We start from the raw sequence: 55,878 nt of genomic DNA, 5'->3' as shown, positions 1-55,878 counted from the left end.
CAACTGTTCCTCGTTGCGCGCGCCGACGATCACCGACGACACGGTCGGCCGCTGCAGCAGCCAGTTCAGCGCGATCTGCGGCACCGTCTTGCCGGTTTCCTCCGCGATCGCGTCGAGTGCATCGACCACGTCGTACAGGCGTGCGTCGTCGACCGGCGGCCCGTAGCTGGCCGTTTCATGCAGGCGGCTGCCTTCGGGCAGGGGCGCGTTGCGGCGGATCCTGCCGGTGAGCCGGCCCCAGCCGAGCGGGCTCCACACGAGTGCGCCGAGGCCCTGGTCGGCGCCGAGCGGCATCAGGTCCCATTCGTAGTCGCGGCCGACGAGCGAGTAGTAGACCTGGTTGGCGACATAGCGCGACCAGCCGTGCCGATCGGCCGCTGCGAGCGATTTCATGATCTGCCAGCCGGCGAAGTTCGAGGCGCCGATGTAGCGCAGCTTGCCCGCGCGCACGAGATCGTCGAGCGTCGACATCACTTCCTCGACCGGCGTGCCCGCATCGAATGCGTGCAGCTGCAGCAGGTCGATGTAGTCGGTGTCGAGGCGGCGCAGTGCGTCGTCGACGGCGCGCACGAGCCGCGCGCGCGATGTGCCTGCATCGTTCGGACCGTCGCCGGTCGGCAAGCCCGTTTTCGTCGAGATCAGCACCTGGTCGCGACGCCCCTTGATCGCCGCGCCGAGCACGCGCTCGGACGCGCCGTCCGAATACACGTCGGCCGTGTCGAACAGGTTGACGCCGGCTTCGAGGCAAATGTCGACGAGGCGGCGCGCTTCATCGACGCCCGTGTTGCCCCATGCGCCGAACAGCGGGCCGGTGCCGCCGAAGGTGCCTGCGCCGAAGCTCAGGACGGGAACCTTGAGGCCGGAACGGCCGAGCGTACGGTATTCCATCTGCGTTTCCTTTGGTCGGGTGAGCGAGCGGGGCCGCATGTCGATCGTCGGCCACTCAATGTATCGTTTGCGACTTTTCCTGATAATCCTGAAGATAGCGAAAATATCCTTCGGAAGAGGCGAACAATGCTGCTCGACAACCTCGCGCTGTTCCTGCGCATCGTGGAGAAGGGCGGGCTGGCCGCGGCGGGCCGCGAGGTCGGCCTGTCGCCGGCCACGGTGTCCGAGCGGCTGACGGCGCTCGAGCGCCACTACGGCGCGGCGTTGCTCACGCGCACGACGCGCGCGATCAGCCTGACCGACGAGGGCCGCACGCTCGTCGACGGCGCGCGGCGCCTGCTGGCCGAGGCCGACGAACTCGAAAGCCGCGTGCGGCTCGGCGTGCAGACATTGTCGGGGCCCGTGCGGCTGAGTGCGCCGGCCGATCTCGGGCGCGAGCGCGTGGTGCCCGTCGTCGATGCGTTTCTGGCCGAGCATCCAGGCGTGACGGTCGACCTGCATCTCGGCGACGGCTACGTCGATCTCGTCGGCCAGGGGCTCGATTTCGCGATCCGCCGCGGCACGCTTGCGGACAGTTCGCTGCGCAGCCGTTTGCTCGGCCGCGCGCGGCGCGTGGTGTGCGCGTCGCCTGCGTATCTCGCCGCGCACGGCACGCCGGTGCATCCGGACGAGCTCGCCGCTCACGACTGCATCGTGATGCGCTTCGGGCCGGACCTGTATGCCGAATGGCCGTTCAGCATCGATGGCGAACCGAAGCGCGTGATGGTGCGTGGCCGCCGCGTGGCCAACGACGGCGCGCTCGTGCGCGCGTGGTGCATCGCGGGGCATGGCGTTGCGCTGAAGTCGCTGGTCGACGTCGAACAGGATCTGGCGTCCGGCGCACTGGTCGAGGTGCTCGGTGCGTTCTCGCCGGGCGACGTCGATCTGCAGATCGTCTATCCGGGCAGCGCCGCGCAGCCGAGGCGCGTGCGTGCGTTGATCGACAGGCTGGCGCAGGCGCTGGCGACGACGTGACACGCGAGCGACGCGGTGCCCGCGATGCTCGACGCCGCGCGTCATGCCGATTCCGCGCATCGCTATCAACTGGCCGACGCGGCGGCGCTGCCGTTCGACGATGCCAGCTTCGATCTCGTGATGACGTACAACGTGCTGATGGACCTCGACGACATGCAGCGCGCGTTGCACGAGGCGCGCCGCGTGCTGAAGCCGGACGGGCTGCTGTTCATCTCGCTCGTGCATCCGTTTCGCGATCGCGGCGGCTTCGCCGGGCCGCAGCCCGATCACGCCGATACGGATCAACTGAGGCAATGGGCGCGTATGCCGCTGTTTCGGTGGATCAAGGCGCGGCCGGTCGGGGTGAACGTCCGACGTGGCACACCCGGCGCAACGGCCTTCCCGTCATCCGGCCAGGCTGTTTTCGGGCGGCGGACCGGCCGGTCCGCGGATCGGTGGCGTCGTACTCAGCTTCTCCGACAGCATCCGCTCGTACACGCCGAAGTGCAGGTCGACCTCCTTTTGCGTGACGGGGGTGACCGTGATGTTGATCTGCTCGGGCAGCAGGCCCAGCACGACCGCCACCGCCGCTTCAAGTTGCGGTGCACAAACCTGGTCCTCCGCCATCGTCGTGCCGACCAGCACGTCGTAGGTCCGCTCCTGCCGGCAGACGACTTCGACGAGCCGCGCCCGCGCGCTCATGTTGTGGTCGATCGCGAGCCGGACGACCTCGGTCACGGTGCGCATCGTTTCGGTCGGAAAGCCTTTCGTCGAGCGCAGCCGGACGCGATGCCTGCCCAGCGTGAGCCAGTCCGTGTCGAATTCCATGACGTTCTCCGCATGCAGTTCCGGGTCGCTGCGATGATAGGTTCCAGCACCGGAATTTCAAGTGCGAAAATCCGCCGGCCCGGCTTGAAATTTTCCGCGGAGTGCCTATCTTGATTTTCGCTTAGGCAGACGCGCGAGTGACCTCATCCCGCGCGCTGCGTGTTTCGATTTGTTTGCCGGCAGTCCGGCAGGCGAACTGGAGCGCGTAGGCCCGTTCGCCTCCCGGCTGCACTCGAGGAGGATACGATCATGAGCGATCTTTACTTCGGAACCGACTTCTTCAGCGAGTTGGACCGCCTGCAGCAGCAGATGGCGCAACGCTTCGGCGGCTTCCCGTCCAGCATCCGCGCCGGCCGGTCCGGCACGTTTCCGCAGATCAACATCGGCGCGACCGACGAGTCGATCGAGATCGTCGCATTCGCGCCGGGAATCGATGCCAACGCACTCGATGTGTCGATCGACAAGGGACTGCTGATCATCAGCGGCGAGCGGCGGTCGACCCAACCCGACACGGGAAGCGAGACGCGCACCTATGCGCAGGAGCGCTTTGCCGGCACCTTTCGGCGCGTCATCGAGTTGCCCGACACGGCCGATCCCGACAAGGTCCAGGCGCGCTACGACAACGGCTGCCTGTCGATCAGCGTCGGCAAGCGCGAGTCGTCGAGGCCGCGCGCCATCTCTGTCCAGTAACGCAAGGAGGCGATCATGAACGACACGACCCAACTGGCTGAACGCGACCCGTCCGCCGTCACGCGTCGCGCCACGGAACAGCCCGCGCGCCGGATCACCCTCACGCCGGCCGTCGACATATACGAGGACAGCCAGGGCATCACCCTGTGGGCGGATCTGCCCGGCGTGACGAAGGACAAGCTGGACGTCAAGGTTCACGACGGCAGCCTCTCGATCGAGGCCGAGGCGGCGGTGCCGACGCCCGCCCAACTGCGCCTGCAGCATGCGGAGGTCCGGGAGCCGCACTTCGCGCGGACGTTCACGCTGTCGCCGGACTTCGACACGTCGAAGATCGAGGCGAGCCTCCGGGACGGCGTGTTGAAACTGACCCTCCCACGTCGCGACGAGGCGCGCCCGCGGCGCATCGAAGTCAAGACCGGTTGACCTTCGTCAACGGCAAATCGGGAGCCTGGGCGGCCGCGACCGTGCGGCCGCCCGTCGCGAACCGGACGCAGGGGGCACCGGCGTCCGCTGTCACGCGGCAATCCCGGGAAAGGACATCATCGGAGGACGCCATGAATACCGATCCGAAAAAATGGAACCCGTTCAAGTTCCTGCGCGGCGCGGCCCGCAAGTCCGACGGGGACGGTCCGGAAAACCCGCAAACGAGCGAACCGTGGCAGGCCTCGTGGCCCGACATTCCGCGACTGCGCTCGCGGGAGCCGTGGCGTGTCGTGGAGACGTTCCTTCATGACCCGTTCGCCGGCCGTGGCGCGCTCGAACGATGGTTCGGCGACTTCAGTTCGTCGCGCTTCCAGCCGCGCATCGACGTCGTCGATGAAGGGCCGGTGCTTCGCGTGACCGCCGAACTGCCCGGAATGGTGCGCGAGGATCTGAAGGTGAGCGTCGAGGACGGCGCGATCGTGCTGCGCGGAGAGAAAAAGCAGGACGTGCGCAGCGAGGAAAACGGCTGTTACCGGCTGGAGCGTGCCCATGGAAGCTTCGTGCGCACGATCCCGATGCCGGAAAACGCCGACCCCGACCGTACCTTGGCGAAGTTCGACAACGGTGTGCTGACGCTGACCGTGCCGAAATCCGAGCCGGCGCGGACCCTGAGTCGCACGATCGAGATCCACTAGGCCAGACCGGCAACGTGCCGGGGCGGCGGCCGGATACCGGGCGCACCGGGCGGTTGGCGCAGGCCGCGGCGCGGCCGGTTTTTTGTCCGCCGGTCAGGAATGACGGACGGGCGTGAAGCCGGCGACGCTCGACGCATGTCTCACGGCATCGTCCTTCGGCCCCGGTGCGATCTCGCACCAGAATTCCTGATGACGGGCACCGAGCCGACGGGCCGCCTCGTAGCGGTGAAAGTGACTGGCGAGCCAGAACCGGCAGCCGTCGAAGAACACTTTCATCGCCGGCCGTGCCGCGCGCATGGCGCCCAGCCGGATCGCGGTTTTCGCTTCTTCCAGCGCTTCGACGTCGCTTGACGCGTTGCCGAGAAGCGCGTCATCGACTGCCAGTTGCAAGAACGTCAGGTAGTCACGCCCGAGCACGCCGGCAGGCAGCCCCATCGACGAGCGGACGGACGAACGAGGTTCGCTGGGCATGGTGATGTCCGATTCAGCGGGATGGCAGGACGATCGAGGCGCGCGCCTGTGACGCCGCAGCCTCGGCTCCGGCCCGATGGGCCGGTCGAGTTCATTCGCCGGCCATGAGATGCCGGATGACCAGCGCCGGGTCGGCGATATCCAGAATCAGGCGGCGAAGGATGCGCCTGCGCATGTGCTCTTCGTCGAGGCTCCAGGGCTCGCCCTGTTTGCCGAGATAGCGCGCGAGCGCGTCCCGGTTGTCCGTGCCCGCGGGCAGGTTCAGCCGGGCGGCCAGCAGTCCGGCCACGACGTCGTCGAGTTCGATGTCGAGCCGTTTCGAGTCGATGCAGAGTTCGAGTTTCATGTCGGTCGCCGGAAAAAAGCGGCGCCGCGTGAATGGCAGCGTGCGGCGCCGAACGAATGGCGCCGGCCGCGACTGTTGGCCGGCGCGTGCACGACCCGCTGCCGGGTCAGTACTCGAGTTCCGGTGCGGCGGCTTGCACCGGCTTTTCGTCCTTCGGGGCGTCGGCGACCGTTGCGTCCGTCGTCAGGATCAGCCCCGCGATCGACGCGGCGTTCTGCAGCGCCGTACGCGTGACCTTGGTCGGGTCGACCACGCCTGCCTCGACGAGATCGCCGTACTCGCCGGTCGCCGCGTTGTAGCCGAAGTTGCCCTTGCCCTCGAGCACCTTCGCGATCACGACCGACGGCTCGTCGCCTGCATTCGACACGATCACGCGCAGCGGTGCCTCGAGCGCGCGCAGCACGATCCGGATGCCGGCATCCTGATCGGCGTTCGCGCCCTTGAGGTCCGACAGCGCCGCGCGTGCGCGCAGCAGCGCGACCCCGCCGCCGGGCACGATCCCTTCTTCGACCGCCGCGCGCGTCGCATGCAGCGCATCGTCGACACGGTCCTTCTTTTCCTTCATTTCGACTTCGGTGACCGCGCCGACCTTGATCACGGCGACGCCACCCGCGAGCTTCGCCACGCGCTCCTGCAGCTTCTCGCGATCGTAGTCGCTCGTCGCTTCGTCGATCTGCACGCGGATCGACTTCACGCGCGCATCGATGCGCGCCGCGTCGCCCGCGCCGTCGATGATGATCGTGTCGTCCTTGCGCACCTCGACGCGCTTCGCGCGGCCGAGCTCGTCGAGCGTGGCCTTGTCGAGCTGCTTGCCGGTTTCGTCGGAGATGACCGTCGCGCCGGTCAGGATCGCGATGTCCTCGAGCATGGCCTTGCGCCGGTCGCCGAAGCCCGGCGCCTTGACGGCGGCGACCTTCAGGATGCCGCGCATCGCATTCACGACGAGCGTCGCGAGCGCTTCGGCCTCGACATCTTCCGCGACGATCAGCAGCGGCTTGCCGGCCTTCGATGCGGCCTCGAGAATCGGCAGCAGATCGCGAATGCTCGAGATTTTCTTGTCGTGCAGCAGGATCAGCGCGTCGTCGAGATAGGCGGCCTGCTTGTCCGGATCGTTGATGAAGTACGGGCTGACATAGCCGCGATCGAACTGCATGCCTTCGACCACGTCGAGCTCGTTGTCGAGCGACTTGCCGTCCTCGACCGTGATCACGCCTTCCTTGCCGACCTTCTCCATCGCGTCGGCGATGATCTTGCCGATCGCCTCGTCCGCGTTCGCGGAAATGGCGCCGACCTGCGCGATTTCCTTGTGGGTCGAGATCGGCCTCGACAGCGTGCGCAGCTCGTCGAGCACCGCACCGACGGCCTTGTCGATGCCGCGCTTCAGGTCCATCGGATTCAGGCCGGCCGCGACATGCTTCATGCCTTCCTGCACGATGGCCTGCGCGAGCACGGTGGCGGTCGTCGTGCCGTCGCCGGCCACGTCGGCGGTTTTCGACGCGACCTGCTTGACGATCTGCGCGCCCATGTTCTCGAAGCGCTCCTTCAGCTCGATTTCCTTCGCGACCGACACGCCGTCCTTGGTGATCACGGGCGCGCCGAAGCTGCGCTCGATCACCACGTTGCGGCCCTTCGGACCGAGCGTCACCTTCACCGCATCGGCCAGCACGTTCACGCCCTTGACGATGCGGTTACGCGCGCCGTCGCTGAATTTCACGTCTTTTGCAGCCATTTTGATTGCTCCGGAAAAAGTCGTTGATCGGAATGCCGCGCACACCGGGCCAACACCGGTGCGGCGCGGTCGAAGCGGGTGTCAGGCCGCTTGTCGGGCGGTTTGCGAGCCGGGTTCGAGTACGCCCATGACGTCCTCTTCGCGCATGACCAGCAGTTCCTCGCCGTCCACCTTGACGGTCTGGCCCGCGTATTTGCCGAAGAGCACCTGGTCGCCGACTTTCAACTGGAGCGCGCGCAGCGTGCCGTCCTGCAGCAGCCGGCCGTTGCCGACTGCGACGATTTCGCCTTGTTCCGGTTTTTCCGCCGCCGAATCGGGTATCACGATGCCCGAAGCCGTCGTCCGCTGCGTTTCGATTCGCTTGACGATAACCCGGTCGTAGAGGGGACGAATCTGCATTTCCATCTCCTGAGCGATTAAAGGATCACCAATAAGGGAATCCGGCTGCGGGTAGCGGGGCGCGTGGAACGCCGCCATGCAGCCGAGCCAATGTCTGGCGGATTGCGAAATAGAGGCGCCCGTCGCGCGCTTCAAGAGGGGGTGAAAACGGCTATTTGTAACAAATTGTTTCGTGGCGATGGCAGGAGGTGAGGGACCGTGCCGAGGGCATATGAGGCGCGATCGCGTCGCATGGCGGTGCCCCTGAACGGCGAACGACATCGCCCGCCGACATCGCCGTTCGCCCCCTTGCCCACGTTTCGTCATTTAGCTAATATTCAAAACGTCAAACGAAACCGCATCTCATGGACGACGTCACCCGCATCAGCGCCCTGGCCAACGAAAGCCGTCTGGCCGTGCTGCGCTGGCTCAAGCAGCCGCGCGAGCATTTCCCGCCGCAGCCGCACGGCGATATCGACGCGCTCGGCGTGTGCTGCACGTACATCACCGAGAAGCTCGGCATCGCGCCGGCCACGACCACGCGCCACATGCGCATCCTCGCGGATGCCGGGCTCGTGCGGGCCACGCGTGTCGGCAAGTTCACGTACTACAAGCGGATCGACGGCGCGCTCCAGCAGCTCGGCCGCGATCTCTCGCAACTCTGACGCACCGCTGATTCCCACCGAGGCAACCGACATGGACGAACTCGCACTGCTGGCCGACGCCGACCGGCGCGCGCACGCGTATCTGGCTGCAACCGCCGACCGGCGCGCGTTTCCCGACGCGGCCGCGCTGGCCGGTCTCGCCGCTTTCGACGAACCGCTGCCCGATACGGGCCGCCCGGCCGACGACGTGCTGCGCCTGCTCGACGAGCGCGGCACGCCCGCGACGGTCGCATCGAACGGCCCGAACTACTTCGGCTTCGTGATCGGCGCGACGCTGCCGGCTGCCGCCGCGGCCGAACGATTGATGCTTGCGTGGGACCAGTGCGCGTCGTCGTATGCGAATTCGCCGGTGGCCGCGACGCTCGAACGGCAGGCCGCGCGCTGGGTCGTCGACGTGCTCGCGTTGCCCGAAGGCAGCGCGGTCGGCTTCGGCACGAGCGCAACGGCCTGCACGCTCGTCGCGCTGGTGGCCGCGCGGCGCGCATTGCTCGCGCGCAAGGGCTGGGACATCGACGAGGACGGCCTGATCGGCGCGCCGGAAGTGAAGGTCGTGATCTCCGCGCTCGCGCACATCACGGTGAAAAAGGCGCTGCGCGTGCTCGGTTTCGGGATGAAGCGCATCGTCGTCGCGCCCGTCGATGCGCACGGCCGCATCGACCCCGCGCAGTTGCCGCCGCTCGACGACATGACGATCCTCTGCGTGCAGGCCGGCGAAGTGAACACCGGCGAATTCGATCCGTTCGCGGCGCTGATTCCGCCCGCGAAGGCGGCCGGCGCCTGGGTACACGTGGACGGCGCGTTCGGCCTGTGGGCGCGCGCGTCGGCGAAGCGCGCGCTGACCGACGGCATCGACGGCGCGGACAGCTGGACGACCGACGGCCACAAGTGGCTCAACACGCCGTACGACGGCGCGATGGTGATCTGCCGCGACCCGGCCGCGCTTGCCACCGCGATGAACAGCGACGCCGTCTACCTGAGCGGCGCGCACGATGCGCAGAAGAACCTGAACCTCGAATTCTCGCGGCGTGCGCGCGGCATCCCCGTCTGGGCCGCGCTGCGTGCGCTCGGCCGCGCCGGTGTGGCCACGATGGTCGAACGGCATTGCGCGCAGGCGGCGCGGGTCGCGGACGGGCTGCGGGCGGCCGGCTACGACGTGTTGAACCGCGTCGTGCTGAACCAGGTGCTCGTGCGCGCCGGCACCGACGCGGAAACCGCGGCGGTCCTCGACGCCGCGCAGGCCTCGGGCGACGTATGGTTCGGCGCGACCGTGTGGCAGGGGCGGCCGGCGTTCCGGATCAGCGTGTCGTCGTGGCGCACGGAAGATGCGCACATCGACCGGCTCGTCGCATTGCTGACGGAGCTGCGCGGCGTGCACGTGCGCTGAGCGTCACGCGTCGGCCGTGGCCGTGATGGTTGCGGATGCAACTTTCAGGCATTCGATGAGGTGTAGCGCGGCCGGTGTCAGCCATGCATGCCGCCGCATCACGATCGCAACCGTCAACGCGGGCATCGGCTCGGCGAGATCCAGCGTGACGATTCCGCGCGACTTGCGTTCGACGTCCGCGAGCGGCCGCGCGAACACGCCGAGCGCATCCGTCTGCGACACGAGCCCGAGCGTCGCGGCAAACGACGGGCAGTGAACCACCCGCTTCGGCACGTCGAGGCCGAACGGCGTGAAGATCGAGCGCACCAGATCGTCCCCGCCTTCGCCGTAGCGCGGCACGCACCAGTGCGCATCGACGAGCTCGCGCAGCGAGCGGGCGCGCGCGAGCCGATGCCGGTTTCTCGCGACGACCGCGAACGCGGTCCGGAACAACGGAATGCTCGCGAACGCGTCGGGGTCCGGCATCGCGTTCGACAATTGATGCGTGACGATGAAATCGAGCGAACCGTCGCGCAGCCGCGCGAGATCCGTCGCGGTGAGCGCGTCGTCGACGTTCAGTGTCGCGTCGGGCAGGTCGCGCGTGAATGCGGCGAACGCGCGCGGCAGGATCGTCAACGCGACGGTCGGACTGACCGCGATCGACACCGAGCCGGTCGTGCCCAGCCGCAACTGCTCGATCTCGTCGCGCGTGCGCTGGATCTCCTCGACGATCAGCCGCGCGCGAATCGCGAACGCGCTGCCGTAGTCGGTCAGTTCGATCCCTTTCACGCTGCGCACGACGAGCGGCACGCCCAACTCCTGTTCGAGCTCGCGCACGATGCTGCTGATGGCCGGTTGCGTGACGCCGAGCGCGCGCGCCGCGCCGCGAATGGTGCGATGCTCGGCGACCGCGAGAAACGCATCGAGTTGCTTGAGCTTCATGACCGATCGATCCGGTTGCGGGGAAGGCGCAGGGTGTCGGGTGGAACCCCGGGTGACAAGGAAAAGTTATCGTCCACAACGAAATCTTGGATTTTTCTTATTGGGTCGAGTGTATATGCTCGGGGCTTTTCAGGAGCGGTCGCGATGATTCTCGTTAACCAGCAACGGCTGTGGGATTCGCTGATGGAGATGGCGACGATCGGCGCGACCGCGCACGGCGGGAGCTGCCGGCTCGCGCTGACCGACGACGACGCGCGGGGCCGGCGCCGCTTCATCGCATGGTGCGAGGCAGCCGGCTGCGAGGTCCGCATCGATCCGATCGGCAACGTGTTCGCGCGCCGGCCCGGCACGCAGCCCGACCTGCCGGCCGTGATGTGCGGCAGCCATCTCGACACGCAGCCGCTCGGCGGACGTTTCGACGGTGTCTACGGCGTGCTGGCGGGCCTCGAAGCGATCCGCACGCTGAACGAGCACGGTATCGAAACGCGGCATCCGATCGACGTCGTCGCGTGGACCAACGAAGAGGGTTCGCGCTTCACGCCGGGCATGATGGGCTCGGCCGTTTATGCCGGCTCGCTGGATCTCGACTACGCGCTGGCCCGCCCGTGCATGCAGACGGGCGTGCTGCTGCGCGACGAACTCGAACGCACCGGTTTCGCCGGCCCCGCGCGCGAGCGGCAGATGCCCAACGCGTATTTCGAAGCGCATATCGAACAAGGGCCGGTGCTGGAGCAGGCCGGCTTGCCGATCGGCGTCGTGACGGGCGTGCAGGGCATCTACGAACTCGACGTCACGGTGAGCGGCTTCGAGTCGCATGCAGGCACGACGCCGATGAGCGTGCGCCGCGACGCGATGGGCGCGGCGGCCGCGATGATCGCCGCGATCGTCGAGCACGGCCACGCATTCGACGCCGATGCGCGCGTGACGGTCGGCCATGTCGCGTGCCAGCCGAATTCGCCGAGCACGATACCGGGCAAGGTCCGCTTCAGCGTCGACGTGCGTCACCCGTCGCGGCCGGCGTTGCAGCAGCTCGTCGCCGACATCGAAGCGATCTGCTTGCGGCGCACCGCGCTGCGCGGTACGACGGTGGAAGTGCAGACCATCGCCGAATACGAGCCGGTGGTGTTCGATGCGGAATGCGTCGCACGCGTGCGGCGGGCCGCCGCCGCCGCCGGCTATCCGTACCTGGAGATGTGCAGCGGCGCGGGGCACGACGCGGTGAACCTGTCGTACGTCGCGCCGTCCGCGATGGTGTTCGTGCCGTGCAAGGCCGGCCTGAGCCACAACGAAGCGGAAGACGCCGATCCGGTGCACCTCGCGCAAGGGGCGTCCGTGCTGGCGAACCTGCTGGCCGATTGCGCGCGTTAGCCCAGGTTGGCCGCGTCGCAGGGGCGGCCTGACGCGCCTTGCAAGCGTGAAAATGTCGGACAATGACCGCTGCGCGCGCCGCGCCGGCGCCGCATTCAACTGACGCATTCACGCTTGCGAGATCCCCATGTCGACTCCCTTTCCCCGGGAACTGCTGAAGGCCGCCGATATCGAGAAGATGGAACCGACGCGCGCGGTGCATTCGCTGAATCCCAATGCCGTTCGTCTCAAGCGACAACTCAGCGACCTGACCGGCCTGACGCAATTCGGTGTTCACCTGCTCACGCTGATGCCCGGTCACGAATCGGCCGAATATCACCGCCACCTGTACGAAGAGGAGTTCGTCTACGTGCTGGCCGGCACGGGTTCGGTCACGATCGGCGAACGCGCCAGTGAAATCGGGCCGGGCGATTTCATCGGCTTCCCGCGCGGCGGCGAAGCGCATACGGTGCAGAACACCGGCGATGCGCCGCTGGAACTGCTCGTCGGCGGGCAGCGGCTCGAACACGACGTCTGCGAATACCCGCGAATTGGCAAGCGGCTTTATATCGCCGGGGAACTCGAGGATTACGTCGATCTGCCGAAGCAACGCTGATTCGGTTCCCGAGCCTGATTGCCCCATGCTAGGGCTCGTGCAACCGGCAGGCACTGACATCCGTGTAGTCGATTTTCCCGCTTCCCGCCGTCCGACCACTCGCTCCTCGAAGGGGAGATTTGTCCGAAATTTGTAGCATTTTTTCGGACACGTCACGGTTGATATTTGTCCGGAAAAAGTATACAAATTTCGGACAAGGAGAATTCGCATGTCGGATATCAGTACCCGCATCTTCACGCTCGTTCGCGCGGCGGACCCAGGCACTGTCTGGGTGCCGACCGACTTTGCGCATCTTGGCTCGCGCGACGTGATAGACAAGACGTTACAACGTCTGGTCGCCAGTGGAACCCTGCGTCGCATCGACCGGGGGCTGTACGACCTCCCGTCCCTCAATCCGCTGACCAAGCGGCCGACGGCTCCCGATTATCGTGCCGTGCTCGATGCAATTGCCCGTCGCGATCAGTTGCGTCTGCTGGTCGACGGCATGACGGCGGCTAATGACCTCGGGCTGACGGACGGGGTGCCTGCGCGCGTGACCATTCACACCGACGCGCGCCGACGTGCCGTTCAACTGGGCGAATTGCGCATCGATTTCAAGCAGACAGCTCCCAGTCGCCTTTATTGGGCAGGTCGACCCGCGATGCGTGTCGTACAGGCGCTCCATTGGCTCAAGGACACCCTGCCGGTAGACGGGGACAGGGTGCGTGGCCGGCTCGGGGCGATCCTTGCGGACCCGAAATACGGACACGTGATTTCCGCTGACCTCGCGTTGGGATTTTCACATTTGCCGACATGGATGCAGGAATTCCTGCGTGACATTCCCATTTTCGCTCAGCGGCTCGCCGATTTGCCCTTGCAGCGAATCTCCGAAGTGTCGGATGGCAAAACAGTTTTGCCGGGTGCGGGTAGGGGTGCTTGATGAACGAAGCATTTCGGGAAATCATCGCAGCCAGTGACGTGGATCGTCGCGATTTGTTCGTCGGCACGGCGACGCGCCTTGGCACGACGGTGCAGAACGTCGAGAAAGACTTCTGGGTATGTTGGGTTCTGGATGCGCTGTTCAACGGGCTGCCTCGGGGCGGCCCCCGTCTCCTGTTCAAGGGCGGCACGTCCTTGTCCAAGGGGTTCGGGTTGATTTCCCGCTTTTCGGAAGACATCGACATTACGGTGTTTCGGGGTGATCTCGGGCAGCCTGTCGAGCCGACGGATCTTGAGGCACTGAGCGGAAAGCAGCGTCGCCACCGGCTCGATGCGATACGTAATGCGTGCCGGACCTTCATTCAAGGGGACTTCCACGCAGGGTTGCATGCCTGCGCTACACGGCTCGTCTCTCAGGGTTTTACGTTGCAGTCCGACTTCGACGATGCGGATGGGCAAAGTCTGCTTTTCTGGTATCCCACGGCGACGGTTCGACAAGGCGAGTACATCCGTTCCGCGGTCAAGATCGAGTCCGGCGCAAAATCAGCGCTGGACCCGCACACGATGGCGATCATCAAGCCCTACGTCGCGGACGATCTTCCGCATCTTGATTTACGTGTGATGAACGTGACGACCGTGCAGCCCGAGCGAACTTTCTGGGACAAAGTCGTGATCCTGCATGGAATACGGCAATGGTTCGAGCAGCGTGGGGAATTGCGTCACGGAGGTCAGCGAGTCTCCCGGCACTATTACGATGTACACCAACTGCTCAGTAGTCCTGAAGCATCAAAATGGATAGGGAATATCGAACTGGCCGAAGATTGTGCTCGCCATGCCCGTTTGTTTTTCGGTAGTCCGGATTTGCGACTGGACATTGCTCGGCACGGTACGTTTACGCTGATGCCGTCCGCCGGGATGCTGGATGCTCTGCGACGGGACTATACCGCCATGACCGGAATGATATTCCACGAGGTACCTTCGTTAGCCGACGTGTTGGCGAGTGTGGAGCGCCTGGAGGCAACGATCAATGCCCGATCCGACACGTGATGCGAATTCAGGCTTGAGTCTGGTTGCGTGTCGTTACTCGCGAGCGGCTCTAAATATCCTGTAAATCTTGGATAACATATTTGTTTAGATAAACAAAATAAAAATTCGTAAAAACACGGGGTAGAGAAATCACGTTTATTTGGGCACGCTTGTGCGCGTTGTCCGTTCCCGGGCGTCGGCATGTCGACATGCCGGTGCGTCCTTTTCGGGCACCCAGAATGCGGCAATAAATACATGCGTCCGGCAGTTTCGACCGATTGACCGCGTACGCGACAAGTCACGAAAAGATTCCTGATCTAAAGCTCAGTAGTTCGAACCAACAGCTTGATTCAAGAACGAAACGGAGACAGGCGATGTCGAGGAACTGGGGGTGGCGAGCGGCGCTGCTGGCGCTGTGCGTTGTGCTGGCTTCGTGCGGCGGCGACGGCGATTCGCCGTCGGTCGCGATGTCGAATCTGTCGGCCGCGGCGCATGGGCAACGCAATGAAAACGATGACAGCACCGGCAGCGAAGCATCGAAGAAAAACGCCGACATGCGCGTCGTCCAGTACGTCGATCCGCTGATCGGCACGGACTACGCGACCGATCAGCCGGCCGACCCGGTCGGCTCGGGGCTCGGCGGCGGCACGTTCCCGGGGCCGACGGTCCCGTTCGGGATGATGCAGTGGAGCCCGATGACGCCCACCGCGCAATACGACAGCCGCAAGGGCGACGGCTCCGGCTTCTCCGGCGGCTACTGGTACGGCGACACGTCGATCAACGCATTCAGCATCCTGCACCTGAGCGGCACCGGCTGCTGGGCGAATGGCGGCTACCTGAACGTGATGCCGCAGCTCACACCGGGCGATGCCGGCACGCCGGCCAGCTTCAGCCACGCGGACGAAACCGCGCAGGCCGGCTACTACGGCGTAACGCTCGGCAACGGCATCAAGGCCGAACTGACGACGACGGTGCGCACCGGCTTCGCGCGCTTCACGTATCCGGTACTCGCGCGGGGCCAGCAGGCGACGATCGCGATCGATCCGACCGTGCTGAACAACCGTGCACAGGGCACGACGCGCGACACGATCCGCCAGGTCGGCGACCGCGCGCTGTCGGGCACGATCGCGGGCGGCGGATTCTGCTGGGCCGGGCATGCGGTGCCCGTCTACTACTACGCGGAGTTCAGCCAGCCGTTCGCGGCGAAGCCCGCGTTGTCGAACGACAGCCCCGTGACGTTGACGTTCCATGTCGACCGCAAGCAACCGGACGTGATGATGAAGCTCGGCATTTCGTTCGTCAGCGAAGCGAACGCGAAGGCGAACCTCGACGCGGAAAACCCCGGCAACGCGATGCACGGCCGGGCAGGCTGGAACTTCGACAAGGTGCGCCGCGCGGCGAGCGCCGCCTGGAATGCCCGCCTGAACGCGATCCAGGTCACGGGCGGCAGCGATGCCGACAAGACCAGGTTCTACACCGCGCTGTACCACGCGTCGTTGCATCCGAACGTGTTCAACGACGTGAACGGCCAGTATCCGGACTTCTACGCGTCGAACGGCGCACCGGCCGCGTCAACGCGTCAGGTCGAACCGGGACGCACGATGTACGCGAACTTCTCCGGCTGGGATATCGACCGCTCGTTCATCCAGTTGCAGGCGCTGCTCGATCCGGTGCGCACCAGCGACATCGTGCAGTCGCTCGTGCTCGACGCGAAGGCCTGCGGCGCCTTCCCGCGCTGGGCATACTTCAATACGGAAACGGCCGTGATGCCGGGCGACGCGGGATCGATCATCGCGGCGAACGCGTATGCATTCGGCGCGACGAATTTCGATACGCAGGCCGCGCTGTCGATCATGAAGCGCAGCACGGCGCCCGGCGCCGCGTGTGCCGGCACACCCGTGATGGGCAGCCGAGCGGACTACGACCGGCTCGGCTACGTGCCCGCGTCGGGCAGCGGCGACAACCAGACCGCGTCGAACACGCTCGAATACGCCGTGCGCGATTTCGCGGTGTCGCGCTTCGCGACGGCGCTCGGCGATACGGCGACGGCCGGCACGCTGCTGAAGTCGAGCGGCAACTGGCGGAACCTGTTCGACAGGACGGCGATCCAGCCGAAGACGTCGGCCGGCGCGTGGGTTACCGACGGCTCCGGCTTCATGGAAGGCAACGCCGAGCAATACACGTGGTACGTGCCGCACGATCTCGCGGGCGTGGTCGCGCGGGCGGGCGGCGCCGCACCGGTCGTCGAGCGGCTCGACACGTTCTTCACGCACCTGAACGTCGGCACCGTGCAGCCGTATTTCTACGTCGGCAACGAAGTGACGATGGCCGTGCCGTGGGTCTATGCGTGGGCCGGCGCACCGTCGCATACGCAGCGCGTGCTGCACGCGTCGCTCGCGAACGCGTTCGGCACCGGCGCGGCGGGGTTGCCCGGCAACGACGATCTCGGCGCGCTCTCCGGCTGGTACGTGTGGGCCGCGCTCGGTCTCTATCCGGTCGTGCCTGGCGTGAGCGGCGTCGCGCTGTCGAGCCCGCAGTTCGAGAAGATCACGGTGCGCGTCGGGCAGCAGGACGGCAGCTACCGTCTGCTGCGCATCGCCGCGCCGGGGGCGGGCTCCAGCGACGGCGCGTCGTTCTACGTGAAGTCGCTGAAGCTGGACGGCGCACCTTACCCGACCGCATGGCTGCCGTTCGAACATATCGCGCAGGGCGGGACGCTGTCGTATTCGATGACGGCCGACGCGAACGCCGCGACGTGGGGCACCGATGCGTCCGCGATGCCGTCGTTCCCGCAGGCGGCCGGCGCGCAGTAAGGCTGGACGATCAACGAGCGGTCCTTGCCAACGGGATCGACGCAAAGAGAGAGGGAGGGACGAACGGATGAAGCTACGTCATGTGGTGGGTATCGGGTGCCTTGCCGTGTTGTCGGGGTGCGGGGGCGACCAGGGTTCGACGGATGCGAGCGTGTTGGCGCAGATGTCGAACCAGCAGGGCAACCAGAACGATCGAACCGACCAAGGCGATCAAAACGACCAGGGCGAGAGCGGCGGCGCGGGCAAGCGGTCGGTGCTGCGCAGCGTCGATCCGATGATCGGCACCGCGAATCTCGACATCAACGCGGACTGGGCGAGCGGCGTGCGCGGCCACGGCCACGTGTATCCGGGCGCGACCGTGCCGTTCGGGATGGTGCAGCTCGGACCGGACACGACGGGCGGCGCGCATACGCTGCCGTGGAACTGGGATCGCACGTCGGGCTACCAGTACGACGATCCGTTCATCACCGGCTTCACGCACACGCACCTGTCGGGCACGGGCATCGGCTCGGGCGGCGAAGTGCGGTTCCTGCCGACGCTCGCGCCGGTCGACAAGGCAACCCTGGCGAAGGTCGCCGTCGATCCGTCGATCACCTACAACGCGTCGTTCAGCCATGACGACGAAACCGCGAGCCCCGGCTACTACCGCGTGAAGATGGCGCCGGTCGGCAGCGGCAACACGCCGTGGAACGTGCAGGGCGCAACGATCCTCGCGGAGATGACGGCGACCACGCATGCGGGCGTACATCGCTATACGTATTTCCCGGGCGCGGCGACGCAGAAGCGCAGCATGATCGTGAGCATCGACAACCCGATCGGCGGGTCGACCGCGAGCGGCAGGATCCAGATCGTCGACGCGCGGACGATCGTCGGCTGGCAATTCACGAACAACTGGGCCAACCACAAGCCGACGTATTTCGTCGCGCGCTTCTCGAAGCCGTTCGATACGAAGAACGTCGCGTTCAGCACGGACGGCTTCAAGGCTTACCTGACGTTCGCCGACGGCAGCGACGGCGGCGCGGTCACGGTGAAGGTCGGCATCTCGCCGTCGAGCGTCGCGGATGCGCAGGCCAACCTCGCGGCGGAAGTCGGCACGCAGTCGTTCGACCAGGTGCGCGGTGCGGCCGAGCGCGTGTGGCACGCCGCGCTCGACCGCATCCGGATCAAGGGCGGCACGGCCGACCAGCGGACGATGTTCTACACGTCGCTGTACCGCACGATGCTCGCACCGACGGTCTACAACAACGCGGACGGCAGCTACGTCGGCATGGATTCGACCAACGATGGCACGACGTCGCCGCCGACCACGAGCAAGCATGCGAACCCGGGCTTCGACTATTCGTCGACGTTCTCGCTGTGGGATACCTTCCGCGCCGAATCGCCGTTGATGACGCTCGTGCAGCCCGAGCGCGTCGACGGCTGGGTGAAGTCGCTGCTCACGCAGTTCCGGCAGAACGGCAAGGGCGAGCTGCCGGTGTGGCCGCTGGCGCAAACGGAAACCTTCACGATGGCCGGCCACCCGTCGATTCCGATGATCGCGGATGCGTACCTGAAGCACCTGACGAGCGCGGGCATCGACGACATCTGGACCGCGCTGACGACCACGCAGGGCGCGAGCGCGCACGGCTTCGATCAGTATCGTCAAAGCGGCTATGTGTTCGCGGGCGACAACGCGTCGGTGTCGACGACGCAGGACTATGCGTTCGACGACTGGGCGACGGCCGCGGTCGGCAAGGCGGCCGGCAAGCGTGCGGCCGACTACCGGCCGTACCTGCAACGCAGCCGGAACTACCGGAACGTGTTCAACGCGGTGCCGAACAACGGCTGGACGTTCTCGCAGCCGAAGGATGCGCAAGGCAACTGGGTCGCCGGCTTCGATCCGACCGCCGCCGAGAAGACGGACTTCTCCGAATCGAATGCGTGGGTCGATACATGGAACATCTTCCACGACTTCCCCGGCCTCGTCGCGCTGCTCGGCGGCAGGCGCCAGTTCATCGCGCAGCTCGACCGCACGTTCGATCCGGCCAACCCGCTGACCTTCCAGTACAACCAGGGCTTTCCGGACCTGACCGGCCGCAGCGGCCAGTTCTTCGCGGGCAACGAACCGGCGAACCACCTGCCGTACCTGTACGCCGTCGCGGGCATGCCGTCGAAGACCCAGGACCGCGTGCGCACGGTGATGGACGACATGTACTCGCTGACGCTGACGGCCGGCGATCGCGCGTTGCTGAGCGGCGACAGCCTGAAGGCCGCGCTGAACGATCCGCGGCGCGTGCGCGATGCGGCGATTCCCGGCAACGACGATTGCGGCCAGTTGTCCGCGTGGTACGTGCTGTCCGCGCTCGGCATCTATTCGCTGAATCCGGTCGGCGGCGTGTTCTACTTCGGCACGCCGCTGTTCGAGGAAGCGACGATCGATATTCCGGTCGCGTCGGCAAGCGCGGCGGGCGGGGCGTTGAGGTTCGGCGCGACGCGGCGCTTCAAGGTGACCGCGCATACGGCGAGCGGCGGCGCGCCGTCGTCGGTGAATCGCTACGTGCAGTCGGTCAGCCTGAACGGCACGCCGCTGCACCGGCCGTACATCACCTATGACGAGATGAAGGCCGGCGGCACGCTCGACTTCGTGATGGGCTCGACGCCGAACGATACGTGGGTCGGCCAGTGGAACGGCCAGGACCCGAACAGCGCGCTCGCGCCGTCGCTGATGGCGGCCGGCAATCCGACCGGCGTGCAATAGCCGCGCGCGGCGGCGCCATGGGGCGCTGCCGGTCGTGCCGCCCGCTCACCGGCTGGCGCGGCCGGCACGCGCGTGGGGGCGGATCGATTGCGCTTCGATTCTGTGCCCCGTCGCGCTTATGATGCGGGAACGCCACTGACAGGGTTCCCCGCCATGGATGCGCCGCTTCCGCCGATGTCTGCCCCGATTGCCGAGACGGCCCCCGAAACCGAAACCGCCGCCGCGCCGCGCGCGTCGCGCCTGCACCGGCCGGTCGCGCTCGTCACCGGCTCGACGTCGGGGATCGGCGCGGCCGTCGCGCGCCGCCTGGCGGCGGACGGCTACGCGGTGATCCTGCATTCGCGCAGCTCGGCCGACACCGGGCGTGCGATGGCGCGCGAACTCGGCGGGGCCTACGTGCAGGCCGATCTCGCGGACGATGCCGAGCGCGTGCGATTGATCCGCGACGCGCTGGCCGTGCACGGCCGGCTCGACGTGCTCGTCAACAACGCGGGCGTCAGCCGCGTGATTCCGCATGACGACCTCGCGGCGGCCACGCCCGACGTGTGGCGCGAGATGCATGAGATCAACGTGATCGCGCCGTTCCGGCTCGTCGCCGAAGCGGAGGCCGCGCTGCGCGAAGCGGCGTCGCACGGGCGAGCGGGGTGCGTCGTGAACGTCAGCTCGCATGCGGGCATGCGGCCGAAGGGCGCGTCGATTCCGTATGCGGCCGCGAAGGCCGCGCTCAATCACACCACACGGCTGCTCGCGCGGACGCTCGCGCCGGCGATCCGCGTCAATGCGGTCGCGCCGGGGCTCGTCGATACGCCGCTGACCGCCGACTGGACGGAAGCGCAGCAGCTGTGGCGCGAGCGCGCGCCGATGCGCCGCGCGGCGGCCCCGGACGACATCGCGCAGACGGTCGCGATGCTTGTCGCGTCCGATTACGTGACGGGCGAGATCGTGATGCTCGACGGCGGGTTGAACCTGACGTGACGCGGTGACGCGGCGACGCGCGCGTGTCGCGCGCGACCGCCGGGGCCTTCCGCGGACGATCAGCCGAGACTGGACCGCAGCCGCGCGAGCGCCTGATCGTGCGTGCGCTCGAACTTCAGCGGCGTGACGGCGACATACCCTTCGCCGAGCGCGACGGTTTCCGAATCCGCGTCGTCGTCGCGCGGCGCGCGCGCGAGCTTCAGCCAGTGATAGTCGATCTCGCGCGGATCGCGCCCCGACACGATCTCGACACCCTGCAGCGTGCCGGCGCCCTGGTTCGTCACCTTCAGGCCGCGCACGTCGTCGGCCGGCCGCGCCGGGAAATTCACGTTGAGGCACGCATCGCTGTCCCAGCCGGCGGCGACGAGCCGGCGAATGACGTCCGGCGCGTGCGTGAGCGCCGTGTTCCATGGCACCGCGTTGCGATCGACGAAGGCCTGGCTCAGCGCGATGGCCGGCACGCCGACGAGCATGCTCGTCATCGCCGCGCCGACCGTGCCGGAAAATACCGTTTCGGTGCCGAGGTTCGCGCCGCGATTCACGCCGGACAGCACGACGTCGGGCCGCGCATCCTTCATCAGGTGGCTGACCGCGATCGCGACGCAATCGCCGGGCGTGCCGCGCACCGCGAAGCGGCGCTCGCCCTTGCGATGCACGCGCAGCGGTTCGTGCAGGCTCAGCGAATGCGACGTGCCGCTCTGGTCTTCCTCCGGCGCGACGACCCACACTTCGCGTGCCAGTTGCGTGGCGACCTGTTCGAGTACTGCCAGGCCGGGGGCGTCGAATCCGTCGTCGTTGGTGAGCAGGACACGGTCGAACAGCGGGCGGGCTTCTTGCATCGGGACGATCCTCGCGGAGATGGGCAATGACAGGGGCGTACGGCGCCGCGCCAGCGTGGCGCAAGCCACAAGGCTAGCACTCCGGCGTGAGGAGCGTCGTGTCACGCGCTCGCCGCACGCCGGCGCGGACGTGAAAACGGGCGCATCGCGCGCCCGTTCGTCGTTGGAGGGGTGGCCGGCGCGGCGGCCCGGCACCGTTCAGCCGAGCAGGTGCCGCAGCAGGCCGGCCGACACGACGCCGACGATCACGGTCGGCAGGATCGACAGGCGCGTCGCCGCGGCGAGCGTGATCGCGAGCGCGAGCAGGTCGGCGGGGCGCGTCGACACGAAGGCCGGCGCGATCACCGAGATCAGCACGCAGCCGGGCACGTTCTCCATCACCGACGCCATCCGCGGGCTCAGCGTGCGGTTGCGCAGCAGCACGTAGCCGAGGATGCGCGACAGATAGGTCGTCGACGCCATCAGCACGATCGTCGCGACGGTACTGAAATCCGGCAGCTCAGGCATCGCGCGGCTCCCACAGCAGCGCGGCGATCAGCCCCGCGCATGCCCCTGCCGCGACGTACCAGGCGCCGGGCACGGCGAGGTGCGTGGCCGCCGCGACGACGAGGCTCACGAACCACGGCCGGCTCGCACGCATCCCTTTCCACATGCCGCGCAGCAGCACCAGAAACACGGCGGTGAACGCCATGTCGAAGCCGTACTGCTCGACGTTGCCGATCGTCGGGCCGACGGCCGCGCCGAGCGTCGTCATCGAGATCCACGTCAGGTAGAGCCCCATGCAGATGCCCGCGTAATAGGGCACGCTGATGTGCGTGGCCGAGCGCGCCCTCGCGTCGGCGAGCGACATCGCCCAGCTCTCGTCGCACATGAAGAACAGCGCGACGAACGCACAGCGGCGCGGCAGGCGCCGGATGTACGGCGCGAAGGCGGCGCCCATCAGGATGTGGCGCGAATTCACGAGGAACGACATCGCGACGATCAGCGCGATGTGCGGCGGCGACGTCCACAGATGGATCGCCGCGAATTCGGAGCCGCCGCCGAAATTGAGGCCCGTCATCATCGGCACCTCGAACAGGCTCAGCCCTTTCTGCGCGGCCTGCGCGCCCAGCACGAGCGCGAACGGCACGAAACCCAGCATGACGGGCAGCGCCGCGCGTAATCCGCGGCCCATCTCGGCGACATAGGCGGGCTTGTCGCGAAGCCCGGACGACGTTGAAACGCTACTGCTCATGACTCCTCCTTCGGGGGAGGGATTGTCTGCTTTTTTGACTCGAATCGGGTTGCGTTGTGGCCAGATTTTCCTCAGAATTTGGCATTGAACGCGCGATGTGGGAATTTTTTGGAATCGGATGCCAAATGAAACTTGACGCTATCGATCGCCGCATCCTGAGCGCGCTGCAGCGCGACGGCCGCATGCAGAACGTGGAGCTCGCGCACGAGGTCGGGCTGTCGCCGTCGCCGTGCCTGCGGCGCGTGCGGCTTCTCGAGGAAGCCGGTGTGATCGAGAAATACGTGGCCGTGCTGAATCCCGCGAAGGTCGGCAAGGGGCTGACGATCTTCACGCGGGTGTGGCTGAAGGGGCAGGACGCGGAATCGGTGAACCGTTTCTCGGAGGCCGTTCAGCAGATGCCGGAAGTCGTCGAATGCCACCTGATGGCCGGCGATTGCGATTTCCTGCTGCGCGTCGTCGCGGCCGACATCGACGACTACCGGCGCTTCCAGATGGAAACCCTCACGCGCATTCCCGGCGTGCTCAGCGTGAAGACCGACATTCCGATGCAGAAGATCAAGCTCACGTCGGCGCTGCCGACGTAGCGCGACGCGGGCGCACGGTGCCCGTCGACGAATGGTCATTGCGCAGTGACAATCGCCGGATAAACTGGTGACGCAGGCCGCATCGCCCGTCTCGCCGGCGCGGTGATGCGACGTTCGATGTGCAAGCAACTAACGGTCAATGTTGACGCGATCGGGCACGCGGCGCTGCGCGCCGGACATGCGTTGCCGTGAATGCGTTTCTTCTTGTCGGGCCATTCATGCAGCCAATCAACAATCCGTGGAATTCGCTGGAAATCGTCAAGCTCGTGCTCGGCGTGCTGACGCCGTTGTCGGTCGCGTGTCTCGGCTGGCTCGTCGCGCGCCGGCTGAAGCGGCTCGAACTCGTGCAGTGGACCAACCAGCGGCTGATCGAGAAGCGGCTCGCGCTGTACGACGCCGTTGCGCCTCAGCTCAACATGCTGCTGTGCTTCTACACGTGGATCGGCTACTGGAAGGACATCTCGCCGGACGACGTGATCCGTGCGAAGCGCGAGCTCGACCGCACGTTCCACATCTACCGCTACCTGTTCGACGACGACGTATACGACGCCTATCACACGTACATCCACGCGCTGTTCGACGTGCATACGGGCCCGGGCCGCGACGCGCGGATCCGCTCGCTGATTCAGGCGCCCGACGGCGATCGCAGCGTGCACGGCTCGTACGAGTGGAAGCCCGCGTGGTCCGACCGTTTCGCGACGGCGAATGTCGTGCCGAGGGACGACGTGCTGCGCCACTACACGCAGTTGATGGAGCGGCTGCGCGTGGCGCTGGGCGCGACGCGCTGAAGGCCGCGGCGCCCGCGCGCCGCTTCACGCCGGTATCGGAATCCGCCACCGGGCGGCGCGAATATCCGCCCTCGCACAGGAAGCGGATGCGAAGCCCGGCCGCTGCTGACATGCTCGCGCCATCACCACTCGCGCGAGGTCCGTATGGTCGTCGACACCGGCCGCCAGCCGCTCATGATCCGCTCGCCCGGCGCGGGCCGGCGGCGTCTCTTCTTCGTCGGTTCTCCCGAAACGCGTGATGTGTCGTTGCCGGTCGGACCGGAGATCGGCGACATCGTGTTCATTCGTGTGACCGTGCGGCCGTTCCTCGAGGTAGCGAGCGCCACGCGCTCATGGACGAATCACGTCGGCATCGTGGTCGGCGCGCGCGGCGGTGAAACGCTGATCGCGGAGAGCACGTTCCCGCTGTCGCGCGTCACGACGATGTCGCGGTTTCTCGCGCGTTCCGATCGCGGCGCATGCGTGATCGCGCGGCTCAAGCAGCCGCTCGACGCCGCGCAGCGACGCCGGCTCGTCGACGCGGCGATGCGCCGGATCGGCGTGGTCTACGACACGGGTTTCAATCTCGCGTCGCGCCGGCAGTTCTGCTCGCGGTTCGTGCGCGAAGTCGTGCGGGATGCGACGCGGATCGTGCTCGGCGATGTCGAGACCTTCGACATGCTGCTGCGCCGGAATCCCGATCATCCGCTCGGTTTCTGGAAAATCTGGTATTTCGGGCGAATCCCGTGGCGCCGCCGCACGGTGACGCCGGCGAGCTTGCTCGAGAGCGGCGCGTTGCGGGTGGTGGCGGATACGCGCGGGTGTGAGGCCGATTGACGGGCAAGTGCGATACGGAATCGGCGGCGCGTCCGCTGACGCGATGCAGGGCTTGAAGGAGGGCAGGAGAAAGCGATCGTGTCGCGGGCGCGTGACTCAGGCAAACGAGATGACGAGCTGCTTGCCGCAAGCCGCCGCATACTTGCGCAGCGTATCGATGGACGGGGAGTGCCGGCCCGTCGCGAGCGCTCGTTCGAGCCGGGTAATGGCGGGCGCTTTCGTGCCCATCCGTTCCGCCACGTCGGCTTGCGACAAGCCGGCCGCTCGCCGAGCCGCCAGCATCGCGTCGAGCAGCGCGAATTCTTCGCGATTCAGCCGTTCGTATTCGGCGCGCACCTTGGGAGCGGCCAACGCACGCTCGCGCAGTTCCTTATACGTTGCCATCTCGAACCTCCTTCGATCGACGACGGGCGGTTTCCAGTTCCTTCCGCGCCCTTCAATCGCATTTCGTACAGCCCGTTTCCCATCGGTCGGGTGTGGGGCTCGCCCAGATTCGGGCCGTACTGCGCCATGCGGTCGGCGAGTGCAAGGAACCGGGCAAGCAAGGTCGCGGGTAACGACGCTACCCCAACCTCGACACGCTCATTGAAGAAGCGAATCTCACAAGCATGATTCAACACGGTAACAAATATGTTATGTATTCGCGAGAACAGTGACCGACCGCGGATGCGGGTACAGGCGGTTGGTCAGCGGTGAGGGAACGTTCGAGACCTTGTTGCTGCGGTCGGAGATAGCGGAGACGGCGTTAGGACCCGACGGCTTTCAGGAAATTCGGGTCCGGCAAGTACGCGATCCGGTGTCAGGGTGGGGCAGGCACCACGGCCGGATGACGGAGTTAGTTTCGCCCTGCCACCGCAAGCCGTGCCGCCAGCCCGACGAACACCGACCCAAGCAGATACTGAGGCAGTTTCGACGGCCGGCGGCGCGCGCCGATCCGCCGGCTCAGCCGGCTCGCGGAGAGAATGACCGCGCCGTTCACGACGAGCCCGATCAGGTTCAACACCGTCGCGAGCACGAGAATCTGCGCGGCGATCGAACCGTGCTCGGGGCGCACGAACTGCGGAAACAGCGCGAGCACGAACAACGCCATCTTCGGATTCAGCAGGTTCGTCGTCAGGCCCTGACGAAAGATCGTCGCGGTCGAGTGGCGGCGTGGCGACGCGACGGGCGACAGCGCGGTCGCATCCGAACGGAAGGTCTTCCACGCGAGATACAGCAGATACGCGGCGCCTGCGAAGCGCACGGCGTCATACGCGAGCGGCACCGCGAAAAGAGCTGCGACAAGCCCAGCGCGGCCGCGAGCGCGTGGCAGTAGGTGCCGGCCTGAATGCCCGCGAGCGTCGCGAAGCCTGCACGCCGGCCCTGGCTCACGCTGCGGGACGCGATCAGCAGCATGTCGGGGCCGGGCGTGGCCGTCAGCGCGAGACATGCGCCGGAGAACAGCGCGAGCGTGGAGAAGTCGATCATGGCAGTCCCTTTTGTCGGTGCGGCGTAAAAGGGAGGTCAGTTTAGGAGGGCACGTGAGCGCGGTCAATCGAGCGAACGGACGATGGCCGGACGGTGTGGATCGCATGACACAGGCATCATGCTCGCGCGATCAGCGCGCCCCCTGCTTGCGACACGCGACCTGGTAGTCGATCACGGTATTCGCCGAAGGCTTGTCCGGCTCGCCGCCGACCGTCGTCACGCCGAGCACGCCGGCCGCATTCCGGTAGCGCAGCGCGCAATACCCCATCCCGGTGCCCGAACACGCTTCGGCTTCGATGATGCCGTGCTTCGCGAGCGTTGCCGCGCCATCCGTGGCTTCCGGCTTCTCGCGCGGGGGCAGCGGTTGCCAGCCATGCGCGATCAGGATCCTGCGTGCCGCGTCGAGCGGCTTGCCGTACACGTTCGGCACGACCGCGCGGCCGCCGCAGTGCGTGCTTTCGGCGGCGACGCCGGTCAAGCGCAGGCCGCCGTTCTCTTCATGCAGCTCGCCGACGGGCGGTGCCGGGCCGTCGCCGCCCCAGATCAGCAGCGCGCCGTTTTCCAGCCGATCGACCGAGCCGAGCTGCCAGCCGGCCTTGCGCGCGGTATAGCCGAGCGCGACGAGCGTCGTGCCGTCGAATACGCCGATGTTGCCGTTGCGCGCGAAGCAGATCGCGCTCGTGCCGGCGCCGAAGCCGCTCGAGAACGTGACGACCGTGTAGCGCCCGAGCGGCGCCTCGGACGTCACGATCCAGTCGCGCTTCGCGACTTCGCGGCCGGCCGCGGTGGTCGCCTTCGCGCGATATCGCGTGCAAAACGGATCGAGCGAACCGTTCTCGGGTGAATGCGGCAGCACGCCGAGCGGCACGAGCGATGCGCCGGCAATATCGGATGCTGTCCGCGGCGGGGCGGCCGATGCCGTGCCGCCGAGCGCGGCCCAGGCAACAGTGGCGATCGTGGTTGCCGTCGCGAAACGGCGGCCCCAGGCCAGCGCACCGAAGCGCGACACGCGAGCGGTTTCCGGAGAAGCTGATACGGATGCGACGATCGCGGTGTTCCGCACGCGTGCCGCCAACGACTCAGTCCTTCGCGACGACGTCGATGCGCAGCGCTTCGCCGCCGTCGACGATCGCCAGCAGACGATCGACGTTCGGGTGCGCGCCCGGGCGGTTGCGTGCGTCGGCCGTGTGTTCGGCGAACACGGCGAGGCCATGCTCGGCCGCTTTCGCGTCGAGCGTGCCGAATGCCTGCTGCAGATAGTGGTACACCGCGAGCGAGCCCTGCTTGCCCGGCTGGTTCTCGATGGTCGCGACCACGTCGCCGTTCGCGCCGGCGAGATCGATGCGCGCGATACCGTCGATGGCCGGCAGTTGCGCGAGGTTGTCCTTGAATACAGGGGTCGGTTGAATCACTGAAAACGCTCCGTCGGTTTGATCGTGGAAAGGTGGCGGCCCGTATGTTATCTGATTCACCGGGATGCATTCTTCGACGCAACCGGGCGATTCGCACGGAGTCGGATCATCCGGTCGTAGGCACGCACGGCGGCCGATTGCGGGCACGCGCGAATGCTCCGCGAGACGCAGTCGGCCGGTTTGCGATGCCTGCTTCTCGTGCCGCCGCCACTTCAGCGTGACGGTCGCGATCGCAATCTCAAGACATGCCCGTCGTCAATTGTTGCTATCAAGACAACATGGTGAACGCGTGGGCGACGCTACCGACGTTGGGAATCCAAATCTACAATTTGCGTCAACGCCGGTTGTACAACGCTTGTTTCATGTTTCAACCCGGCGTATCTGCCGCAAGGAAGCCGGCAACCCGCGCGCTTCGTTCGGCCGGATCGTTTTTGCCCGCCGCGGAAACGCCCTCCTTTTCAACGGAGCACACCATGACATTCAATTTCCTTTCGCGATCGACCCTCTGCTCCGCGATGCTCTTGTCGATCGTGCCGACAATCGCCGTCGCGGGAACGTTCTCCGTCAAAGTCGATGACCTGAACCATGGCCGGTTCGGGAACGAACAGGTCTACGGCGGATTTGGCTGCCATGGCGAAAACGTCTCGCCGCGCATTTCGTGGTCCTATCTTCCTCGCGGAACGAAGAGCATCGTCGTGACCATTCACGACCCCGATGCCCCGACGGGCGGGCTGGGCTGGACGCATTGGGGCGTCGTCAATATTCCGGCGTCGGAAGCGTCGATCGAAAAGGGCGCGTCCGGCAATCCGAAGCGGATGCCTGCAGGCGCCGTCGAAACGCTGACCGATTTCGGGACGGCGAAATACGGCGGGCCTTGCCCGCCTCAGGGAGAGTCGCACCGATACGTCGTCACGGCGTCGGCGCTCTCGGTTCCAGGTATCGACGTGAACGCCACGTCGAGCCCGGCTCTCGTTGCATACCAGATGCACGGAAAAGTGATTGCACGGGCTCGCTACGTTGCGATGTATCACCGAGCGGCGGAGTGAGCGTCGTGGCGGGAGGTCATCGCAGCGCATCCCGCCGTCGGCATTCCGGTTCATGCCGTTGACGAAGCGCCCTTCGCTGCTGACAGTGACTTGCGGCCGAATGTCATGACCGGTCAGGCGGGGAGTCGCGCGTCGATCGGATGCGCTTGGGTTTCCTTGCGACTAGCCCGGACCATCGCTGGCGGCGGCGAGAAGCGGCACGACCAGATCGCTGATCGGCGTCGGAATGCCGTGCGTTCGTCCGTATCGCTGCACGACGCCGTTCCGGCAGTCCCATTCGAGCGGATGGTTGCCCTGCCGGTCGGCCAGGATGGACGTACCCAAGTCCGGCGGATAGCCATGCAGTCCATCGACGATTTCCTGCGGCACTTCATCACCCAGCTTCGCACCTTCGGCCCGCGCGACCTCGAGACATTCCCGCAGGTAGGCGAGCGACAGTGCGGTGATGTCGCCGCGCGCGTACATGCCGGCGCGGCGACCGGTCAGCACCATCAGTCCCGCTACTGCGTTCTGCAAAAGCTTGCGCCACGCGAGCGAGATGAAATCCTCCGCGACCTCCGGCGAGCAGCGCGTGCCGTGCAACGCGGCGACCACCACGTTGCTCGCCGGCGTATCGGGCAGCGTGAGCCGAGGCTTGCCCCGCAGCCACACCGATGCGCCCGATTCGCGCTGCGCCGGAAACCAGACGACCGACGGCACGACCGTGGCGCCGGCCGCGTACGGCGCGAACGCGGCTTTTTGCTCGACGCCGTTTTGCAGCACGCAGACGACGGTATTCGCATCGCATAGCGCGGAGACCCAGGGTGCCGCGCTCGCTATCTGCGTCGACTTCACCGCAACGAACACGAGATCGAACCGCTCCTTGACCGCGTGCGGATCGGTCAGGACGGGCCCGGGCACGACGATCTCGCCGCCGTCGAAGCGCAGCTTCAGCTGCGCGTGGGCCGAGCGGCCGCAGATCACCGGTGTGCGGCCGACTTCGTGAAGGGCCGCGGCGACGGTCGTTCCGATTGCGCCCGGACCGACGAGTGCGACGGTCGGGGAGTCAGCGTTCGTCATGGTGTTCATCCTGTTCAGTCATCCGCCAGATGCGGGCGCAGTGCGAGGGCGAGCGGAAAGATCGCGAGGGCGGTCAACGCGGTCGCATACGTGGCGCCATGCACACCGATCCTGTCGCCCAGGAAACCGTAGAGAACGGGCGAGATCGCGCCCGATGCGATCGTCCCCGTGTAGAAAATCGCGAATGCGCGCTCGGTACGCTCGGGTGCGGACATCTCCGGAACGGTTCCGTACAGCACCGACGAAGTGCCGTTGAGCATCATACCCAGAATCGGCAGCAGCACCATGGTAAGTGCCAACGGGAGATACATCACCGCGACGATGCACGCGGCCGTACCGCCCTCCGTGAGCAGCACCGTCCTGACCATGCCCAGGCGCGCGCCCAGCCAGCCGCACATGAATTTGCCGGCCGCACCGCCTATGAAAACGAGTGCAAGCGCCGTTCCCAGCAGTTGCGGCGAGACACCCTTTGCCTTGAGCAGGAAAGGCAGAAAGGTAAGCAGTCCCATGCGTACCGCCGTATCGAGCACGCCGATGGAAAACAGCGTGGTGAATCCGCTTCCGCCGGTGCCGCTGCGTTGAGCGGACGCCTGCCCTTTGGCCGCCGTCTTGCCGGCGCCACGCGGCACGGCGGGAAACCAGAGCGCGATGACGGCGGCCACGACGCAGCCCAATCCGGCGACGATCCATAGCGCGTGACGCCACGGCATCAGGGTTACGAGCAGCGAAATGGCGGCCGGCAGTGCGGATTTCCCCAGATCGCCGGCGAAGTTGTAGATGCTGAGCGGGCCTCTCGCGTCGCGTCCATAGAGGCGGGACACGGCGCCCGATGCGATCGGATGCTGCGTGCTGGATCCGCCGCCCGAAATCGCCAGCGCCACGCCCAGACCGAGCAGGCCGCCCGACAGGCCCGCGAGCGCATAGCCGAGCGCGGCGAGCAGCGTGCCGAATGCGAGGGTCGTGCGGCTGCCCAGGTGTTGCGCGAGGCGCCCCGCCGACAACTGCAGCGTCGCCATCGTGCCGGCATAGACGCCGCGCAGGATCGCCAGGGCCGCAAAGTCGAGCCCGAATTCCGACTGCCACACGGGCAGCAACGCGTAGATCATGTCCGTATAGCCATCGTGCATGGCGTGCGCAAGGCACGACAGCCACAGCACACGCCGTCGGGGTGACGCGGTCTCCCGCATCATGGGCGGGGAAAAATCCGGCAGGCGCATCGTCGTTCGCTCCGTGCGAGCGGTTGGTGGAAGCCGTTCGTGGCTTCGCTTTCGCGCTCGAAGTGTCAATTTTATGGTTGAGGTAGCGGCCATTTCAATTGAACTAAAATTGCGTCAACAGAGAGAAAAAGTCACGTCATGAACGACAACCAGGACACGGCGAAGCACCGGGGCGAGTTGCCCCCGCTCAATGCGCTGCGCGCGTTCGACGCGGTCGCGCGGCACGGCAGCTTCGCGGGGGCGGCGCTGGAGCTGCATGTCACCCACTGGGCCGTAGGCAAGCAGATCAGGCTGCTGGAGGACTGGTTCGGCCTGCCGTTGTTCGACCGTCGTCCGCGCGGTGTCGTGCTGACCGACGAAGGAGCCGCGCTGCTGAATGACGTCAGCCACGTGTTCGAGCGCCTCGGTACCGCGGTGGGGCGGCTGCGCCACGACACGTTCAAGCACCGGATATCGGGCGTCGTGCGGGTGAATGTGCCGATGAGCTTTGCGCTGTGCTGGCTGCTGCCGCGGCTCGCCGATTTCCATTCGCGGTACCCCGACATCGACGTCAGGGTATCGACGACATCGCGCAAGTTGCGCTATGTCGCCGACGCTTTCGATATCGGGGTCCGTTCCGGTCCCGAGCAGGGCGCGGGCGTCGTATCGCGTCCGCTGATGCCCGACCTGCGCGTGCCGGCCTGCAATCCCGCGTTGCTGCGCCGGCATCCGATACAAAGCGTGGCCGACCTGCGCCATCACACCCTGCTGCATTCGGCCACGACGCGCTCCGCCTGGTCGCACTGGTTGCAGGAGGCGGGTGCTTCCGATCTGCGCGCCGCGCGTCATGTCGAATTCGATCATGTGAATCTTCAGCTCGGCGCGGCCGTCGAGGGGCTCGGCGTGGCCCTGGCGTCGTTGCCGCTGATCGGGCGCGATCTCGCCGAGGGGCGCCTCGTGTGTCCGATCGCGTCGCCCGTATGGCGTGCTGACGACTACATGCTGGTGACGAGCGCCGATCGTGCCGACGATGCCGCGGTGTCCGCGTTCGAGCGATGGATGGAAGGCGTGGCGAGCCGAGAGGCGGGATAGGCTCGCGGTGTCGGTCCGGGCGATCGGCACGGCGAGGCACAGGGCCGGCGGTGCGGGGGCGGCCAGCCGCGTCGATACCGCCGGTGGAGGCACGACGAAGTGCCGGCTTCGCTGCCATTGCGCCGGGCGTTTCGTTACCGTCCGGCGCCGGTCAAGATGCCCGCTTCACGCGAGCGCTCGATGTCGGGGCTGCGATACGCGCGCTCCGGAATCTCCGCGAGCCGCGACGCATGCACCTGCCGCGGCGCCAGCCCGTAGAACTTCTGGAAGCTCATGATCAGCGGCGACCACTTGTCCGGATCGATGCGGTCCGCATGGCCGTCCATCAGCAGGTCGGGATGCACGTGCACGCGCTGGATGCGCAACTCGAACACGCGGATATGGCCGCGCAGGTCCGGCGCCTCGTCGCCGATCCCGTGCGCGGCCGCGACGACCGCTTCCATGTGCACCGGGCATTCGAGCGCGCGCGGCGGCGCGACGGTTTGCGACGCGGCTGCGGTGAGCCCGGCCGTGCCGAACTTGTCGGGTTCGAATACGTAGCCTTTCGCGCGTTTGCCGTCGGGCACCGGATACGTGCCCGTCGTGCGCGCGATCCGGTCGACCGCGTCCGCCTGCGCCGACGACGGCAGGTTCAGCACGCATTCGCCGGTGCGCAACAGGTTGCGGGTGGTCTGCGAGCTGGCGGCGATGCCGATCACGCCGCGCCAGCCGAGCCAGAACGCGGACGAGATCGGCGCGAGATTGGGCGTGCCGTTTTCGTTCAGCGTGCTGACCAGCACGACGGGCGTGCCGAAATAGAGGATGTTCGGTTCGGTGACGCAATGCGGCGCATTCATGGCGGGTGCCCTCGTTGACGGATCAGTCCGCATGCTGATCCCGTCGCGGCGGCGCGGCGCTCCGAATCTTGTCGTGTCATTCCGGAAGAGCGCAGGCGGCGTGGGCGCCGCGACGGGCCGGCCGGCATCGCGCGCGCTTTTCCGCTAGAGTAGGAAATCGTCGGCCGCGACCGCCGCACCACGCTCGCGGGCGCGGCCCCGTTCCGCCAACGCACACGAGGGCCCGATGGACACCGAACAACGCTACACCGCCAATGCGCCGACGCGCGCGGAAGTCGACGCACTGGGCGGCGCAACCGTCATCGAATTCGGCGCGAACTGGTGCGGGATCTGCGCAGGTGCGCAGCCCGCGATCGCCGCGTCGTTCTCCGCGCATCCTGCGGTGCGGCACCTGAAGATCGAGGATGGCCCGGGCCGCCCGCTCGGCCGCTCGTTCGGCGTGAAGCTGTGGCCGACCCTCGTCTTCCTGCGCGACGGCGTCGAGGTCGCGCGCGTCGTGCGCCCCGCCGACGCGAAACAGATCGAAGCCGACGGCTTCGCCGCGCTGGCCTGAGGTGGCCGAGATGCAACAGGCCCTCACGCACATCGGCGTCGACACGCGCGGCGGCGGCCTCGTCGAATTCACGCCGCAGGTGCGCGCGTTCGTCGACCAGCAGGCGATCCGCACCGGCCTCGTCACCGTGTTCTGCCGCCATACATCGGCGTCGCTGCTGATCCAGGAGAATGCCGATCCGTCGGTGCGGCGCGACATCGAACGCTATTTCGCGACGCTCGCGCCCGAGGACGACACGCGCTACGAGCACGACACCGAAGGCGCGGACGACATGCCCGCGCATCTGCGCACGGCGCTCACGCAGGTGCAGCTGTCGATTCCGGTCGAGCACGGGCGCATGGTGCTCGGCACGTGGCAGGGGATCTACCTGTTCGAGCATCGCCGCGCGGCGCACCGGCGCGACATCGTGCTGCATCTGATCGGCGAGTAGGCGGGAACGGGGAACGGGCGATGCGCCTGCTCAGGCGAGCAGCTTCTCGACGAGCGTGCCGAGCTCGCGCAAATGGACGGGTTTCGGCAGGAAGGCATCGAACACCTGCTTGTTCTCGCGCAGCGCGGCCGACTCATATGCGCTGACGCCGAGGATCGCCGGATGGCGGCCGTCGTGGTCGAGTTCCGCCGCCGCGCGAATGCGCCGCGCGACCTCGAAGCCGCTCAGGTCCGGCAGTTCGAGATCGAGCACGACGATGTCGTAGCGGCCCGTGCCGAAGCGCGCGACGCCTTCCTGCCCGGTGCCGCACAGATCGGCCTCGATGCCGAGGGCCGACAGCATCGCGCCAAGCGTTTCGCGCGCGTTGTCGTTGTCGTCGACCACCAGCGCGCGCCGGTCGCGGAGCGCGATCGCGGGCGGCAGTGCGGGCACGTCGCCGGCCGCGTGGCCGGCCGTGTCGATGCCCGGCACTTCGGCCGGCAGCGTCACGATGAACTCGCTGCCTTCGCCGACCACGCTGCGCACGTCCACATGCCCGCGCAGCGTCGTCACGATTTCGCGCACGACCGCGAGCCCCATGCCGATCCCGTCCACATGCAGCCCGACCGCGTCGTTCGCGCGATAGAACGGCTCGAAGATCTTCGACAGGTGTTGCTTCGCGATGCCGGCGCCCGTGTCGTGCACGGCGATCTTCACCTGCTGGCCGGCCGGCGTGTCGGCGAGCGTGATCGACACCTTGATCGATCCGCCGTGCGTGTACTTGACCGAGTTCTCGATCAGGTTCGACAGCACCTGCCGCAGCAGCTTGCGATCGGAGCGGATCGCGAGACCCGGCGGCTCGATCCGCTGTTCGACCGTGATCCGCTTGGCCAGGATCTTCTCGCGCAACGGTTCGATCGCTTCGGCGAGCAGCGGCGCGATTCCGACGGTATCCAGTTCGGCCAGGCGTTTCGTCGAGCGCAGCTTGATGTAGTCGGTGAGGTCCTTGACGAGTGCTTCGAGCGACAGCGCGGAATTCTGCAGCCGCCGGATCGTCTTCAGGTTCGCGTCGGACTGCGGGCGCGCGAGCAGGATCTCGATCGACCCGCAGATGGCCTGCAGCGGCGTGCGCAGCTCGTGGCTGACCATCCCGAGGAACGCGTTCTTCGCCTCGATCATCTCGAACGCGCGGTCGGAGGCCTTGCGCTCGGCGTCGAGCGCCGCGTTTTGCCGTTCGAGCAGGTCGTCGCGCGTGCGCATCGTGTAGAACAGCAGCAGGAACAGTGCGCACAGGATCACGCCGAGCACGATGCCGAGGATCAGGATCGCACGCTGCTTTTCCTTCAGCTGATGGAACGTGAAATCGCGTTGCGCCATCTCGATCGCGCGGAAGTAGTTCGCGAGGCCGTTGACCTTCGGCCAGTATGCATTGACTTCGTCGATCACCTGCCGCGCGTTCTTCGGCGTGTCGCGCAGCGGCGGCACTTCCTGCTTCAGGCGCGTCATGAATTCACCGAGCGCGTCGATCTCGTTGCGCGCGCGCGGAATGCGCAGCCAGTATTCGGATACTTCGGACGGCCGCTGCAGGAACCCGAACGACACCGACAGGCTGTCGAGCTGCATCCGCACGTGATCGAAGTCGTCGTCCTCGCGTGTCGCGTAGAGGATCAGTTGCCGGTCGAATCGCGTATAGACGTTGCGGTATTGCGCGGCGGTCCAGAACACGCCTTCGCGCGGCCCTTCGAGCACGCCCTCGTTGACCGAGGTCGCGAGCAGGTCCCACAGCAGGAACGCCCACGCGGCGAACCCCATGATCCACAGCGAGCCGAGGACCAGGATGATCTTTCTGTTTTTCCACCGCCGGCGTTTCATGTCGCGGTCGAACTCACTTCACGGTCAGGCCGATGATCTGCCACGCGAACTTGGCCTCGCCGAGCGGCGTCTTCAGTTCGTCGGGATACTGGTCGCGCGGATACATGATCCACAGCGGGCCGTAGTTGTCGTTGCCGAGCACCTTGCCGTTCATTGTCCGCGCGAGGATCACGCCGTACTTGTCGGCATCCGACACGGGAATCGTGAACGTGTACTCGTCGATGCAGCGGAATTCGATCTGCGTGCCATGCGCGCCGACGGTCTTCAGCACGTCCGACAGGCGCGGGCCGGTGAAGGTCGACTTCGGCGTCCAGCTCGTCGACGTGACGATCGTATGCTGCGGCAGCGCCATCAGCGCCTGCTCGGAAAAGACGTAGGTCATCTTCCCCTGCTGGTTGCTCTTGCTGATCTTGCCGTCGACGGTGAACGTAAACGACGAAGCCGCCCATGCCGAGGCTGCCATGCCGAGCAGGCAGGCCGTCAGCAGGCTCTTGATCCAGATGGTTGAAATGCGCATGTCGTGCCCTCGGTCTCGTGGTTCGTGTCGTGGTTTGTGGTTCGGGACTCAGTTCGCGGCGGCCACGGCCGGCAGCGTGATCTTCAGTTCGCGCGCCACTTCGGCGAACAGGATCGGCAGGCGCACCGGCTTTTCCTCGCAGCGCGCGTTGTAGTGCGACACGATGTGCGCGATTTCGTCCTCGCTGGCTTCGCCGGTCGAGATCTTGCCGGTCAGCAGGAAGATCGGCGCGCCGCTGTTCTCGCTCGAACGGATGCCGCGCACGAGTTCGGCGGCCGTCTGGTCGCCGAGCATCCAGTCGAGGATGTAGCCGTCGAAATCCTCGACTTCCAGCGCCTTGCGGAACGTCGCGCCGTCGAAGTACGGAATCGCGTTCACGCCTTTCTCGATGAAATATTCACACACCGTCTCGGCGACATCCTGCGAATCGTCGACCACGGCGATCCGCGCCGCGTAGACGTTCGGCTGGGTCGAGCGCAGCTCGATCACGTCGACCGGATAGGTGCGGCCCTCGCGCGCGTGCTGGCGCTCGGTCACGATCCATTCGCCCTGCCACTGCAGCGCGACGAAATCCGTTTCGATCTGGCTGCTGGCCTTCGTCGAGATCGCGGCGCGGCAGCGGAAGCGCCTCGATTCGATCACGAACGTCGCGTCGATCATCTCGGCGGCGGCCGGCTGCGTGCCCTTGTCGTCGAGCAGGATCGCGGGCGGCACGCCGAAGTGCGTCGCGATGTCCTGCAGCTGCGACAGGTTCCACGGGATCAGGCCTTTCATCTTGCGCGTGACGACCGAGAAGCTCAGGCCGAGCACGTTGGCGATCGTCGTGTTGTGGCTACGCGGCGGAATGCCGTTCCGGTTCAGTAGATCGCGCACCTTGTTCGCGGTGATGAGATCGACATTGGCCTGCTCGGTGGTGGACATCTCGATGGGGTCTCGAAGGGTTTTGGGCGAGGGAGAGCATAGCAAAACTGACGTGTCACGCAAACTTTGAAAAAGCGAATGACCTTGACATGCCATTTTTCTCCATTATTATTGCTCACCACGTCACTATTGTTTGCCGCGTCATGTTTGGAGATCGATGCCGGGATAGCCGGTACAGCGAAAAGCGGCAGCCATGAAATGGTGACGGAACAATTCCAAGAGAGAACCTGAGAGAGCCTTGGACTGCGTGTCGGCGTTGGCGGATTGTATCCGTTGCGCCGCACGCAACCAGGTACGAGCTCACGGGGTGGGATGGCTCGAAGAATTGCGGCGCCAATAAAACTGAGGACTGTACCAATGTATCGCCGTTTACTCGCTCCGGGGCTGCTGTTGCTGCTGGCCGCGTGCGCGCAGGACCCGTCCGTCACCGGCAACACGGTACGGATCTGCGACGACACCGGGTGTTCCGATCGCCCGAAAGATCAGGTGTCCTATCAGAAGAAGGACGATGCGGAAGACCGGGAAGATCCGCGTATCGCCGCGCTGAAGCAGACCGCGAAGACCCAGCCGAAGGCTGCCTACGACCTCGGCCTGCGTTATTTCCGCGGCGACGGCGTGCGCCAGGACAGCTATCAGGCGCTCAAGTGGATGCGCGAGGCCGCCGAGCGCGGCGACCTGCAGGCGCAGAAGGCGCTCGGCAGTTTCTACCTGTTCGGCCTCGAGGAAATGGGCTCCGACGCGCGTGAAGCGGAGAAGTGGCTGTCGATCGCGGCCGGCCGCGGCGACAAGGAATCGAAAAAGCTGCTCGATCTCGCGCGCAAGGCCAAGAAGGAAGACGAAGAAGACTGGAAATGGCGCACGCAATGGCGTGACGTCTATTACGGCTACTGGTACTCGGGCTATCCGTACTACGGCGTCTGGCAGCAGACGTACTGGTACTACTGACCGCGCATCAGGCAACGGGGGCAGCAGCGGGGGGACCACCATCGCGCGCCACGCCGGGGGGCTTATCGAAGTTCGCACGAACACATAAGCCGATCAACGACTCTAATCGATCGACAACGACATGAAGACCAACCTTTCCCAACGTCTCACTCAAGGTGCGCTGGTTGCAGCGCTTGGCGCGTCCGTCGCGGGTTGCGGCGGTGTGGTGACGCCCGGCGGACAGAACGCCGGCGTGACGGGTGCCGCGGCAGGCGGCGCGAGCGCGGGCGCGGATTCGCAGCTGCAGCGCTGTGCGTCGCCGCTCGGCACGATCGCCGTCGACGACGGCCGCAACGCCGACTGGTGGGGCCCGTTCGGCAGCGCGACCAAGATGACCACGATCGATCCGCTGCTGCGCCTGGCCGTGCAGCAGTCGAACTGCTTCGTGATCACGTCGATCGGCAACCAGAAGAGCGACGCGCGCCTGTCGCGCATCACGCAGCTGCAGCGCAACTCGGGCGAATACCGCGCGGGCTCGAAGCAGCAGAAGGGCCAGCGTGTCGCGGCCGACTACTACATGGAGCCGCAGATCGTGATCAACGATTCGCCGATCGGCGGCATCGGCAGCATGATCGGCGGGCTGATCGGCAACAGCGCGGTGGCGGCGGTGGCCGGCCACCTGCAGACGAAGGCGTCGGTCGTGACGCTGACGCTGTTCGACGTGCGCTCGGCCGTGCAGATCGCGGCGTCGGAAGGCAGCTCGACGGCGACCAACTACGGTGCGGCGCTGGGCGGTTTCGGCGGCGGCGTGGGCGGTGCGCTCGCCGGGTTCTCGTCGACGCCGGAAGGCAAGGCGACGGTCGTCGCGTTCATCGACGCGTACAACAAGATGGTCGTGGCGCTGCGCAGCTACAAGGCGCAGGACGTGAAGGGCGGCCTCGGCCGCGGCGGCCAGCTGCAGGTCAACTGACGTTCCCGGGCCGGTGGTTGGCCGCCGGCCCAATCCCGATGCGGATGGTCCGTGCGCGCGGCGTGATCCGTGCGTAACGGCTTCGTTCGTCCTGTTCGTTCAGAAGGTGATTCCGATGAAAACCGTTGCATTGATCGCATTGACTTGCCTGGCGCTGACCGCTTGCGGCGGCGACGACACTTCCGCGCCTGCATCGTCCGGCGGATCGGGCACGAGCAACAACGGCGGCAGCGGTGGCACGGGCACCGGCTCCGGCGGGACGGGCGGCGGCGGGGCGGGAAGCGGTGGTTCGGGCGGCTCCGGCGGCGGTACGCTGACGTGGCGCTACGAGGCACAGCCGGTCGCGGCGGATCGGGCGAGCTTCCTGACGCTGGTCAACAACGAGGGCGCGAAAGGCTATCGATATCTGGGCGACTATTTCTACAATGCGAGCAACGGCGGGTCGCAGTCGATCTTCGTGAACGACGGCACCGCGCAGACCTACACGTACCAGTTGCAGACGGCGCCGGCCGACATGACGTCCTTCGTGAACGCGGCCAACGCGCAAGGGGCGAGCGGCTACCGCTACGAAGGGCCGCTCACGTACGGCGACCTCTATCGCAAGGACGGCGGCTCGTCGGCCACCTACACGTACACGGCGACGGGCCTGCCCGCCGACGCCAACGCATTCCTCGCGCAGGCGAACGGACAGGGCCAGTCGGGCTACTGGTTCCTTGGCCCGATGGCGGTGGGCACCGCGCAGGCGAACGTGTACATGAAGAACAACGCGTCGAACGCGACCTATACGTACGACGCGCTGGCGCCGACGTCGACGGTCGGCGACTTCATCGCACAGGCCAACAGCGAGGGGGCGAAGGGTTATCGCGCGAAGGGCGCGATGGCATTCGGTACGGCGATCTCGTGGGTCTACGTGAAGGACCAGACGCAGTCGCCGACCTTCACGTACCAGTCGGCCGCGATCCAGTCGACCGGCGCCAGCTTCGTTCAGCAGGCGAACACATTCGGCGCGCAGGGCAGCGCGTATCTGAGCGATCTCGCGCTCGGCTCGCCCGCGCCGGTGATGGCGTCGTTCTATTTCACGCCGAAGAACTGCACGGGCTTCCTGTGCACGACGCTGAATCCGCTCACCCAGAACTGAGCGGGCGATCCTGCCGGGAAGTCCCGCGCGGGTCGAATCGGGTGCCTCGGTGCGTCACGAGATTCGTTGACGCATCTTTTGCCGCCGGCTCGCCGGCGGTATTTCATTGTGGACGGACCTGAGGCGATTCGCCGAAGCGACGGGTCCGAACGGCGCGGTGCGCGACACGCGATTCCACCGCCGATTCTCGTTCAAGTTCAAAACAATCATTAAAACAAATAGGACGTGTACTAAAAGGATAATGCACACCTGATTTTCGCGGTGTCGTTAGGCATGATCGGGACCTTACCGTCCCGAATGTTTCCATCGTGACGTCCGGCCGGCCGGGATTTGCCGCAGGTCCGCGTTCCGGGCTCCGTCACATCGAGCCATGCCATACAGCACGCTTCAGTCCATTCGCCGCTACCAGAGCATTTCGATGTTCGGGGGCGGCATCGTCGTCACGATCCTGATCCTGATCGCCTGCGGGCTCGGGATCACGTCGATCGTCTACGGCCATCTGGACGGCGAGCGGCGCAATTTCCTGAACGGTGTCGAGGAAGCCGCGGACGAGGTGCAGGTGGCCGAGACGTCGTTCCGCAACGGCGTCACGAATACGCAACTCATCTGGCGGGAGATCGGCGCGGCGCCGGCCGACGTCGTGAACGCGTTCTTCGCCGACGGCCAGCAGCTGGCGATCAAGCCGTATCCGTCGCTCGTGGTCGGCGTGCCGGGGCAAACCGCGCGGCGCGACGAGGTCGCTCGTTATCTCGCGCTGTCGTTCATGCTGTCGCGCATCTGCGCGGCGAGTTCGCTCAATCGCGGGCGTACGCTCGAGGGGTACCACTACAGTACGCGCACGGGCGTCTTCGGCCTGGTGCCACACCTGGCGCGCGACAATCCGGCACTGGCGTCGGCCGACGCGCGTGCGCAAGTATTCGATGCGCTGCGCATCGATTTCGACGGCTCGCCGCCGGCGCCGAACGACGGTCGGCCGAACGTCCGCTGGCTGCCGCCCTACGTCAACCCCGTCACCGGGCAGATGCGCATCCGCGTCGCTGCCGAGGCGCGCGCCGCCGGCCAGCCGTTCGCGGTGCTGGTCACCGAATACGCACCCGACTACCTGCTGTCGTGGCTGCCCGGACGGGGCTTGGCCGGCACGTTCTTCATCACGTCGGCGGACAACCGGCTGATCGCGCTCGATCCGGACGTCGCACGCACGAACGCCCTGAGCGAGCGCTTGCTGAGCCTCGATGTCGCGCATCGTGGAAGGGTGTCCGCCGAGCCGCTCTTTCGCGACGGCGCGATCGTGTTCAGCAGCAAGCTCGCGGCAACCGGCTGGACGATCGCCTATGTGCTGTCGTGGGCCGACGTGCTGGCCGGCATCGGCGTGCAGGCCGGCGGGCTCGCGGCGTCGACCCTCGTTGCGATCATCGTGATGTGGCTGCTGCTCGTGCGTTTCCACCGGCGCGTGCTTGTGCCGGTGTATGCACGCTCGGCCCGCGTGTTCGACAGCGAGGCGCTGTGCCGCAGCGTGATCGCGATGGCGCCGGTCGGCATCGGCCTCGTGTCGTTGTCCGACCGGCGCGTGATGCTCGCGAGCGACGCGCTCAAGCAGATGCTGCTGCCGCATGAAGGCGATTACCATGCGCTGTCCGCGCTGGCACTCGAGAAGTACGACGCGTTCGTCGCGAACGGCGGGGCCGGCCGGACGATGACGACCGAACTCGTGCTCGACGCACGCGGCGATACGCCGCTGCACCTGGAGATCATCGCGCACGGCGCGCGTTATCAAGGCGAGGACGTGCTGATCGCGACGTTCGCCGACATGAGCGCGCAGTGCCGCCTCGTTCATCAGCTCGAGGAAGCGGTGCGCGCGGCCGATTCGGCGAATGCGGCCAAGTCGTCGTTTCTCGCCGCGACGAGTCATGAGATCCGCACGCCGCTGAACGTGATCCTCGGCAACCTCGAGCTGCTCGAGCGCACGGCGCTCGATGCCTCGCAGCAGGGCCGCGTGCGGACGCTGCGCGCGTCGGCCGAAGGGCTGCTCGCGATCGTCAGCGACGTGCTCGATTTCTCGAAGATCGAAGCCGGCGCGATGTCGGTCGAGTCGATCGAGTTCGACGTGATCGCGGTGCTCGAGCGCGAGCTCGCGGCATTCGCGTCGGTCGCGAAGGCAAAAGGGTTGCCGCTGTTCGCCGATATCGATGCGAGCGGCGCGCAGCGCATGCGCGGCGATCCGACGCGGCTCGCGCAGGTGGTCGGCAACCTGCTGAGCAACGCGATCAAGTTCACGAGCGCCGGGCGCATCGTCGCGCGCGTGGCGGTCGGGCGAAATGCGCGCGGTGCGCCCGAGATCGCCATCGGCATCGAGGATACCGGCATCGGGATCGACCCTGCGCAGCAGGGCAAGCTGTTCAAGGCGTTCTCGCAGGTCGATGCGTCGATCACGCGGCGCTATGGCGGCACGGGGCTCGGGCTCGCGCTGTGCGACCGGCTGGTCGCGGCGATGGGCGGGACGATTGCGGTCGACAGCGCGCCGGGCGTCGGCAGCCTGTTCACCGTGCGCTTGCCGCTGCACACGGGCATTGCGCCGAAATCCCCGGCCGGCGCGGGTGCCGGTCGAACGCTGATCGTCGTGTCGCCGGAGGACGCGTGGCGTGCGTTTGCCTTTCCGCATCTGCGTGCATGGGGGTTCGACGTCGCGATGCATCCGAGTCCGATCGGGATTGCCGCCGGGTGCCTCGCGCGTGCACACGCGATCGTGCTCTTCGGCGATTCCGACCAATGGCGGCGCGAGGAGCTCGACAGCCTCGGCGGCGGTACGCCGGTCGTGCTGGCGACGCCGGACGGCCCGCTGCAGCCGGACGTCGCGGGCCGCACGATCCGCGTGTCGAGTTATTCGCTGAACGGGCTGCGCATGGCGATCGCGCAGGCGCGAGTCGCTACCGCCGAGTCGCCACGCGGGCCGGGGTGCGCGCCCGATGTCGGGCAGTCGGCGTCGCCGGCTTCCAGTACGCGTGTGCCGCGTGTGCTGGTCGCCGACGATGCGGCGGTCAACGGGTCGATTTTCCGCGAGCAGCTGGATGTGCTCGGTTGCACGGTCCGGTGTGTGTCGTCCGGCGGCGCGGCGCTCGACACGCTCGAGAGCGGCATGTGGGACGTGCTGCTGCTCGGTGCCGACTTGCCCGACATGTCGGTCCGGGAACTGGTCGAAGCCGTTCATGCGCGCGCGTTGCCGTGCGACATGATCGTCGTGGCATCGTATCTGGCGCCCGACAATGCCCGGCGCTACGCGGCATCGAACGTCGCGTACGTGTTGACCAAGCCGGTGACGCTGGCCGACCTGCGCCGCGGCCTCGCCCGCGTCGCGCGGCGGCGCGGGATCGCACTCCCCGCGGGCGCGGCGGACAAGCGGCCTGCTTCGGGCGTCATGGCTGCTGCGACGATGCACTGGCCCGGACGGTAAAAAAAGAGGCGGCGCGAGGGCGACGCAGATCGCCTGCGTCAGAACAGGGAAGGCAGACACGCCGCATTGCTTCAATGCCGCGTGATTTCGACTGAAGAAGGAAGGGTAAGGCCGTGCGCTATATGGGAAAGGTGTTCGGGCTGCTACTTGGATTCGCGACGTTGCCAGAGAAATCCAGACGGCATTTCCTGATGAAGCTGAACGAATTCATGATGATGTCGCCGTCGCAAAAGCGGCGGGCCGTCACCGAGTGGCAGCACGCCGTGGATGACGAGCCCGGCGAGCCGGACGAAACCGTGGTCAAGCACTAGGGAGCGGTTTCGGCCGCCCGGCGGGACGGGATGGATCGACGGCGTGGGGGCGCCGCCGATCGGACGGGCGTGGGCGGCGGACTGTCGACGGTTCATACCGCAATGTCGTGGTGCGCGCGCCAGCCGGCGAGATGGGCATGGGTGTCGACAGACCGCCACGCTTGATCGTACAGCCGTCTATTATCTTAAAATTGCGCTGCGCACCGCCCGGTTCGCTGGATGCCGCAACGCGATCGTGTTGCGGGATCGATTCGAGCTCCGGCGCGTCGCACAACATCGCACGTCGGGCCGCGTGTATCGGGAGAAAAGTAGAGATGGATGAATTTTTTGTGCGGGTGATGGTGGCGGACGATCATCCTTCGTCCGCGCTCGGGATGTCGCAGGCGCTCGCGGGCAGCAGCACGATCAAGCTGCTCGGCACTGTCTCGAATTCGACCGACCTCGTGGCGATGCTCGACGAGCAGCAGAGCGACGTGCTCGTCGTCGACTATGTGATGCCCGGCGGCAAGTATGGCGACGGTCTGTCATTGCTGTCCTTTCTGCAGCGTCGTTATCCGGCGCTTCGCCTCGTGACGATCACGATGATCGACAACCCGAGCGTGCTGCTCGCGATTCAGAAGCAGGGCGTCGGGTGCATCCTGAGCAAGTCCGATGCGATTTCGCATCTGGTGGGCGCGGTGCACGCGGCCTTCGTCGGGGCCAATTATCTGTCTCCGTTCGTCAAGAGGCTGCTGGAGGACTGCCAGCCGTCGGCGGGTGTCCGCACCCTGACCGCCCGCGAGATCGAAGTCGTGCGGCTTTACGGGGCCGGCCTGACGGTCGGCGAGATCGCCGTCCAGCTTCACCGCAGCAAGCAGACGATCAGTTCGCAGAAATCGAGTGCCATGAAGAAGCTCGGTATCGTTCGCGACGCCGATCTGATTCGCTACGCGAGCGAGGGCCAGCTGCCCGAATTGCCCGAGGCCAGTGCATAGACGGTGTCCGTCGGACACTACCGAGTGACCCGGACGGCGCACGACGCGGTGCCGGCGCCGAGACGACTTCGACGACACTCATGCCAACCAAACTGAAAGCGCTGATCGCGCATGCCGCGGCCGCGGGCCGCAAGCCGTTCGAACCGGGGCGCGTGCGACGGCAGCAGCAATGGCTGCTGTACGGAAGCGGTGTGGCGATCACGGTGTTCGTCCTGGCCTGCGCGGCACTCGTCGTGCGGCTCGACCTGCAGGAATCGGTTGCGCATGAGCGGTCGGAGTTCCTGGTCCGCAAGGCCGACCTGCTGGCGGAGATGGAGGTGGTCAAGGCCCTCCAGAATCGCTACACCGACATCCTCGAGTTGATGGCTCGGCACGGACCGACCACCCCGCCCGATGCACTCGAGCCGTTTGCCGACGGGCGCGGCAGGCTGGCCGTTCTCGGACACGCGGGACGCGTGGCGGTGGCCGCGTTTGCGGCCGATCCGTCGTCTCGGCCAGGGGGCACCTACGCGCCGTTCCTCGCGGCATTTCTCGAGACGGTCGAGAAGACGGGCGTCATGCCGCCGAGGCAGCCCGGCGACCCGGGCATGGGCGGATATCTGATCGATCTGGCGGGCGACTTCGTCATCGTGACCGGGTATCCGCTGGTGAAGTCGACGCTCGCGCTGCCGGCCGGTTTCGACGTGAAGGCATTGATCCGGCAGTTGCAGCCGCCGGCCGATTTCGTATCGGCCGCCGCCGCGCCCGGCAATCGGCCGATTTTTCTGGACAGGCGGCAGGATCCGCTGCTCGGGCGGTCCGTGCTGCGGTTCGCGCAGGCGGTACGGGATACGCAGGGCAAGCCGATCGCATGGTTTGTCATCGTCACGCGGCCGGAGATCGACGACATCCTGCGTTCCGCGTCCGCCGGCCAGAACTATGCACTGGTCGATTCGAACGCGAATGTCCTGACCGGCCAGCAGGCTGCGCCCGTGCTGACTGCCCGTGCGCTCGATTACGCGCGCGCGGCCGGAGGTGAACGGGCTGCCGCACACCGTGTCGGCACGAATATCGTCATCGGCGATCGCATGCCGGGATTCGACGAGGTACTCACCGCGACGCATTCGTGGCGCAGTGTGTTCGACGACGTGGCCGTCCGCCTGGGTATCGCAACCGGTCTCGCGTTGCTCGCGATCGGAACGGTGTGGTTCGCGATCGTCATGTTCGACCGGCGCGCGCTGCGCCCGGCCAACCGCCGCGCGATCCGGCTGATCGAAAGCGAGGCGCTCAACCGCACGCTGATTCGCACGGCGCCGGCCGGCATCATGCTGCTGTCGCTGGCCAACGGCGACACGATGGCGCGTAACGAAGCCGCACGGATTTACGGCGACGCCGGCACGGCGCCGTTGCTCGGCAAGCGCATCTGGCACGCATACCGCGACAATATCGCGGGCGGACGAAAGCCGCGCGTCGTCACGCACGAATTGGCGGTCGACCGGGCCGGTGGCGGGGTCGCCTACCTGGCCGCGCACATCGTCCGCACCCGCTATCGCGGCGTCGACGTGCTGCTTTGCACGCTGACCGACATCACCGCGCGCAAACAGGCCGAAGACAAGCTCCATGAAGCGCGCGAAGCCGCGGACGACGCGAACAAGGCGAAGTCGACCTTCCTGGCGACGATGAGTCACGAGATTCGTACGCCGCTGAACGCCATCGTCGGCAATCTCGAATTGATGGCGCGCGCGGCGCTGCCCGCCGCGGAACAGCGCCGACTGCGGACGGTCATGTCATCGTCCGACGCGCTGCTGCGCGTGATCAACGACGTGCTCGACCTGTCGAAGGCCGAGTCCAACCAGATGGTGCTGGAAGCCGTGCCGTTCGACCTGCGTGCGGTGCTGCGCGACGTCGCGGCGATCTTTCGGCCGCTCGCCGACGCGAAACGGCTCGTACTCGAATGCCGCGTCGCGCCGGGGTTGGCCGACGGTTACGTCGGCGATCCGACCCGCCTGCGTCAGATCGTGTCGAACCTTGTCAGTAATGCGATCAAATTCACCGAGCACGGCAGCGTGACGATCGACGCGCTGCCGGCTGCCGCTTCCGGCAGGCCGCGCGGCGTCGAAATCGTGGTGCGCGACACGGGCATCGGCATCCCCGCGGAAGCGTTGCCGACGCTGTTCGACGTGTACGTGCAGACCGATCCGTCGATTTACCGGCGCTTCGGCGGCACCGGGCTCGGGCTGCCGCTCTGCGGACGTCTCGCGCGGCTGATGGGCGGCGCGCTGACGGTCGACAGCCGACCGGGTGCGGGGACGCGCTTCACCGCATCGCTGCCGCTGGCGAAGGCGCCGTCCGGATGGCGTGCCGCGTTCGACGACGAGCCCGCGGCGGCAGCGTTGCCGATGCACGCGGACGAAAGCGTGCCGCTGCGCGTGCTCGTCGCGGAAGACCACCCGGCGAGCCGCGTATTGTTGCGGGATCAACTCGATGCGCTGCGCTACGATGCGACGATCGTCACGAACGGCGTCGAGGCAATGCGTGCCTTCTTCGCGCGTTCGTACGACGTGGTACTGACCGATCTCGGCATGCCGGAACTCGACGGCTTTGCGCTGGCGAACTTCCTGCGCGAGCAGGGGGCGACGGTACCCGTGATCGCGATGACCGCGCACGCGACCGAAGAGGATCGCAGGCGGTGCGCGCAGGCCGGCGTCGCGGAAGTCGTGCTCAAGCCGCTGTCGATCGATGCGCTCGGGGCGGTGTTGCAACGCCATGGGGCGCGTGGCGCGACGGCGTTGCAGGCGGTCGATCGCGACGACCGGCAGGCGCCGCCGATGACCGACGCGATTCGTGAACAATTGCGTGCCGCGACGCTGCACTCGCTGGCGACGATCGACGCCGCATTGCCGCGCGGCGACCACGATCGCGTCAAGGGCGAACTGCATTCGATGCGAGGCGGCTTTGCGCTGGCCGGCGACGCAGACGCGAGCGATACGTGCGCGAGAGGCGAGCGCGTGCTGGCCGCGGGCGGTGTCGATGCACTCCGGCCGGAGTGGCCGGAGATGCGCGTGGAGGTGGAGGCTGCGCTGTCGAGATTGTCCGGCGTCTGAACGATGCGACGCCATGCTTGCGGGCGCGATGGCGGGCGATGCCTGCGACGTTGACGGCCGACGACCATGCGCGCGCCGTGCCGGCGCGCGCACTGAATCGTCGAGCGGTACGCGCCGGCGAGCGTGTTCATGGACGGCGCGCGAAAACGATGAGGGGCGCACGGGCACCGCACGGCATCGCGCGGAACGGTGCAACGCTCGACCGCCGGCTATCCCGCATGCCGCCGCCTCGGGCGGATGCCGGAGGCGGCAGCTTCATGACGCGGAATTGGCCGTCGTGCGCCGGATCGACTGCGGAAGCCCGTCAGCCGTTGCGGAAGATCTCCGCGTAAGCGCTCAAGGCCGGCACGCCGCCAAGGTGCGCATACAGCACCTTCGACCCCGGCTCGAATTCCCCGCGCCGCACCTTGTCGATCATCCCGTGCATCGATTTCCCTTCATAGACGGGATCGGTCAGCATGCCTTCGAGCCGCGCGCACATCCGGATCGCCTCCAGCGCGCCTTCATTCGGCAGCCCGTATTCGGGGCCGGCAAAACGCGTATCGAGCACGACGTCCCGGTCGTCGATGCGGCGCCCGAGTTCGACGATCTCGGCCGTATGCCGCGCGATGCGCGTGATCTGCGCATGCGTCTTCTCCGGCGTCGCGGACGCATCGATGCCGATCACGCGGTCCGCGCGCCCGTCGGCCGCGAAGCCGACGACCATCCCGGCCTGCGTGCTGCCCGTGACCGAGCAGACCACGATGTAATCGAACTTGAAGCCGAGCTGCGCTTCCTGTTCCCGCACTTCTTCCGCGAAGCCCACGAAACCGAGGCCGCCAAGCGGATGCTCGGAACATCCGGCCGGAATCGGGTAAGGCTTGCCGCCCGCCTGCCGCACGCTGTCCATTGCTTCTTCCCAACTGCGGCGAATGCCGATGTCGAAGCCGTCGGCGACGAGCCGTACGTCGGCCCCCATCATCCACGACAGCTGGATGTTGCCGACGCGGTCGTATACCGGATCGTCGTAGTTGCCCCAGTGCTCCTGCACGAGCACGCACTTCATCCCGAGATGCGCGGCGACGACCGCGACCTGGCGTGTCTGGTTCGATTGCACGCCGCCGATCGACACGAGCGTGTCCGCACCCTGCGCGAGCGCATCGGGAATCAGGTATTCGAGCTTGCGGGTCTTGTTGCCGCCGAACGCAAGGCCGCTGTTGCAGTCCTCACGTTTCGCATACAGCTCGACCTTGCCGCCGAGATGCGCGCTCAGGCGCTTGAGCGGCTGGATCGGGGTCGGACCGAACGTGAGCGGATAACGGGGGAAACGTTGCAGGTTCGTCGACGCGCTCCGAGGGACGGTGGACAGGAAACCGGATCGGCCGGGTGCGGCTTGCACGCCGTGTCCCGATGGAAAAATGATAGGCAGGATGGTGCGAAATGGGCTTGCGAAATAAATAATGAAAACCTACTTTATCTGTGAGGTCAGGAATGAATGAATAATTTTGATTCGCAAAATTTCGAGGAAGCGCAATGAAATTAGATCGCGTCAGTGCATCGCCGGCCGACGCCGCGGCGGCGCTCGACCGCATCGACCGCGCGATCCTGCGGCAGTTGCAGCAGGACGCGTCGATCTCGAACGTGAGCCTCGCGGCGAAGGTGAAGCTGAGCGCGCCGGCGTGCCTGCGGCGCGTCGAGCGGTTGAAGGAGATGGGATTGATTCGCGGCATCGTCGCGCTGCTCGACCCGAAGCCGCTGGGTGCCGGGATGCTGGTCGTGATCGGCTTCGTGCTCGATCGTTCGACGCCGGAAGCATTCGCCGAATTCGAGAAGGCCGCGCAGAAAGTGTCGGGGTGCGTCGAGTGTCACGTGGTGACCGGCGAATTCGACTACTTCATGCTGCTCCGCACGCGCGACAACGAGAGCTTCAACCGTTTGCATGCCGAACAGTTGCTGTACCTGCCCGGTGTGCGACAGGTGCGCTCGTTCATGGTGCTCAAGGAAATTCTGTCGACGCACGCGTTGCCGGTTTAGCGCGGAGCGCCGCCGATTCACGCCGGTCCGTGTGAGAGCGGCGCATGCGCCGCGGCGTGGAGGGGCCGGGCGAACGCGGCGCTCGGCGGCTTGAAGCCGCTCGACGTGCCTGGCCGCGTTGCCCGGTCAGCGCTGCCATGGCGCACCGCCTGGATGCGAGGTCTTGCCGAGACGCTCGCGTGCGTCGCGCACGACGGTCGCATCGAGTGCGCCGTCATCGGCGAGCGCCTTCAGCGCGGCGAGCACGATGCTCGCGCGATCGACCTCGAAGAATGCGCGCAGCGCGTCGCGCGTGTCGCTGCGGCCGAACCCGTCGGTGCCGAGCGTCACGTAGCGGCGCGGCACGTAGGCGCGGATCAGCTCGGGCACCGCGCGCACATAGTCGGTCGCGGCGACCACCGGGCCCTGCGTTCCTTCAAGCATCCGCGTGACATACGACGATGCCGATCCGTCGTCAAGCCGCGACAGCCGTTCGGCTTCCATCCCGTCGCGCTGCAATTCGCTGAAGCTCGTGACGCTCCAGACGGCCGCATCGATCCCCCAGCCGTCCTGCAGCATCCGCTGCGCGGCGAGCACTTCGCCGAGAATCGCGCCGGCGCCGAACAACTGCACGCGCGCGGCCGCGTTCGAGGCGGACGGCAGCCGGTGCATGCCCTTCAGGATGCCTGCGCGACGGGCGGCCGGATCGTCGCCGGGGATCGACGGCTGCGCGTAGTTCTCGTTCATGACGGTCACGTAATAGAACACGTCGCGCTGCTGCTCGACCATCTCGCGCATGCCGGCATCGACGATCGTCGCGACTTCGTACGCGAACGCCGGGTCGTACGCGCGGCAGTTCGGAATCGTCGACGCCGCGAGATGGCTGCTGCCGTCCTGGTGCTGCAGGCCTTCGCCGCCGAGCGTCGTGCGGCCCGCTGTCGCGCCGACGAGGAAGCCGCGCGAGCGCTGGTCGGCGGCGGCCCAGATCAGGTCGCCGATGCGCTGGAAACCGAACATCGAGTAGTAGATGTAGAACGGCAGCATCGGCAGGTCGTGCACGCTGTACGACGTCGCCGCGGCGATCCACGACGACACCGCGCCGGCTTCCGAAATCCCTTCCTCGAGAATCTGCCCGCGCGTGTCCTCGCGGTAGTAGAGCATCGAGCCGAGATCCTCGGGTTCGTAGCGCTGGCCGAGCGGCGAGTAGATGCCGACCTGCCGGAACAGGCTCGCCATGCCGAACGTGCGCGCTTCGTCGGCCACGATCGGCACGACGCGCGGGCCGAGGTCGCGATCCTTCAGCAGCGCTGCCAGCATGCGCACGAGCGCCATCGTCGTCGACATCTCGCGGTTCGCCGCGTCCAGCGCGAACGCACCCCAGGCCGGCATCGGCGGGACGGTCAGTCCTTGCGATGCCGCGATCCGCCTTCTGGGCAGATAGCCGCCCAGGGCAGCCCGGCGGGCATGCAGGTAACGCATCTCCGGGCTGTCTTCCGCTGGCTTGTAAAACTTCAACTGCTCGACGTCGTTGTCCGACAGCGGCAACCGGAAACGGTCGCGGAACGCCTTCAGGTCGTCGACGTCGAGCTTCTTCTGCTGGTGGGTCGTCATCCGCCCCTGGCCGATCGTGCCCATCCCGTAACCCTTCATCGTCTTCGCGAGGATCACCGTCGGCTGGCCGCGATGGGCGAGCGCGCGCGCATACGCGGCGTGCAGCTTGAGCGCGTCGTGGCCGCCGCGGCGCAGGCGGTCGATTTCCACATCGGTCAATTGCGCGGCGAGCGTGTCGAGCGCCGGGTCGCGGCTGAAGAAGCGTGCACGGTTGTACGCGCCATCGTTCGCGGAGAAGGTCTGGAACTGGCCGTCGACGGTGTCGGCGAACGCGCGGGCGAGCGCGCCGGCGTGATCGCGCGCGAACAGCGGATCCCAGTCGGAACCCCACAGCACCTTGATCACGTTCCAGCCGGCGCCGGCGAACAACGCCTCGAGTTCGTCGATCACGCGGCCGTTGCCGCGCACCGGGCCGTCGAGCCGCTGCAGATTGCAATTGATCACGAACACGAGGTTGTCGAGCCCTTCGCGGGCGGCGAGCGACAGCGCGCCGAGCGATTCGGGTTCGTCCATTTCACCGTCGCCGAAGAAGCCCCACACGGTGCGGTTCGCGGTGTCCGCCAGGCCGCGATGCTGCAGGTAGCGCATGAAGCGCGCCTGGTAGATCGCGTTGATCGGGCCGATGCCCATCGAGCCGGTCGGGAACTGCCAGAAGTCGGGCATCAGCCACGGATGCGGATACGAGCACAGGCCGGGCCCGGCGATTTCGCGGCGGTAGTGCTTCAGGTGTGCCTCGTCGAGGAAGCCTTCGAGATACGCGCGTGCATAGACGCCCGGCGACGAATGCGGCTGGAAGTAGACGAGATCGCCGCCGGAACCGCCGTCGTCATGCCCTTCGCCCGTCGCCGCGCGGAAGAAATGGTTGAAGCCGACTTCGAACAGGTCGGACGCCGACGCATAGCTCGCGATGTGTCCGCCGAGCTCGCCGTATGCACGGTTCGCGCGCACGACCATCGCGAGCGCATTCCAGCGCAGCGCGGCCGACAGACGCGCTTCGAGATCGGCATCGCCCGGATACGGCGGTTGTTCGTGCGCGGCGATCGTGTTCACGTACGGCGTGACCGGGCCGCGCGATGCAGCAAGACCGCGCGTGCGCGCGTGCGCGGCCAGGCGATCGAGCAGGAACTGCGCGCGATCCTGGCCGACGTGAGCGACGACCGCGTCGAGCGCCTCCAGCCATTCGGCGGTTTCTTCGGGGTCGGCATCGGCATGCGCGAGGCCCGCGCGCCGCGTGGCGTCAATTCCGTTCGACAGGTCCGTCATCGCAGGTCTCCCGCACGCCGGTTCGGGCGGCGCGCAATCAGTGGCAATCGGTCGAATCATGCTACCCGTCGATTCGCAAAATATGCGTCTGATTTCATTGGAGTTTCACGGTCTGATAGTGTAAATATTCCGGTTATCGCCACTCTCTCGGAATATTTCGATCATGAGCGCAAACCCGCGGCGGCTCGACCGCATCGACATCGGCATCCTGAACCAGCTTCAGCAGAACGCGCGGATCACCAACGCGGAACTCGCACGCGCGGTGAACCTGTCGGCCACGCCGTGCTTCAACCGCGTGCGCGCGCTGGAGAAGCTCGGGCTGTTCCGGCAGCAGGTCACGCTGCTCGATCCCGAGCCGCTCGGGCTGCGGATCAACGTGTTCATCCAGGTCAGCCTGGAAAAACAGGTCGAGGATGCGTTGCAGCGCTTCGAGGAGGCGATCTCGCAGCGGCCCGAGGTGATGGAGTGCTATTTGATGTCGGGCGACGCCGATTACCTGTTGCGCGTCGTGATGCCCGACATGCGCACGCTCGAGCGCTTCATCATCGAGCGGTTGACGACGATCCCCGGCGTGTCGAACATCCGCTCGAGCTTTGCGCTGAAGCAGGTGCGCTACAAGACCGCGCTGCCGCTGCCGGCGGCGGGGCTCACGCTCGTCGATCCGGACGAGGCGGCGTCCGACTGGAGTTGAGCGCGCGCCAGCCGACGAAGCGGCGACGATTGCCTGACATGACCGAAAGGAACGGGCCGGGACGCCTGTGGGCTTCGCGACGCGGTGCGGCACGATCGCGTATGCTCGTTTGGTCGCCGGCGAAGGCAGCCGCCGGAGCCGGTTCATTCGTGTGACGACCGATCAACGAGCGAGGGCATCATGGCAAGACAGACGATGGCGGAATACCTGGCGAAGACGCTGGCGGCAGCGGGCGTCGAGCGCATCTGGGGCGTGACGGGCGACAGCTTGAACGGCCTGTCGTTCAGCCTGAGCCAGATTGGCTCGATCCGCTGGATGCATACGCGGCACGAGGAAAGCGCCGCGTTCGCGGCCGGTGCCGATGCCGCGTCGACCGGCCGGCTCGCGGTGTGCGCCGGCAGCTGCGGCCCCGGCAACCTGCACCTGATCAACGGGCTGTACGACTGCCACCGCAATCACCAGCCGGTGCTCGCGATTGCCGCGCACATTCCGTCGACCGAGATCGGCCTCGGCTACTTCCAGGAAACCCATCCGCAGGAACTGTTCCGCGAGTGCAGCCACTTCGCCGAACTCGTGACGAACGCGTCGCAGTTCCCGCGCGTGCTCGCGCGCGCGATGCGTACCGCGATCGACGAGCGCGGCGTCGCGGTGATCGTGCTACCGGGCGACATCGCGCTCGGCGACGGCCCGGAAGAGGCGCCGGCATGGAGCGAATCGGCGCCGCCGTCGATCCTGCCGGCCGATGCCGATCTCGACCGGCTCGCGGCCCTGCTCAACGCATCCGACGCGGTCACGCTGCTGTGCGGCAGCGGCACGCAGGGCGCGCACGACGAAGTGGTCGCGCTGGCCGACACGCTCGGCGCGCCGGTCGTGCATGCGCTGCGCGGCAAGCAGTTCGTCGAATGGGACAACCCGTTCGACGTCGGGATGACGGGGCTGATCGGCTTCAGCTCGGGTTATCACGCGATGGAATCGTGCGACACGCTGCTGATGCTCGGCACGGATTTCCCGTACCGGCCGTTCTATCCGGCGAATGCGAAGATCGCGCAGATCGACTGGAAGGGCTCGCAGCTCGGTCACCGCGCGCCGCTCGCGCTCGGCCTCGTCGGCACCGTGAAGGAAACGATCGCGGCACTGCTGCCGCGCCTGACGCGCAAGACGCAGCGGCGTTTCCTCGAGAACGCGCTGAAGCACTACGCGGCCGCGCGCAAGGGGCTCGACGATCTCGCGGTGGCCGAGCCGCCCGGCCGCGCGATCCATCCGCAGTACCTGACGAAGCTCGTCGACGACGTCGCGGCCGACGACGCGATCTTCACGGCCGACGTCGGCACGCCGACGTTGTGGGCCGCGCGCTACCTGACGATGAACGGCAAGCGGCAGCTCCACGGCTCGTTCAACCACGGGTCGATGGCGAACGCGATGCCGCAGGCGCTCGGCGCGCAGGGCGCGCATCCGGGGCGGCAGGTCGTGTCGCTGTCCGGCGACGGCGGGCTGTCGATGCTGCTCGGCGATCTGCTGAGCGCGCGCCAGCTCAACCTGCCGATCAAGATCGTCGTGTACAACAACAGCCTGCTCGGCTTCGTGTCGATGGAGCTGAAGGCGGCCGGTTATCTCGATACGAACGTCGACCTGAGCCCGACGGACTTCGCGGCGATCGCGAAGGGCGCGGGTATCTTCAGCGTGCGGGTCGAGCACTCGGAGAACGTCGAGCACGCGTTGCGCACGGCGTTCGAGCATGACGGACCGGCCGTCGTCGACGTCGTGACGTCGAAGTACGAACTCGCGATGCCGCCGAAGATCGAGCTCGCGCATGCGAAGGGCTTCAGCCTGTTCATGCTGCGCGCGATCCTCAGCGGGCGCGGCGACGAGATCGTCGAGCTCGCGAGAACCAACCTGCGGTGACGGCAGCGCGTGCGCCGCATGGCGGCCGCGTCGGGAACGCCGGCGCGGCCGCTCGCATCGACGGCCGGCGCGCGCGCCGCGATGGCG

At 66.7% G+C, this 55,878-nt stretch carries 52 protein-coding genes and 2 pseudogenes (1 of these 54 only partly in view); 31 read left to right on the top strand and 23 right to left on the bottom strand.

The features are described 5' to 3' along the window. Window positions 1-888, bottom strand: the 5' portion of a protein-coding gene (locus tag G3N62_RS07860; protein WP_124670189.1) for an aldo/keto reductase. The gene continues 150 nt to the left of window position 1, outside the view; the window shows 888 of its 1,038 coding nt (coding positions 1-888); the start codon lies at window positions 886-888; the stop codon falls past the left edge of the window. Window positions 889-1,014: 126 nt separating this feature from the next. Here G3N62_RS07860 and G3N62_RS07855 point away from each other — a divergent pair, with 126 nt between their 5' ends. Both G3N62_RS07855 and G3N62_RS07850 read left to right on the top strand, forming a co-directional pair. Next, on the top strand, window positions 1,015-1,902 hold the full coding sequence (locus tag G3N62_RS07855; protein WP_034191147.1) for a LysR family transcriptional regulator: 888 nt from the start codon (window positions 1,015-1,017) through the stop codon (window positions 1,900-1,902). A 3-nt stretch (window positions 1,903-1,905) separates the two neighbouring features. Further along, window positions 1,906-2,241: pseudogene (locus G3N62_RS07850) on the top strand (class I SAM-dependent methyltransferase); the annotation flags it as partial. A gap of 45 nt (window positions 2,242-2,286) precedes the next feature. Here G3N62_RS07850 and G3N62_RS07845 read toward each other — a convergent pair. Continuing rightward, window positions 2,287-2,709, bottom strand: a complete 423-nt coding sequence (locus tag G3N62_RS07845) for a hypothetical protein (protein WP_034188580.1) — start codon at window positions 2,707-2,709, stop codon at window positions 2,287-2,289. 249 nt (window positions 2,710-2,958) lie between these two features. Between G3N62_RS07845 and G3N62_RS07840 the strand changes: the two genes are divergently transcribed. The 3 genes from G3N62_RS07840 (at window position 2,959) to G3N62_RS07830 (ending at window position 4,517) form a co-directional block, all read left to right on the top strand. Next, on the top strand, window positions 2,959-3,399 hold the full coding sequence (locus G3N62_RS07840; RefSeq protein ID WP_049028889.1) for an Hsp20/alpha crystallin family protein: 441 nt from the start codon (window positions 2,959-2,961) through the stop codon (window positions 3,397-3,399). 15 nt (window positions 3,400-3,414) lie between these two features. Then, complete coding sequence (locus G3N62_RS07835; RefSeq protein ID WP_124670188.1) at window positions 3,415-3,822, top strand: Hsp20/alpha crystallin family protein; 408 nt, start codon at window positions 3,415-3,417, stop codon at window positions 3,820-3,822. 131 nt (window positions 3,823-3,953) lie between these two features. Then, entirely contained in the window at window positions 3,954-4,517 is a 564-nt protein-coding gene (locus tag G3N62_RS07830) for an Hsp20/alpha crystallin family protein (protein ID WP_124670197.1), read from the top strand. Window positions 4,518-4,610: 93 nt separating this feature from the next. Here the strand turns inward: G3N62_RS07830 and G3N62_RS07825 are convergent, their stop codons facing one another. The 4 genes from G3N62_RS07825 to G3N62_RS07810 form a co-directional block, all read right to left on the bottom strand. Next, entirely contained in the window at window positions 4,611-4,952 is a 342-nt protein-coding gene (locus G3N62_RS07825; protein ID WP_034188576.1) for a hypothetical protein, read from the bottom strand. A 127-nt stretch (window positions 4,953-5,079) separates the two neighbouring features. Beyond that, on the bottom strand, window positions 5,080-5,334 hold the full coding sequence (locus G3N62_RS07820) for a hypothetical protein (protein ID WP_034188622.1): 255 nt from the start codon (window positions 5,332-5,334) through the stop codon (window positions 5,080-5,082). Between the two features lie 106 nt (window positions 5,335-5,440). Beyond that, window positions 5,441-7,063, bottom strand: a complete 1,623-nt coding sequence (groL, locus tag G3N62_RS07815) for a chaperonin GroEL (RefSeq protein ID WP_124670187.1) — start codon at window positions 7,061-7,063, stop codon at window positions 5,441-5,443. Between the two features lie 81 nt (window positions 7,064-7,144). Further along, window positions 7,145-7,462: a co-chaperone GroES gene (locus G3N62_RS07810; RefSeq protein WP_124670186.1), complete on the bottom strand. Its 318-nt coding sequence runs from the start codon at window positions 7,460-7,462 to the stop codon at window positions 7,145-7,147. Window positions 7,463-7,806: 344 nt separating this feature from the next. On the opposite strand from G3N62_RS07810, the gene G3N62_RS07805 reads away from it, so the two are divergent. Then, complete coding sequence (locus tag G3N62_RS07805; protein ID WP_034188574.1) at window positions 7,807-8,106, top strand: helix-turn-helix domain-containing protein; 300 nt, start codon at window positions 7,807-7,809, stop codon at window positions 8,104-8,106. A gap of 31 nt (window positions 8,107-8,137) precedes the next feature. Further along, a complete protein-coding gene (locus G3N62_RS07800; protein WP_049030126.1) occupies window positions 8,138-9,490 on the top strand; it encodes an aminotransferase class V-fold PLP-dependent enzyme in 1,353 nt (450 codons plus the stop codon). 3 nt (window positions 9,491-9,493) lie between these two features. Here the strand turns inward: G3N62_RS07800 and G3N62_RS07795 are convergent, their stop codons facing one another. Further along, complete coding sequence (locus G3N62_RS07795) at window positions 9,494-10,411, bottom strand: LysR substrate-binding domain-containing protein (protein WP_124670185.1); 918 nt, start codon at window positions 10,409-10,411, stop codon at window positions 9,494-9,496. Between the two features lie 144 nt (window positions 10,412-10,555). On the opposite strand from G3N62_RS07795, the gene G3N62_RS07790 reads away from it, so the two are divergent. From G3N62_RS07790 to G3N62_RS07760, 7 genes are all read left to right on the top strand, one after another. Continuing rightward, a complete protein-coding gene (locus G3N62_RS07790; RefSeq protein ID WP_034188571.1) occupies window positions 10,556-11,779 on the top strand; it encodes a Zn-dependent hydrolase in 1,224 nt (407 codons plus the stop codon). Between the two features lie 127 nt (window positions 11,780-11,906). After that, window positions 11,907-12,374 (top strand): cupin domain-containing protein, encoded by a 468-nt coding sequence (locus G3N62_RS07785; RefSeq protein WP_034188570.1) that lies wholly within the window; start codon window positions 11,907-11,909, stop codon window positions 12,372-12,374. A gap of 208 nt (window positions 12,375-12,582) precedes the next feature. Further along, entirely contained in the window at window positions 12,583-13,293 is a 711-nt protein-coding gene (locus G3N62_RS07780; protein WP_034188569.1) for a DUF6088 family protein, read from the top strand. Continuing rightward, entirely contained in the window at window positions 13,293-14,339 is a 1,047-nt protein-coding gene (locus G3N62_RS07775) for a nucleotidyl transferase AbiEii/AbiGii toxin family protein (protein WP_124670184.1), read from the top strand. The genes G3N62_RS07780 and G3N62_RS07775 overlap by 1 nt, the downstream gene beginning before the upstream one ends. A 353-nt stretch (window positions 14,340-14,692) precedes the next feature. Beyond that, the gene (locus G3N62_RS07770; protein ID WP_124670183.1) at window positions 14,693-17,131 is read left to right on the top strand and encodes a GH92 family glycosyl hydrolase; all 2,439 of its coding nucleotides are present in this window, start codon (window positions 14,693-14,695) and stop codon (window positions 17,129-17,131) included. A 67-nt stretch (window positions 17,132-17,198) separates the two neighbouring features. Continuing rightward, complete coding sequence (locus G3N62_RS07765; protein WP_124670182.1) at window positions 17,199-19,868, top strand: GH92 family glycosyl hydrolase; 2,670 nt, start codon at window positions 17,199-17,201, stop codon at window positions 19,866-19,868. A 153-nt stretch (window positions 19,869-20,021) separates the two neighbouring features. Next, window positions 20,022-20,843: an SDR family oxidoreductase gene (locus G3N62_RS07760; RefSeq protein WP_124670181.1), complete on the top strand. Its 822-nt coding sequence runs from the start codon at window positions 20,022-20,024 to the stop codon at window positions 20,841-20,843. Between the two features lie 59 nt (window positions 20,844-20,902). On the opposite strand, the gene surE is transcribed toward G3N62_RS07760, so the two are convergent. From surE to G3N62_RS07745, 3 genes are all read right to left on the bottom strand, one after another. After that, on the bottom strand, window positions 20,903-21,682 hold the full coding sequence (surE, locus tag G3N62_RS07755) for a 5'/3'-nucleotidase SurE (protein ID WP_124670180.1): 780 nt from the start codon (window positions 21,680-21,682) through the stop codon (window positions 20,903-20,905). Window positions 21,683-21,880: 198 nt separating this feature from the next. Then, window positions 21,881-22,180 carry an AzlD family protein gene (locus tag G3N62_RS07750; protein ID WP_034188620.1) on the bottom strand — a complete coding sequence of 100 codons (300 nt, stop codon included), beginning with the start codon at window positions 22,178-22,180 and terminating at the stop codon, window positions 21,881-21,883. A 1-nt stretch (window position 22,181) separates the two neighbouring features. Next, the gene (locus G3N62_RS07745; RefSeq protein ID WP_124670179.1) at window positions 22,182-22,916 is read right to left on the bottom strand and encodes an AzlC family ABC transporter permease; all 735 of its coding nucleotides are present in this window, start codon (window positions 22,914-22,916) and stop codon (window positions 22,182-22,184) included. Window positions 22,917-23,041: 125 nt separating this feature from the next. Here G3N62_RS07745 and G3N62_RS07740 point away from each other — a divergent pair, with 125 nt between their 5' ends. The 3 genes from G3N62_RS07740 to G3N62_RS07730 all read left to right on the top strand — a co-directional run bounded on the left by G3N62_RS07740 (window position 23,042) and on the right by G3N62_RS07730 (window position 25,104). Then, complete coding sequence (locus G3N62_RS07740) at window positions 23,042-23,500, top strand: Lrp/AsnC family transcriptional regulator (RefSeq protein WP_034188562.1); 459 nt, start codon at window positions 23,042-23,044, stop codon at window positions 23,498-23,500. 218 nt (window positions 23,501-23,718) lie between these two features. After that, the gene (locus G3N62_RS07735; protein ID WP_034188561.1) at window positions 23,719-24,288 is read left to right on the top strand and encodes a hypothetical protein; all 570 of its coding nucleotides are present in this window, start codon (window positions 23,719-23,721) and stop codon (window positions 24,286-24,288) included. 144 nt (window positions 24,289-24,432) lie between these two features. Next, a complete protein-coding gene (locus G3N62_RS07730) occupies window positions 24,433-25,104 on the top strand; it encodes a YebB family permuted papain-like enzyme (RefSeq protein WP_124670178.1) in 672 nt (223 codons plus the stop codon). A gap of 96 nt (window positions 25,105-25,200) precedes the next feature. On the opposite strand, the gene G3N62_RS07725 is transcribed toward G3N62_RS07730, so the two are convergent. From G3N62_RS07725 to G3N62_RS07705, 5 genes and pseudogenes are all read right to left on the bottom strand, one after another. Next, a complete protein-coding gene (locus tag G3N62_RS07725) occupies window positions 25,201-25,488 on the bottom strand; it encodes a helix-turn-helix transcriptional regulator (protein WP_034188559.1) in 288 nt (95 codons plus the stop codon). After that, window positions 25,416-25,616, bottom strand: coding sequence for a type II toxin-antitoxin system RelE/ParE family toxin (locus G3N62_RS35905; RefSeq protein ID WP_231750648.1), 201 nt, complete (start codon window positions 25,614-25,616; stop codon window positions 25,416-25,418). Before G3N62_RS35905 ends, G3N62_RS07725 begins: the two co-directional genes overlap by 73 nt. 323 nt (window positions 25,617-25,939) lie before the next feature. Next, window positions 25,940-26,571 (bottom strand): annotated as a pseudogene (locus G3N62_RS07715) (LysE family translocator). Between the two features lie 130 nt (window positions 26,572-26,701). Next, window positions 26,702-27,526 (bottom strand): hypothetical protein, encoded by an 825-nt coding sequence (locus tag G3N62_RS07710; protein ID WP_260449353.1) that lies wholly within the window; start codon window positions 27,524-27,526, stop codon window positions 26,702-26,704. A 124-nt stretch (window positions 27,527-27,650) separates the two neighbouring features. Continuing rightward, entirely contained in the window at window positions 27,651-27,983 is a 333-nt protein-coding gene (locus tag G3N62_RS07705; protein WP_034188557.1) for a DUF2322 family protein, read from the bottom strand. 473 nt (window positions 27,984-28,456) lie between these two features. Between G3N62_RS07705 and G3N62_RS07700 the strand changes: the two genes are divergently transcribed. Then, window positions 28,457-29,029, top strand: coding sequence for a YbhB/YbcL family Raf kinase inhibitor-like protein (locus tag G3N62_RS07700; RefSeq protein ID WP_049031115.1), 573 nt, complete (start codon window positions 28,457-28,459; stop codon window positions 29,027-29,029). A 162-nt stretch (window positions 29,030-29,191) separates the two neighbouring features. On the opposite strand, the gene G3N62_RS07695 is transcribed toward G3N62_RS07700, so the two are convergent. Together G3N62_RS07695 and G3N62_RS07690 are read right to left on the bottom strand one after the other, a co-directional pair. Further along, a complete protein-coding gene (locus G3N62_RS07695) occupies window positions 29,192-30,088 on the bottom strand; it encodes an oxidoreductase (protein ID WP_124670176.1) in 897 nt (298 codons plus the stop codon). Window positions 30,089-30,102: 14 nt separating this feature from the next. Next, the gene (locus G3N62_RS07690; RefSeq protein WP_124670175.1) at window positions 30,103-31,305 is read right to left on the bottom strand and encodes an MFS transporter; all 1,203 of its coding nucleotides are present in this window, start codon (window positions 31,303-31,305) and stop codon (window positions 30,103-30,105) included. Window positions 31,306-31,443: 138 nt separating this feature from the next. Between G3N62_RS07690 and gcvA the strand changes: the two genes are divergently transcribed. Further along, the gene (gcvA, locus tag G3N62_RS07685; protein WP_034188554.1) at window positions 31,444-32,376 is read left to right on the top strand and encodes a transcriptional regulator GcvA; all 933 of its coding nucleotides are present in this window, start codon (window positions 31,444-31,446) and stop codon (window positions 32,374-32,376) included. A gap of 134 nt (window positions 32,377-32,510) precedes the next feature. Here the strand turns inward: gcvA and G3N62_RS07680 are convergent, their stop codons facing one another. Next, window positions 32,511-33,212, bottom strand: a complete 702-nt coding sequence (locus tag G3N62_RS07680) for a flavin reductase family protein (RefSeq protein WP_124670174.1) — start codon at window positions 33,210-33,212, stop codon at window positions 32,511-32,513. A gap of 226 nt (window positions 33,213-33,438) precedes the next feature. Between G3N62_RS07680 and G3N62_RS07675 the strand changes: the two genes are divergently transcribed. Continuing rightward, the gene (locus G3N62_RS07675) at window positions 33,439-33,765 is read left to right on the top strand and encodes a thioredoxin family protein (protein WP_049031120.1); all 327 of its coding nucleotides are present in this window, start codon (window positions 33,439-33,441) and stop codon (window positions 33,763-33,765) included. A 10-nt stretch (window positions 33,766-33,775) separates the two neighbouring features. After that, window positions 33,776-34,195: a secondary thiamine-phosphate synthase enzyme YjbQ gene (locus G3N62_RS07670; protein WP_034188617.1), complete on the top strand. Its 420-nt coding sequence runs from the start codon at window positions 33,776-33,778 to the stop codon at window positions 34,193-34,195. A gap of 30 nt (window positions 34,196-34,225) precedes the next feature. Here G3N62_RS07670 and atsR read toward each other — a convergent pair whose 3' ends face one another. The 3 genes from atsR to G3N62_RS07655 are packed head-to-tail and all read right to left on the bottom strand — an operon-like array spanning window position 34,226 to window position 37,484. Further along, a complete protein-coding gene (gene atsR, locus G3N62_RS07665) occupies window positions 34,226-36,046 on the bottom strand; it encodes a hybrid sensor histidine kinase/response regulator AtsR (protein WP_124670173.1) in 1,821 nt (606 codons plus the stop codon). Window positions 36,047-36,059: 13 nt separating this feature from the next. Beyond that, complete coding sequence (locus tag G3N62_RS07660) at window positions 36,060-36,563, bottom strand: molybdopterin-dependent oxidoreductase (protein ID WP_069245818.1); 504 nt, start codon at window positions 36,561-36,563, stop codon at window positions 36,060-36,062. Between the two features lie 48 nt (window positions 36,564-36,611). Then, window positions 36,612-37,484, bottom strand: coding sequence for a helix-turn-helix domain-containing protein (locus G3N62_RS07655; protein WP_034188549.1), 873 nt, complete (start codon window positions 37,482-37,484; stop codon window positions 36,612-36,614). 357 nt (window positions 37,485-37,841) lie between these two features. Between G3N62_RS07655 and G3N62_RS07650 the strand changes: the two genes are divergently transcribed. The 7 genes from G3N62_RS07650 to G3N62_RS07620 all read left to right on the top strand — a co-directional run bounded on the left by G3N62_RS07650 (window position 37,842) and on the right by G3N62_RS07620 (window position 48,332). Continuing rightward, window positions 37,842-38,429, top strand: coding sequence for an SEL1-like repeat protein (locus tag G3N62_RS07650; RefSeq protein ID WP_034188548.1), 588 nt, complete (start codon window positions 37,842-37,844; stop codon window positions 38,427-38,429). A 121-nt stretch (window positions 38,430-38,550) separates the two neighbouring features. Further along, on the top strand, window positions 38,551-39,378 hold the full coding sequence (locus G3N62_RS07645; protein WP_034188547.1) for a hypothetical protein: 828 nt from the start codon (window positions 38,551-38,553) through the stop codon (window positions 39,376-39,378). A 115-nt stretch (window positions 39,379-39,493) separates the two neighbouring features. Beyond that, window positions 39,494-40,516 carry a hypothetical protein gene (locus G3N62_RS07640; protein WP_034188546.1) on the top strand — a complete coding sequence of 341 codons (1,023 nt, stop codon included), beginning with the start codon at window positions 39,494-39,496 and terminating at the stop codon, window positions 40,514-40,516. A 370-nt stretch (window positions 40,517-40,886) separates the two neighbouring features. Continuing rightward, window positions 40,887-43,964 carry an ATP-binding protein gene (locus G3N62_RS07635; RefSeq protein WP_124670172.1) on the top strand — a complete coding sequence of 1,026 codons (3,078 nt, stop codon included), beginning with the start codon at window positions 40,887-40,889 and terminating at the stop codon, window positions 43,962-43,964. A 122-nt stretch (window positions 43,965-44,086) separates the two neighbouring features. Beyond that, the gene (locus tag G3N62_RS07630) at window positions 44,087-44,275 is read left to right on the top strand and encodes a hypothetical protein (RefSeq protein WP_034188544.1); all 189 of its coding nucleotides are present in this window, start codon (window positions 44,087-44,089) and stop codon (window positions 44,273-44,275) included. A gap of 314 nt (window positions 44,276-44,589) precedes the next feature. Beyond that, window positions 44,590-45,249, top strand: a complete 660-nt coding sequence (locus tag G3N62_RS07625; RefSeq protein ID WP_034188543.1) for a response regulator — start codon at window positions 44,590-44,592, stop codon at window positions 45,247-45,249. A gap of 80 nt (window positions 45,250-45,329) precedes the next feature. Continuing rightward, window positions 45,330-48,332 carry a hybrid sensor histidine kinase/response regulator gene (locus tag G3N62_RS07620; protein ID WP_124670171.1) on the top strand — a complete coding sequence of 1,001 codons (3,003 nt, stop codon included), beginning with the start codon at window positions 45,330-45,332 and terminating at the stop codon, window positions 48,330-48,332. A 304-nt stretch (window positions 48,333-48,636) separates the two neighbouring features. Here the strand turns inward: G3N62_RS07620 and G3N62_RS07615 are convergent, their stop codons facing one another. Beyond that, window positions 48,637-49,680 (bottom strand): 1-aminocyclopropane-1-carboxylate deaminase, encoded by a 1,044-nt coding sequence (locus G3N62_RS07615; protein ID WP_124670196.1) that lies wholly within the window; start codon window positions 49,678-49,680, stop codon window positions 48,637-48,639. A 164-nt stretch (window positions 49,681-49,844) separates the two neighbouring features. Between G3N62_RS07615 and G3N62_RS07610 the strand changes: the two genes are divergently transcribed. Next, on the top strand, window positions 49,845-50,345 hold the full coding sequence (locus G3N62_RS07610; protein WP_034188541.1) for an Lrp/AsnC ligand binding domain-containing protein: 501 nt from the start codon (window positions 49,845-49,847) through the stop codon (window positions 50,343-50,345). Window positions 50,346-50,471: 126 nt separating this feature from the next. On the opposite strand, the gene mdeB is transcribed toward G3N62_RS07610, so the two are convergent. Next, window positions 50,472-53,198, bottom strand: a complete 2,727-nt coding sequence (gene mdeB, locus G3N62_RS07605) for an alpha-ketoglutarate dehydrogenase (protein ID WP_124670170.1) — start codon at window positions 53,196-53,198, stop codon at window positions 50,472-50,474. Between the two features lie 163 nt (window positions 53,199-53,361). Between mdeB and G3N62_RS07600 the strand changes: the two genes are divergently transcribed. Together G3N62_RS07600 and poxB are read left to right on the top strand one after the other, a co-directional pair. After that, window positions 53,362-53,889 (top strand): Lrp/AsnC family transcriptional regulator, encoded by a 528-nt coding sequence (locus G3N62_RS07600; protein WP_049032659.1) that lies wholly within the window; start codon window positions 53,362-53,364, stop codon window positions 53,887-53,889. A gap of 180 nt (window positions 53,890-54,069) precedes the next feature. Next, entirely contained in the window at window positions 54,070-55,791 is a 1,722-nt protein-coding gene (poxB, locus tag G3N62_RS07595; protein ID WP_059559960.1) for a ubiquinone-dependent pyruvate dehydrogenase, read from the top strand. Window positions 55,792-55,878: the final 87 nt, after the last annotated feature.

This window comes from Burkholderia sp. Tr-20355, from assembly GCF_017104685.1.
In the GTDB taxonomy this organism is placed as follows: domain Bacteria; phylum Pseudomonadota; class Gammaproteobacteria; order Burkholderiales; family Burkholderiaceae; genus Burkholderia; species Burkholderia seminalis.
The sequence above is the reverse complement of the archived record's forward strand: the minus strand, read 5'-3'. Positions and strand labels throughout refer to the sequence as shown.

Excerpts from the sequence above, each read along its gene's own strand:
- G3N62_RS07780 (WP_034188569.1), top strand. The coding sequence starts at position 12,583 with ATGTCGGATATCAGTACCCGCATCTTCACGCTCGTTCGCGCGGCGGAC.
- G3N62_RS07610 (WP_034188541.1), top strand. The coding sequence starts at position 49,845 with ATGAAATTAGATCGCGTCAGTGCATCGCCGGCCGACGCCGCGGCGGCG.
- G3N62_RS07835 (WP_124670188.1), top strand. The coding sequence starts at position 3,415 with ATGAACGACACGACCCAACTGGCTGAACGCGACCCGTCCGCCGTCACG.
- G3N62_RS07760 (WP_124670181.1), top strand. The coding sequence starts at position 20,022 with ATGGATGCGCCGCTTCCGCCGATGTCTGCCCCGATTGCCGAGACGGCC.
- G3N62_RS07670 (WP_034188617.1), top strand. The coding sequence starts at position 33,776 with ATGCAACAGGCCCTCACGCACATCGGCGTCGACACGCGCGGCGGCGGC.
- G3N62_RS07675 (WP_049031120.1), top strand. The coding sequence starts at position 33,439 with ATGGACACCGAACAACGCTACACCGCCAATGCGCCGACGCGCGCGGAA.
- G3N62_RS07820 (WP_034188622.1), bottom strand. The coding sequence starts at position 5,334 with ATGAAACTCGAACTCTGCATCGACTCGAAACGGCTCGACATCGAACTC.
- G3N62_RS07695 (WP_124670176.1), bottom strand. The coding sequence starts at position 30,088 with ATGACGAACGCTGACTCCCCGACCGTCGCACTCGTCGGTCCGGGCGCA.
- G3N62_RS07855 (WP_034191147.1), top strand. The coding sequence starts at position 1,015 with ATGCTGCTCGACAACCTCGCGCTGTTCCTGCGCATCGTGGAGAAGGGC.
- G3N62_RS07630 (WP_034188544.1), top strand. The coding sequence starts at position 44,087 with ATGGGAAAGGTGTTCGGGCTGCTACTTGGATTCGCGACGTTGCCAGAG.
- G3N62_RS07735 (WP_034188561.1), top strand. The coding sequence starts at position 23,719 with ATGCAGCCAATCAACAATCCGTGGAATTCGCTGGAAATCGTCAAGCTC.
- G3N62_RS07840 (WP_049028889.1), top strand. The coding sequence starts at position 2,959 with ATGAGCGATCTTTACTTCGGAACCGACTTCTTCAGCGAGTTGGACCGC.
- surE (WP_124670180.1), bottom strand. The coding sequence starts at position 21,682 with ATGCAAGAAGCCCGCCCGCTGTTCGACCGTGTCCTGCTCACCAACGAC.
- G3N62_RS07690 (WP_124670175.1), bottom strand. The coding sequence starts at position 31,305 with ATGCGCCTGCCGGATTTTTCCCCGCCCATGATGCGGGAGACCGCGTCA.
- atsR (WP_124670173.1), bottom strand. The coding sequence starts at position 36,046 with ATGAAACGCCGGCGGTGGAAAAACAGAAAGATCATCCTGGTCCTCGGC.
- G3N62_RS07775 (WP_124670184.1), top strand. The coding sequence starts at position 13,293 with ATGAACGAAGCATTTCGGGAAATCATCGCAGCCAGTGACGTGGATCGT.
- G3N62_RS07770 (WP_124670183.1), top strand. The coding sequence starts at position 14,693 with ATGTCGAGGAACTGGGGGTGGCGAGCGGCGCTGCTGGCGCTGTGCGTT.
- G3N62_RS07640 (WP_034188546.1), top strand. The coding sequence starts at position 39,494 with ATGAAAACCGTTGCATTGATCGCATTGACTTGCCTGGCGCTGACCGCT.
- G3N62_RS07660 (WP_069245818.1), bottom strand. The coding sequence starts at position 36,563 with ATGCGCATTTCAACCATCTGGATCAAGAGCCTGCTGACGGCCTGCCTG.
- G3N62_RS07645 (WP_034188547.1), top strand. The coding sequence starts at position 38,551 with ATGAAGACCAACCTTTCCCAACGTCTCACTCAAGGTGCGCTGGTTGCA.
- G3N62_RS07790 (WP_034188571.1), top strand. The coding sequence starts at position 10,556 with ATGATTCTCGTTAACCAGCAACGGCTGTGGGATTCGCTGATGGAGATG.
- G3N62_RS07810 (WP_124670186.1), bottom strand. The coding sequence starts at position 7,462 with ATGCAGATTCGTCCCCTCTACGACCGGGTTATCGTCAAGCGAATCGAA.
- G3N62_RS07830 (WP_124670197.1), top strand. The coding sequence starts at position 3,954 with ATGAATACCGATCCGAAAAAATGGAACCCGTTCAAGTTCCTGCGCGGC.
- G3N62_RS07845 (WP_034188580.1), bottom strand. The coding sequence starts at position 2,709 with ATGGAATTCGACACGGACTGGCTCACGCTGGGCAGGCATCGCGTCCGG.
- G3N62_RS07700 (WP_049031115.1), top strand. The coding sequence starts at position 28,457 with ATGACATTCAATTTCCTTTCGCGATCGACCCTCTGCTCCGCGATGCTC.
- G3N62_RS07795 (WP_124670185.1), bottom strand. The coding sequence starts at position 10,411 with ATGAAGCTCAAGCAACTCGATGCGTTTCTCGCGGTCGCCGAGCATCGC.
- G3N62_RS07635 (WP_124670172.1), top strand. The coding sequence starts at position 40,887 with ATGCCATACAGCACGCTTCAGTCCATTCGCCGCTACCAGAGCATTTCG.
- gcvA (WP_034188554.1), top strand. The coding sequence starts at position 31,444 with ATGAACGACAACCAGGACACGGCGAAGCACCGGGGCGAGTTGCCCCCG.
- G3N62_RS07680 (WP_124670174.1), bottom strand. The coding sequence starts at position 33,212 with ATGAATGCGCCGCATTGCGTCACCGAACCGAACATCCTCTATTTCGGC.
- G3N62_RS07800 (WP_049030126.1), top strand. The coding sequence starts at position 8,138 with ATGGACGAACTCGCACTGCTGGCCGACGCCGACCGGCGCGCGCACGCG.
- G3N62_RS07805 (WP_034188574.1), top strand. The coding sequence starts at position 7,807 with ATGGACGACGTCACCCGCATCAGCGCCCTGGCCAACGAAAGCCGTCTG.
- G3N62_RS07740 (WP_034188562.1), top strand. The coding sequence starts at position 23,042 with ATGAAACTTGACGCTATCGATCGCCGCATCCTGAGCGCGCTGCAGCGC.
- G3N62_RS07600 (WP_049032659.1), top strand. The coding sequence starts at position 53,362 with ATGAGCGCAAACCCGCGGCGGCTCGACCGCATCGACATCGGCATCCTG.
- G3N62_RS07765 (WP_124670182.1), top strand. The coding sequence starts at position 17,199 with ATGAAGCTACGTCATGTGGTGGGTATCGGGTGCCTTGCCGTGTTGTCG.
- G3N62_RS07655 (WP_034188549.1), bottom strand. The coding sequence starts at position 37,484 with ATGTCCACCACCGAGCAGGCCAATGTCGATCTCATCACCGCGAACAAG.
- groL (WP_124670187.1), bottom strand. The coding sequence starts at position 7,063 with ATGGCTGCAAAAGACGTGAAATTCAGCGACGGCGCGCGTAACCGCATC.
- G3N62_RS07730 (WP_124670178.1), top strand. The coding sequence starts at position 24,433 with ATGGTCGTCGACACCGGCCGCCAGCCGCTCATGATCCGCTCGCCCGGC.
- G3N62_RS07620 (WP_124670171.1), top strand. The coding sequence starts at position 45,330 with ATGCCAACCAAACTGAAAGCGCTGATCGCGCATGCCGCGGCCGCGGGC.
- G3N62_RS35905 (WP_231750648.1), bottom strand. The coding sequence starts at position 25,616 with ATGGCGCAGTACGGCCCGAATCTGGGCGAGCCCCACACCCGACCGATG.
- G3N62_RS07625 (WP_034188543.1), top strand. The coding sequence starts at position 44,590 with ATGGATGAATTTTTTGTGCGGGTGATGGTGGCGGACGATCATCCTTCG.
- mdeB (WP_124670170.1), bottom strand. The coding sequence starts at position 53,198 with ATGACGGACCTGTCGAACGGAATTGACGCCACGCGGCGCGCGGGCCTC.
- G3N62_RS07745 (WP_124670179.1), bottom strand. The coding sequence starts at position 22,916 with ATGAGCAGTAGCGTTTCAACGTCGTCCGGGCTTCGCGACAAGCCCGCC.
- poxB (WP_059559960.1), top strand. The coding sequence starts at position 54,070 with ATGGCAAGACAGACGATGGCGGAATACCTGGCGAAGACGCTGGCGGCA.
- G3N62_RS07785 (WP_034188570.1), top strand. The coding sequence starts at position 11,907 with ATGTCGACTCCCTTTCCCCGGGAACTGCTGAAGGCCGCCGATATCGAG.
- G3N62_RS07825 (WP_034188576.1), bottom strand. The coding sequence starts at position 4,952 with ATGGGGCTGCCTGCCGGCGTGCTCGGGCGTGACTACCTGACGTTCTTG.
- G3N62_RS07725 (WP_034188559.1), bottom strand. The coding sequence starts at position 25,488 with ATGGCAACGTATAAGGAACTGCGCGAGCGTGCGTTGGCCGCTCCCAAG.
- G3N62_RS07650 (WP_034188548.1), top strand. The coding sequence starts at position 37,842 with ATGTATCGCCGTTTACTCGCTCCGGGGCTGCTGTTGCTGCTGGCCGCG.